At 73.2% G+C, this 56,282-nt stretch carries 48 protein-coding genes, 1 tRNA gene, 1 pseudogene and 1 riboswitch (1 of these 51 running past the window's edge); of the genes and pseudogenes, 27 read left to right on the top strand and 23 right to left on the bottom strand.

The features are described 5' to 3' along the window. Both ACFVXJ_RS12685 and ACFVXJ_RS12680 read left to right on the top strand, forming a co-directional pair. Positions 1-24 carry the final stretch of an RNA polymerase sigma factor gene (locus tag ACFVXJ_RS12685; protein WP_389661714.1) on the top strand. The gene continues 429 nt to the left of window position 1, outside the view, so 24 of the gene's 453 nt are visible here — the last part of the coding sequence; its start codon lies off the left edge, out of view; it ends in the stop codon at positions 22-24. Positions 25-806: 782 nt separating this feature from the next. Then, a pseudogene (locus tag ACFVXJ_RS12680) lies at positions 807-1,526 on the top strand (IclR family transcriptional regulator C-terminal domain-containing protein); the annotation flags it as partial. Between the two features lie 358 nt (positions 1,527-1,884). Here ACFVXJ_RS12680 and ACFVXJ_RS12675 read toward each other — a convergent pair. The 3 genes from ACFVXJ_RS12675 to ACFVXJ_RS12665 form a co-directional block, all read right to left on the bottom strand. Then, positions 1,885-3,480, bottom strand: a complete 1,596-nt coding sequence (locus tag ACFVXJ_RS12675) for a protein kinase (RefSeq protein ID WP_389661713.1) — start codon at positions 3,478-3,480, stop codon at positions 1,885-1,887. A 142-nt stretch (positions 3,481-3,622) separates the two neighbouring features. Then, positions 3,623-3,710 (bottom strand) — tRNA-Leu (locus tag ACFVXJ_RS12670). A gap of 134 nt (positions 3,711-3,844) precedes the next feature. Continuing rightward, a complete protein-coding gene (locus ACFVXJ_RS12665) occupies positions 3,845-4,786 on the bottom strand; it encodes a beta-ketoacyl-ACP synthase III (RefSeq protein WP_389661712.1) in 942 nt (313 codons plus the stop codon). A 230-nt stretch (positions 4,787-5,016) separates the two neighbouring features. Here ACFVXJ_RS12665 and fdhD point away from each other — a divergent pair, with 230 nt between their 5' ends. Continuing rightward, the gene (gene fdhD / locus ACFVXJ_RS12660) at positions 5,017-5,844 is read left to right on the top strand and encodes a formate dehydrogenase accessory sulfurtransferase FdhD (protein ID WP_389661711.1); all 828 of its coding nucleotides are present in this window, start codon (positions 5,017-5,019) and stop codon (positions 5,842-5,844) included. Between the two features lie 9 nt (positions 5,845-5,853). Here the strand turns inward: fdhD and ACFVXJ_RS12655 are convergent, their stop codons facing one another. Continuing rightward, positions 5,854-6,291: a (2Fe-2S) ferredoxin domain-containing protein gene (locus ACFVXJ_RS12655; protein ID WP_389661710.1), complete on the bottom strand. Its 438-nt coding sequence runs from the start codon at positions 6,289-6,291 to the stop codon at positions 5,854-5,856. A 9-nt stretch (positions 6,292-6,300) separates the two neighbouring features. Beyond that, positions 6,301-7,383, bottom strand: coding sequence for a bile acid:sodium symporter family protein (locus ACFVXJ_RS12650; protein WP_389661709.1), 1,083 nt, complete (start codon positions 7,381-7,383; stop codon positions 6,301-6,303). 205 nt (positions 7,384-7,588) lie between these two features. Between ACFVXJ_RS12650 and ACFVXJ_RS12645 the strand changes: the two genes are divergently transcribed. The 4 genes from ACFVXJ_RS12645 to ACFVXJ_RS12630 all read left to right on the top strand — a co-directional run bounded on the left by ACFVXJ_RS12645 (position 7,589) and on the right by ACFVXJ_RS12630 (position 11,833). After that, positions 7,589-8,440, top strand: coding sequence for a LysR substrate-binding domain-containing protein (locus ACFVXJ_RS12645; protein ID WP_389661908.1), 852 nt, complete (start codon positions 7,589-7,591; stop codon positions 8,438-8,440). Positions 8,441-8,595: 155 nt separating this feature from the next. Beyond that, positions 8,596-10,419, top strand: a complete 1,824-nt coding sequence (locus tag ACFVXJ_RS12640; protein WP_389661907.1) for an AMP-dependent synthetase/ligase — start codon at positions 8,596-8,598, stop codon at positions 10,417-10,419. Positions 10,420-10,549: 130 nt separating this feature from the next. Beyond that, on the top strand, positions 10,550-11,398 hold the full coding sequence (locus tag ACFVXJ_RS12635; protein WP_389661708.1) for an aldo/keto reductase: 849 nt from the start codon (positions 10,550-10,552) through the stop codon (positions 11,396-11,398). A gap of 9 nt (positions 11,399-11,407) precedes the next feature. Then, the gene (locus ACFVXJ_RS12630; protein ID WP_389661707.1) at positions 11,408-11,833 is read left to right on the top strand and encodes an RICIN domain-containing protein; all 426 of its coding nucleotides are present in this window, start codon (positions 11,408-11,410) and stop codon (positions 11,831-11,833) included. 98 nt (positions 11,834-11,931) lie between these two features. Here ACFVXJ_RS12630 and ACFVXJ_RS12625 read toward each other — a convergent pair whose 3' ends face one another. Both ACFVXJ_RS12625 and ACFVXJ_RS12620 read right to left on the bottom strand, forming a co-directional pair. Next, positions 11,932-12,702 (bottom strand): class I SAM-dependent methyltransferase, encoded by a 771-nt coding sequence (locus tag ACFVXJ_RS12625; RefSeq protein ID WP_389661706.1) that lies wholly within the window; start codon positions 12,700-12,702, stop codon positions 11,932-11,934. Next, positions 12,702-13,007, bottom strand: a complete 306-nt coding sequence (locus ACFVXJ_RS12620; RefSeq protein WP_389661705.1) for a 4a-hydroxytetrahydrobiopterin dehydratase — start codon at positions 13,005-13,007, stop codon at positions 12,702-12,704. The genes ACFVXJ_RS12625 and ACFVXJ_RS12620 overlap by 1 nt, the downstream gene beginning before the upstream one ends. A 193-nt stretch (positions 13,008-13,200) precedes the next feature. On the opposite strand from ACFVXJ_RS12620, the gene ACFVXJ_RS12615 reads away from it, so the two are divergent. Continuing rightward, entirely contained in the window at positions 13,201-13,989 is a 789-nt protein-coding gene (locus ACFVXJ_RS12615) for a helix-turn-helix domain-containing protein (protein ID WP_389661704.1), read from the top strand. A gap of 176 nt (positions 13,990-14,165) precedes the next feature. Here ACFVXJ_RS12615 and ACFVXJ_RS12610 read toward each other — a convergent pair whose 3' ends face one another. Then, positions 14,166-15,056, bottom strand: coding sequence for a bifunctional 5,10-methylenetetrahydrofolate dehydrogenase/5,10-methenyltetrahydrofolate cyclohydrolase (locus ACFVXJ_RS12610; RefSeq protein WP_389661703.1), 891 nt, complete (start codon positions 15,054-15,056; stop codon positions 14,166-14,168). 28 nt (positions 15,057-15,084) lie between these two features. Further along, positions 15,085-15,178: riboswitch (ZMP/ZTP riboswitch) on the bottom strand. Between the two features lie 112 nt (positions 15,179-15,290). On the opposite strand from ACFVXJ_RS12610, the gene ACFVXJ_RS12605 reads away from it, so the two are divergent. Next, on the top strand, positions 15,291-16,052 hold the full coding sequence (locus tag ACFVXJ_RS12605; RefSeq protein ID WP_389661702.1) for a methyltransferase domain-containing protein: 762 nt from the start codon (positions 15,291-15,293) through the stop codon (positions 16,050-16,052). A 233-nt stretch (positions 16,053-16,285) separates the two neighbouring features. Next, on the top strand, positions 16,286-17,875 hold the full coding sequence (locus ACFVXJ_RS12600) for an RNA polymerase sigma factor (protein ID WP_361307937.1): 1,590 nt from the start codon (positions 16,286-16,288) through the stop codon (positions 17,873-17,875). Between the two features lie 69 nt (positions 17,876-17,944). Here the strand turns inward: ACFVXJ_RS12600 and ACFVXJ_RS12595 are convergent, their stop codons facing one another. The 3 genes from ACFVXJ_RS12595 to ACFVXJ_RS12585 all read right to left on the bottom strand — a co-directional run bounded on the left by ACFVXJ_RS12595 (position 17,945) and on the right by ACFVXJ_RS12585 (position 22,058). Beyond that, complete coding sequence (locus ACFVXJ_RS12595) at positions 17,945-19,342, bottom strand: amino acid permease (protein ID WP_389661701.1); 1,398 nt, start codon at positions 19,340-19,342, stop codon at positions 17,945-17,947. A gap of 74 nt (positions 19,343-19,416) precedes the next feature. Next, positions 19,417-21,561 carry a phage holin family protein gene (locus tag ACFVXJ_RS12590; RefSeq protein WP_389661700.1) on the bottom strand — a complete coding sequence of 715 codons (2,145 nt, stop codon included), beginning with the start codon at positions 21,559-21,561 and terminating at the stop codon, positions 19,417-19,419. Between the two features lie 92 nt (positions 21,562-21,653). Beyond that, on the bottom strand, positions 21,654-22,058 hold the full coding sequence (locus ACFVXJ_RS12585; protein ID WP_389661699.1) for a hypothetical protein: 405 nt from the start codon (positions 22,056-22,058) through the stop codon (positions 21,654-21,656). Positions 22,059-22,161: 103 nt separating this feature from the next. Here ACFVXJ_RS12585 and ACFVXJ_RS12580 point away from each other — a divergent pair, with 103 nt between their 5' ends. Further along, positions 22,162-22,938 carry an MBL fold metallo-hydrolase gene (locus tag ACFVXJ_RS12580; RefSeq protein WP_389661698.1) on the top strand — a complete coding sequence of 259 codons (777 nt, stop codon included), beginning with the start codon at positions 22,162-22,164 and terminating at the stop codon, positions 22,936-22,938. Further along, positions 22,935-23,543, top strand: a complete 609-nt coding sequence (locus tag ACFVXJ_RS12575; RefSeq protein ID WP_389661697.1) for a DedA family protein — start codon at positions 22,935-22,937, stop codon at positions 23,541-23,543. The genes ACFVXJ_RS12580 and ACFVXJ_RS12575 overlap by 4 nt, the downstream gene beginning before the upstream one ends. A 113-nt stretch (positions 23,544-23,656) precedes the next feature. Here ACFVXJ_RS12575 and ACFVXJ_RS12570 read toward each other — a convergent pair whose 3' ends face one another. Then, positions 23,657-24,895 (bottom strand): aminotransferase class I/II-fold pyridoxal phosphate-dependent enzyme, encoded by a 1,239-nt coding sequence (locus ACFVXJ_RS12570; protein WP_389661696.1) that lies wholly within the window; start codon positions 24,893-24,895, stop codon positions 23,657-23,659. Positions 24,896-25,029: 134 nt separating this feature from the next. Further along, complete coding sequence (locus tag ACFVXJ_RS12565) at positions 25,030-25,602, bottom strand: TIGR03086 family metal-binding protein (protein ID WP_389661695.1); 573 nt, start codon at positions 25,600-25,602, stop codon at positions 25,030-25,032. Positions 25,603-25,791: 189 nt separating this feature from the next. On the opposite strand from ACFVXJ_RS12565, the gene ACFVXJ_RS12560 reads away from it, so the two are divergent. Next, the gene (locus ACFVXJ_RS12560) at positions 25,792-26,604 is read left to right on the top strand and encodes a methyltransferase domain-containing protein (RefSeq protein ID WP_389661694.1); all 813 of its coding nucleotides are present in this window, start codon (positions 25,792-25,794) and stop codon (positions 26,602-26,604) included. 67 nt (positions 26,605-26,671) lie between these two features. Here the strand turns inward: ACFVXJ_RS12560 and ACFVXJ_RS12555 are convergent, their stop codons facing one another. From ACFVXJ_RS12555 to ACFVXJ_RS12530, 6 genes are all read right to left on the bottom strand, one after another. Then, a complete protein-coding gene (locus ACFVXJ_RS12555) occupies positions 26,672-28,642 on the bottom strand; it encodes a DUF5107 domain-containing protein (protein WP_389661693.1) in 1,971 nt (656 codons plus the stop codon). A 114-nt stretch (positions 28,643-28,756) separates the two neighbouring features. Next, on the bottom strand, positions 28,757-29,299 hold the full coding sequence (locus ACFVXJ_RS12550; protein ID WP_389661692.1) for a GNAT family N-acetyltransferase: 543 nt from the start codon (positions 29,297-29,299) through the stop codon (positions 28,757-28,759). A gap of 48 nt (positions 29,300-29,347) precedes the next feature. Next, positions 29,348-31,381, bottom strand: coding sequence for a prolyl oligopeptidase family serine peptidase (locus tag ACFVXJ_RS12545; protein WP_389661691.1), 2,034 nt, complete (start codon positions 31,379-31,381; stop codon positions 29,348-29,350). Between the two features lie 13 nt (positions 31,382-31,394). Then, the gene (locus tag ACFVXJ_RS12540; protein ID WP_389661906.1) at positions 31,395-32,759 is read right to left on the bottom strand and encodes a M20/M25/M40 family metallo-hydrolase; all 1,365 of its coding nucleotides are present in this window, start codon (positions 32,757-32,759) and stop codon (positions 31,395-31,397) included. A 10-nt stretch (positions 32,760-32,769) separates the two neighbouring features. Beyond that, complete coding sequence (locus ACFVXJ_RS12535; RefSeq protein WP_389661690.1) at positions 32,770-33,603, bottom strand: M55 family metallopeptidase; 834 nt, start codon at positions 33,601-33,603, stop codon at positions 32,770-32,772. Between the two features lie 168 nt (positions 33,604-33,771). After that, positions 33,772-34,215, bottom strand: a complete 444-nt coding sequence (locus ACFVXJ_RS12530; RefSeq protein ID WP_361307961.1) for an SRPBCC family protein — start codon at positions 34,213-34,215, stop codon at positions 33,772-33,774. A 260-nt stretch (positions 34,216-34,475) separates the two neighbouring features. On the opposite strand from ACFVXJ_RS12530, the gene ACFVXJ_RS12525 reads away from it, so the two are divergent. Both ACFVXJ_RS12525 and ACFVXJ_RS12520 read left to right on the top strand, forming a co-directional pair. After that, positions 34,476-35,519, top strand: a complete 1,044-nt coding sequence (locus tag ACFVXJ_RS12525) for an Rv2578c family radical SAM protein (protein WP_389661689.1) — start codon at positions 34,476-34,478, stop codon at positions 35,517-35,519. Positions 35,520-35,631: 112 nt separating this feature from the next. Next, positions 35,632-37,242 carry an alpha/beta hydrolase gene (locus ACFVXJ_RS12520; protein WP_389661688.1) on the top strand — a complete coding sequence of 537 codons (1,611 nt, stop codon included), beginning with the start codon at positions 35,632-35,634 and terminating at the stop codon, positions 37,240-37,242. 24 nt (positions 37,243-37,266) lie between these two features. Here ACFVXJ_RS12520 and ACFVXJ_RS12515 read toward each other — a convergent pair whose 3' ends face one another. Further along, positions 37,267-37,839 (bottom strand): adenylosuccinate lyase, encoded by a 573-nt coding sequence (locus tag ACFVXJ_RS12515; RefSeq protein ID WP_361307967.1) that lies wholly within the window; start codon positions 37,837-37,839, stop codon positions 37,267-37,269. A 502-nt stretch (positions 37,840-38,341) separates the two neighbouring features. Here ACFVXJ_RS12515 and ACFVXJ_RS12510 point away from each other — a divergent pair. The 11 genes from ACFVXJ_RS12510 to ACFVXJ_RS12460 all read left to right on the top strand — a co-directional run bounded on the left by ACFVXJ_RS12510 (position 38,342) and on the right by ACFVXJ_RS12460 (position 52,409). Then, positions 38,342-40,144 (top strand): 3-hydroxyacyl-CoA dehydrogenase family protein, encoded by a 1,803-nt coding sequence (locus ACFVXJ_RS12510; protein WP_389661687.1) that lies wholly within the window; start codon positions 38,342-38,344, stop codon positions 40,142-40,144. A gap of 196 nt (positions 40,145-40,340) precedes the next feature. Further along, positions 40,341-41,156 (top strand): TetR family transcriptional regulator, encoded by an 816-nt coding sequence (locus ACFVXJ_RS12505; protein WP_389661686.1) that lies wholly within the window; start codon positions 40,341-40,343, stop codon positions 41,154-41,156. A gap of 403 nt (positions 41,157-41,559) precedes the next feature. Further along, positions 41,560-42,897: a crotonyl-CoA carboxylase/reductase gene (gene ccrA, locus ACFVXJ_RS12500; RefSeq protein ID WP_389661685.1), complete on the top strand. Its 1,338-nt coding sequence runs from the start codon at positions 41,560-41,562 to the stop codon at positions 42,895-42,897. Positions 42,898-42,945: 48 nt separating this feature from the next. Continuing rightward, a complete protein-coding gene (locus ACFVXJ_RS12495) occupies positions 42,946-44,997 on the top strand; it encodes a protein meaA (protein WP_389661684.1) in 2,052 nt (683 codons plus the stop codon). Continuing rightward, entirely contained in the window at positions 44,994-45,968 is a 975-nt protein-coding gene (locus ACFVXJ_RS12490; protein ID WP_389661683.1) for an HpcH/HpaI aldolase/citrate lyase family protein, read from the top strand. Before ACFVXJ_RS12495 ends, ACFVXJ_RS12490 begins: the two co-directional genes overlap by 4 nt. Before the next feature lie 5 nt (positions 45,969-45,973). Further along, a complete protein-coding gene (locus tag ACFVXJ_RS12485; RefSeq protein WP_030155134.1) occupies positions 45,974-46,486 on the top strand; it encodes a MaoC family dehydratase in 513 nt (170 codons plus the stop codon). Between the two features lie 5 nt (positions 46,487-46,491). After that, positions 46,492-47,697, top strand: a complete 1,206-nt coding sequence (locus tag ACFVXJ_RS12480) for an acyl-CoA dehydrogenase family protein (protein WP_136212901.1) — start codon at positions 46,492-46,494, stop codon at positions 47,695-47,697. Positions 47,698-47,882: 185 nt separating this feature from the next. After that, the gene (locus ACFVXJ_RS12475) at positions 47,883-48,539 is read left to right on the top strand and encodes a phosphatidylserine decarboxylase (protein ID WP_136212902.1); all 657 of its coding nucleotides are present in this window, start codon (positions 47,883-47,885) and stop codon (positions 48,537-48,539) included. A gap of 25 nt (positions 48,540-48,564) precedes the next feature. Then, entirely contained in the window at positions 48,565-49,383 is an 819-nt protein-coding gene (gene pssA, locus ACFVXJ_RS12470; RefSeq protein WP_389661905.1) for a CDP-diacylglycerol--serine O-phosphatidyltransferase, read from the top strand. Between the two features lie 982 nt (positions 49,384-50,365). Continuing rightward, positions 50,366-51,847: an AlkA N-terminal domain-containing protein gene (locus ACFVXJ_RS12465; RefSeq protein WP_389661682.1), complete on the top strand. Its 1,482-nt coding sequence runs from the start codon at positions 50,366-50,368 to the stop codon at positions 51,845-51,847. 52 nt (positions 51,848-51,899) lie between these two features. Then, the gene (locus ACFVXJ_RS12460) at positions 51,900-52,409 is read left to right on the top strand and encodes a methylated-DNA--[protein]-cysteine S-methyltransferase (protein ID WP_389661681.1); all 510 of its coding nucleotides are present in this window, start codon (positions 51,900-51,902) and stop codon (positions 52,407-52,409) included. 27 nt (positions 52,410-52,436) lie between these two features. Here ACFVXJ_RS12460 and ACFVXJ_RS12455 read toward each other — a convergent pair whose 3' ends face one another. The 3 genes from ACFVXJ_RS12455 to ACFVXJ_RS12445 form a co-directional block, all read right to left on the bottom strand. Then, positions 52,437-53,654 (bottom strand): cytochrome P450, encoded by a 1,218-nt coding sequence (locus ACFVXJ_RS12455; protein ID WP_389661680.1) that lies wholly within the window; start codon positions 53,652-53,654, stop codon positions 52,437-52,439. 156 nt (positions 53,655-53,810) lie between these two features. Further along, positions 53,811-54,239 (bottom strand): hypothetical protein, encoded by a 429-nt coding sequence (locus ACFVXJ_RS12450; RefSeq protein ID WP_389661679.1) that lies wholly within the window; start codon positions 54,237-54,239, stop codon positions 53,811-53,813. Positions 54,240-54,284: 45 nt separating this feature from the next. Beyond that, a complete protein-coding gene (locus tag ACFVXJ_RS12445; RefSeq protein ID WP_389661678.1) occupies positions 54,285-54,785 on the bottom strand; it encodes an NUDIX domain-containing protein in 501 nt (166 codons plus the stop codon). A 275-nt stretch (positions 54,786-55,060) separates the two neighbouring features. On the opposite strand from ACFVXJ_RS12445, the gene ACFVXJ_RS12440 reads away from it, so the two are divergent. Further along, positions 55,061-56,209, top strand: a complete 1,149-nt coding sequence (locus tag ACFVXJ_RS12440) for a glycerate kinase (protein WP_389661677.1) — start codon at positions 55,061-55,063, stop codon at positions 56,207-56,209. Positions 56,210-56,282: the final 73 nt, after the last annotated feature.

The following is a 56,282-nucleotide window of genomic DNA, read 5'->3' as shown; positions in this document are numbered from 1 at the left end:
CTCGACGCGTCCGCCGAATCATGAGGCCCCGAGAGGGCCGGGACTGCGACGGCACCCCCCGCTCGCTGACCGAGTTCCTGGACCGGGCGAGCGTGCGCGACCGCTACCCGCACTACGACCTCGGGGCGGCGGAGGCCCGGCTGCTGCGCCTCCCGCGCACCGGCCTGGGCCACGCCCACGGTCGCACCCGGCGCCGCTCCGGCTACGGCTGGAGCGATCCGGCGCGGGACATGCCGCTCGACGCCGAACGGGCCCGGCGCGACCTCAAGGCCGTCTGCCTCGCCGTCGTGTGCGAACCGAAGGCCGAGGCACGATTGCGCTCCTTCACCGACCGCGGCCACACCGACCTCGTCGGGGCCGTGGTCTTCGGCTGTCTGCTGCACCTGGCCGGGATGCGCGAAGGCGCCCGCTTCTGGTGGCAGTTCGCCGCCGGCTCGGGCCGGGCGCGGACCGCGCCGGCCGCCTACTGCCTCTTCCTCGACCACTCGCGGCGCGGTGAGCACCACGACGCCCGGGTCTGGGCGGTCGAACTGGGCCGCCGCGGGTTCCGCCCGGGCGGCCGCCGGGACCTGCGGGAGGTACGGCTGTGCGCGCAGGCGGCCGTCCTGCGCTACGTCGGCCAGCTCGACGACCCCGACCTGGGCCCGGTGCCGCTGCCCAAGCCGGGGCTGGCCTCGGTGATCGCCGCCTTCCGGCCCCCGGCGGTACCGGCGGAGCCCACCCGGTTGGGCGCCGGCCCGCTGCGCCACCCGTCGCTGACGGCCGCGGCCCGGGGCGGCGGCTCCGGCGCCGGTCCGGGGGAAGCGCTGGCGGAGGCCCGCCGCGCCCTGGCCGTCGTACGGGTCCTCGAACGGCACCCGCTGGGCGTCCGGGCGGGCCGGCTCGCGCGGGAGGCGGGGCTGGCGGAGGCGGAGCTGCGTCCGCTCCTGTCGATGCTGTGCGAGGAGGAGTACGCGTACCGTGCGGGCGCGGGGGTCTACGGCCGGGGGCCGGCCCTCGACCGGCTCGCCGCACCCGGCCGTACCGGTCTGGCCGAGCAGTTGCAGCGGACCCTGGCGCTGGCGCGGGACAGCGCGGGCGCCGCCGTCTACCTCAGCCGGTACGCGGACGGCGAGGTCCGGATCACCCAGATGGCGGACGGGCCCGGGGCCCCGCCGGTGCGGGAGTGGGTGGACTTCCGGGCCGCCGCGCACGCCAGCGCCGTCGGCAAGTGTCTGCTGACCCAGCTCGACCACGACACCCGGGCCGATCACGTGGCCCGGCACCGCCCGGCGCGGCTCACCCGGCAGACCATCACCGACAGCCGGGTCCTGTTCGACGTCCTGGACGCGATGGCTCCGGGCGCACCCGTCTTCGACCTGCGCGAGTACTCACCGGGGGTCGTCTGCGCCGCCGTCCCGATCGCGGCGGGCGACGCCGCGGGAAGCCTCGCCCTCTCGCTCCCCGCCACCCACGCGCACCGGCTGCGGCAGGCCACCGGGGCGCTGCGCCGCAAGGCCGTCCCGGTGCTCCTCGCACTGCTCCTGACCGGGGCGATCCCGCCCGACGTCGCTGATGCGCCGCACGTCCCGGACACCGGGTCCCCGGCGGAGCCGGTGGGCGGTCCTGTGCCACAGCCGGCGGGTGCGGCGGGCATCACCCCGGAGGTCCTGCGCCAGCTGCGGAACATGTTCCGTACGCCGCTGACCGGTGCGGCGACCGCTTCCGCCCCCGGCGGCCCGCACCTGGTCAGCGACTCCGCCTCGGCGGCAGCGTACCTCTTCGACGCCGCCGTCGACGGCGGACCGCCACGCCTGGCCCTGCCGCGCACCTTCGGCCCGCTCGGCCCGGGGAGCCTGTCCACGCCCGGCGGGCTGGTGGTGCTGCGGGCCTGGGACTGAGGCGTCAGCCGCCCGGGGTGAAGGAGTCCAGGGCGGCGTCGAAGTGGCCGCGCGCCTCGGCCGCCCGGCCGACGGGCGCGGAGACCCAGACGTCGTACATGCGGCCGTTCTCGTCCCAGCACAGGTCGAAGGTGTGCCGGGCGCCCTCGGCCGGGGTGAAGCCGTTCCAGGTGAACTCCCAGAAGGCGGCGGGCAGTCCGTTGTGGGTGGTGGCGACGACCGAGGCGTCGCGGTAGCCCGGGTTGGTGTCGGCGCCGCCCGCGTCGGAGGACCGCATGACGGCGAGCGGACCGCCGGAGACCGCCGGCTTCGTCTTGACGCCGATGCGGAACGCACCGTCCGGGGAGACGTAGAAGACCCGCTCGGAGTCGGTACCGCGCTGGTAGCCCTGGGGGACGGCCATGCCGAACCCTTCCGGGTCGGCCATGGTGACGTAGCCGGCGGGTGCCCGCTTGGCGGTCGCGGCGGCGGGCCGGGAGGACGACGACGTGGCCGGCGCCGAGGGGGTCGGGGCGTGCGGGGACGCGGCGGCGGTGGTCACGGGGGTGGGCGAGAGCGCCGTGCCGGCGCCCGGGGCCTGCGAACCGCCCCGGAGCAGCGAGGTCACGGCCAAAGTGGCCACCACCGCCACGGCGACGAGGGCGGCCACCAGGGCGGCCCGCAGCCCCGGCCCGCCCGCTCGCGACCGGACCACGGCGGCGGTCGCGGGCAAGGGAGCGGAGGCGGGGGCGGTAACCGGCAGGGGGGCGGTCGCGGGGACCGTGGCCGGCACCGCGTCGACGGGCTCGGGGCCGGCCGGGTCGGGCAGCGGGATCCGCCCCGTGGCCACGTACGCCGACAGCAGCCGTTCGGCCTCGGCCGCGCCCAGCCGGCGCTCGGGGTCCCGTTCCAAGAGCCCGCGGATGACCGGACGCAGCGGGCCCGCCTGCGCCGGCGGTTCGATCTCGTCGTGGACGACGGCGTGCAGGACCCCGCCGAGCGAATCGCGGTGGAAGGGCGACTTCCCGGTCAGCGCGGCGCACAACAGCACGCCGAGCGACCACAGGTCGGAGGCCGGACCGGCCGCCGCGCCCTGCATCCGCTCGGGCGAGGTGTACTCGGGCGAGCCGACGAACGCGCCGGTCTCGCTGATCGTGGTGACCCCGGCGAGGTGGGCGATGCCGAAGTCGGTGAGCACCACCCGCCCCGTCCCGGCCTCCATCAGGACGTTCGCCGGTTTGACGTCGCGGTGCAGCACCCCGCGCGCGTGCGCCGCGGCCAGCGCGCCGAGCAGCGCGAGGCCGGTCCGCGCCGTCTCCTCGACGCTCAGCGGCCCGTCGGCGGAGAGCCGCTCGGCGAGCGAACCGTCGTCGATGAGCTCCATCACGATGTGCGCACTGCCCTCGTGGTTCACGACGTCATGGACCACGACGACGTGCGGATGCCTGACCTGTGCGACGGTCCGGGCCTCGCGCAGGGCTCCGTTGGTCTCACGGTCACCGTCGAGGTGGAGTTCCTTGACGGCGACGGCCCGCCCGAGCAGCTCGTCCTCGGCGCGCCATACGGTGCCCATCCCACCCCGGCCCAGCCGCTTCTCCAGGCGGTAACGAACGCCGATCACAGCACTGTTGCGTGGCTCGCCCTGCGACACGTTCTCCCACTAGACCCGTTCCCGGCCATGATGCCGCACCGGGCGTCGCCTGGGGGGAGCGGACGCAGGGGGCGCAAACGCGAAAGAACCCCACCGGAGTGGGGTTCTTTGCTGGTGTCCGAGGGGGGACTTGAACCCCCACGCCCGATAAAGGGCACTAGCACCTCAAGCTAGCGCGTCTGCCATTCCGCCACCCGGACCAGGTGGTCGGCCCCGGTTTCCCGCGGCGACATGGACAACAATAGCAGGGGATCGAGGTGGTTCCGACCAGGTATTCGGTCCGGGGGGCTGCCGGCGCACCGCGCTGACCTGCGGGCATGGCCCGGCCGGCGGGTCAGGGGCAGTGGATGACCTGTCCCGCGTACGAGAGGTTGCCGCCGAAGCCGAACAGCAGGACCGGGGCGCCCGAGGGGATCTCGCCGCGCTCGACCAGTTTCGACAGGGCCATCGGAATGCTCGCGGCGGACGTGTTGCCGGAGTCCACGACGTCCCGGGCGACGACCGCGTTGACCGCGCCGATCTTCGCGGCGAGCGGCTCGATGATCCGCAGGTTGGCCTGGTGCAGGACGACGCCGGCCAGTTCCTCGGGGGTGATGCCGGCCTTCTCGCAGACCTTGCGGGCCAGGGGTGGCAGCCGGCTGGTGGTCCAGCGGTAGACGGACTGGCCCTCCTGGGCGAAGACCGGGGGCGTGCCCTCGATCCGGACCGCGTGGCCCATCTCCGGCACCGAGCCCCACAGCACGGGGCCGATGCGGGGCTCCGCGCACGCCTCGACGACGGCCGCGCCCGCGCCGTCGCCGGTCAGCACACAGGTGGTGCGGTCCGTCCAGTCGGTGATCTCGGTCATCTTGTCGGCGCCGATGACCAGGGCGCGGGTGGCGGCGCCCGCCCGGATCGCGTGGTCGGCGGTGGCCAGGGCGTGCGTGAAGCCCGAGCAGACGACGTTGATGTCCATGACGGCGGGCCCGCTGCTCATGCCCAGCTTGGCGGCGACGCGGGCCGCCATGTTGGGCGAGCGGTCGATCGCGGTGGAAGTGGCCACCAGGACGAGGTCGATGTCGCCGGGGAGCAGCCCGGCGTTCGCGAGGGCCTTGCCGGCGGCCTGGTAGGCCAGCTCGTCGACCGGCTCCTCGGGGCCCGCGATGTGGCGGGTCCTGATGCCGACCCGCGAGCGGATCCACGCGTCGTTGGTGTCGACCATCGCCTCGAGGTCCTCGTTGGTGAGCACTTTCGCGGGCTGGTAGTGCCCCAGCGCCACCACACGTGAACCGGTCATGGGCGCGATCCCTCTCGTACGACTGTCAGGTTCACCCAGCTTTGCCTGCTACCGGCGGGTACGGGTGCGTGTGACCCGACAGGATTAAGGGCCCGTAATTTGGAGAATTCAGAGGATCTTCCTGCCGGGGGCATCCGGAACGGCGCATCCGGGAGAATGGGCCCGGCAGGTACGGGACGACCCGTACGCACGTCAGAGCGGTAGCAGCGACAGAACGGTGGACTGATCACATGGGACGGGTCACCGAACGCCGTCGCGTCGTCCGGATCCGTGGCGGTGTGGCCGGGACCCGGCCGGACACGCTCGTGGCCGAGGAGCCGCTGGAGATCCGGCTGAACGGCAAGCCGCTGGCGATCACGATGCGCACGCCGGGCGACGACTTCGCGCTCGCGGTGGGCTTCCTGGTCAGCGAGGGCGTGCTCGCGCACGCCTCGGACGTGCAGGCCGTCACCTACTGCGAGGGGGCGACGGACGAGGGGACGAACACCTACAACGTGGTGAACGTGCGCCTCGCGGCCGGAGTGGCACTGCCCGACATCTCGCTTGAGCGGAACGTCTACACCACCTCCTCCTGCGGCCTGTGCGGGAAGGCCAGCCTGGACGCGGTCCGGACGGCGACCCGCTTCCCCGGGCTCGCGGCGGACCCGGTGCGGGTGGGCGCGGCGGTCCTCGGGGAACTGCCGGACCGGCTGCGCGCGGCGCAGAAGGTCTTCGACCGGACCGGCGGTCTGCACGCGGCGGCCTTGTTCTCGGCGCGGGGCGAGCTGCTGGACGTACGGGAGGACGTGGGCCGGCACAACGCGGTGGACAAGATCGTCGGCCGGGCGCTCCAGGACGGGCGGCTCCCGCTGGGCGGGGCCGTGCTGCTCGTGTCGGGTCGGGCCTCCTTCGAGCTGGCGCAGAAGGCGGTGATGGCCGGGATACCCGTGCTGGCCGCGGTCTCGGCCCCGTCCTCCCTGGCGGTCGACCTCGCGCTGGAGTCGGGGTTGACCCTGGTGGGCTTCCTGCGCGGGCAGGACATGAACATCTACGCGGGCGAGGAGCGGGTGACGCTCTGAGGCCGGCGGTCACCGCTTGGAGCGCCCCCGGCGGGTTCCGCGGGCGGCCGGCTTCGGGTCGGGGGCCGGGGGGTCGATGCGGTGCAGGTCCAGGGTCGCGGGCAGCGGGCTCGCGCCCGGGCCGCCGGACTCGGCCCAGGCGATGATCTCGTCGGTCGCGGTGTCGTCGAGGGCCCAACCGAACCAGGCCGCCTTGGCACCCCGGCGCCGGGCCTCGCTCGTCGGCTGGACCACGATCACGTTGGCCTGGGCGCAGGGGCCGAGGCAGTCGCTCGTACGGACCGCCAGGCGCCCCCCTGAAGCGGCGGCGGCCTCCCGGAGCCGGGCCAGTTGGCCGGCGTGGTCGGTGCCGGGGTTCTTGCGGGGGTCCCCGCAACAGCAGCCTCGGCAGACCACCAGGGTGCACGGGCGTTCGGCATGGGCGGAGAGCGGGCGTATCCAGGTCACCGACGCACGTTACCGGGCCCGCGCGGTGGGGTGTTGGAGCGTTCGGGAGACGTCCGCCACACGGTCGGCGGGCAGTTCGGTGCCGGCGACGGAAAGGGGGGCGCCGGAAACGGGGGCGCCGGCAAGCGGGTCGCGGGCACGGCGGCGGGCCAGTACCGCGCAGACCATCAGCTGCATCTGGTGGAACAGCATCAACGGCAGCGCCGCCAGTGCGGCCTGCGGGCCGAACAGCACGCCGGCCATGGGCAGTCCGGCGGCGAGGCTCTTCTTCGATCCGGCGAACTGGATGGCGATGCGGTCCTCGCGGCCGAAGCCGAGGCGCGCGGCCCCGTACCAGGTGACCGACAGCATCAGGGCGAGGAGTACGGCCTCCACCCCGAACAGCGCCCCGAGGCGCGGGAGGCTGACCTGGTGCCAGATCCCGGCGGCCACGCCCGCGCTGAAGGCCGCGTAGACGACGAGCAGGATCGAGCCCCGGTCGACGTAGCCGAGCACCTTCTTGCGGCGGACGAGGAAACCGCCGGCCCACGGGCGCAGGGCCTGGCCCAGGAGGAACGGCACGAGCAGGTGGAGCACGACGCCCAGGAGGGAGTCCGTCGAGAAGCCGCCGGTCGCGCCGCCCAGCAGCCCGGCGGCGAGCAGCGGCGTGAGGAAGACGCCGACCAGGCTGGAGAACGAGCCGGCGCAGATGGCGGCGGGCACGTTGCCCCGGGCGATCGAGGTGAAGGCGATGGAGGACTGGACGGTCGAGGGCACCAGGCAGAGGAAGAGCAGGCCGTGGTAGAGCTCCGGCGTCAGCACGCCCGGGACGAGCGCGCCGGCGGCCAGGCCCAGCACGGGGAACACGGCGAAGGTGGCGGCCGGCACGGTGAGGTGGAGCCGCCAGTGGCGCAGGCCGTCCAGGGTCTCGTGGGTGGAGAGCCGGGCGCCGTAGAGGAAGAAGAGCAGGGCGACGGCGCAGGTCTGGGCCGTGTCGGCGGCGGTCGCGGCCGGGCCCCGGGCGGGAAGCAGGGCGGCCAGGGCGACCGTGGCGAGCAGGGCCAGGACGTAGGGGTCCAGTGGGAACCGGGCCGGCAGGCGGGGGCGGCGCATGGGGGTGCTCTCTCAGGGGTGCGACGGGCAGGGGTGGGACGGGCAGGGGTGTGACTGGCCTGCCGGCGGCGGGACAGGCGGGACAGGCGGGCCGGGCAGGCGGGCCGCTCCCATGCTCGCGTGGCACGCGGTCATCGGGAAACCCGTACACCGAACTGACTGTCATCACGGTCCGCGATAAGCTGGAGTGGTGAACGGCCCCGGGATGTACGACCCCGCCCAGCTCCGCACCTTCCTGACCGTCGCGCAGACGCTCAGCTTCACCCAGGCGGCGGCCCGGCTCGGGGTGCGCCAGTCCACCGTCAGCCAGCACGTGCGGCGGCTGGAGGAGGCCACCGGTCGGCCCCTGTTCGCGCGCGACACGCACAGCGTCGAGCTGACCGAGGACGGCGAGGCGCTCCTGGGCTTCGCCCGGACCATCCTGGAGGCCCACGAGCGGGCCGCGGCCTTCTTCACCGGCACCCGACTGCGCGGCCGGCTGCGCTTCGGGGCGTCGGAGGACTTCGTACTGACCCGGCTCCCGGAGATCCTCAAGACGTTCCGCCAGGAGCACCCGGAAGTGGACCTGGAGCTGTCGGTCGAGCTGTCGGGCACGCTGCACGAGCGGCTGGACGCGGGGCGGCTGGACCTGGTGCTGGCCAAGCGGCGCGGACCGGGGGACGAGCGCGGCCGGCTCGTGTGGCGGGACCGGATGGTGTGGATCGGGGCGCAGGGCCTGCGCGTGGACCCGGAGCGGCCGGTTCCGCTGATCGTCTTCCCGCCGCCGGGGATCACCCGGGCGCGGGCCCTGGAGGTGCTGGAGCGGGACGGGAGGGCCTGGCGGATCGCCTGTACGAGCGGCAGTCTGAGCGGGCTGGTCGCGGCGGCCCGCGCGGGGCTGGGCGTGATGGCGCACACCCGGGGTCTGGTCCCGCCCGGTCTGGTCCGGGTCGGCGGGCTCCCCGAACTGGGGCCGGTGGAGTTCGCGCTGCTCCAGGGGCGGCGTCCGAGCCCGGCCTCGGACGCCCTGGCCGCCGCCGTCCTCGCCGGCGGCGACCGGCTGAGCCGACCCGCCTGAGCCGCCCGGCCCGAACCGCCCTGTCGGAGCCGCCCCCGCCCAGGTCACACGCGCCCCGCACGGTCCGGGGGGATCTTGTGGAGGTTTCCCAAGGGGTGCCGGTCCGCCGGGTCCGTGGGATAGCGTCGCGGCGCCGCACGAAGAGGAGCGGGATGTTGCGCGAGTTCACCGTCCCACCCGTGGTCGCAGGAACGCCGTCCGGCGGCCTGGCCGACATCGTGTTCCAGCATGCCCGCGAGGACCCGGACCGGGTGGTGCTCGGCCGTAAGACGGACGGCGTCTGGGGCGATGTCACCTCCGGCGAACTGGCCGAGGAGGTGCTGGCGCTCGCGAAGGGGCTGCTGGCCCAGGGGGTCGGCTTCGGCGACCGGGTCGCGGTCATGTCGCGGACCCGGTACGAGTGGACCCTGTTCGACTTCGCGCTGTGGGCCATCGGCGCCCAGCCCGTACCGGTGTACCCGACGTCCTCCGCCGAGCAGGTGCACTGGATCCTCCACGACTCCGCGTGTACGGGCTGCGTGGTGGAGAACGAGGACCAGGCCATGACGGTCGGCTCGGTCATCGAGCGGCTCCCCGCCCTGCGCCGGTTGTGGCAGCTCGACGCCGGCGCCGTGGCGGAGCTCGTCGCGGACGGGGCCCAGGTCGCTCCCGACGTGGTGCACCGGCACCGCCGGGCGGTCACGCCGGACGCGGTCGCCACCGTCATCTACACCTCCGGCACCACCGGCCGCCCCAAGGGCTGTGTCCTCACCCACGCGAACTTCATGTTCGAGGCCGACACGATGGTGACCCGCTGGGAGTCGGTCTTCCAGGCGGGGGCGGGCGAACAGCCGTCCACCCTGCTCTTCCTGCCGCTGGCGCACGTCTTCGGGCGGATGGTGGAGGTGGCCGCCGTCCGCGCCCGGGTCAAGCTGGGCCATCAGCCGGTGCTGGCGGCGGCCGAGCTGCTGCCCGATCTGGCCGCGTTCCAACCGACCTTCGTGCTGGGGGTCCCGTACGTCTTCGAGAAGGTGTTCGCGGCGGCCCGCCGCAAGGCGGAGGCCGAGGGGCGCGTCGGCGCCTTCGACCGGGCGGTGGAGACGGCCGTGCGCTACGCGGAGGCGCGCGAGCAGAAGGCCTTCGGCACCGGTCCGGGGCCGTCCGCCGGCCTGCGCGTGGAACACCAGTTGTTCGAGAAACTGGTGTACGGCAAGGTCCGCCAGGCGATGGGCGGCCGGGTGCGGCACGCGATGTCCGGCGGGTCGGCGATGTCGCGCCGGCTGGGGCTGTTCTTCGACGGCGCGGGCATCACGGTGTACGAGGGCTACGGCCTGACGGAGTCCAGCGCGGCGGCCACCGCGAACCCGCCGGGCGCGACGAAATACGGGACGGTGGGCCTTCCCATCCCGGGCGGCACCGTGCACATCGCCGACGACGGGGAGGTCTGGCTGCACGGCGCCCACGTCTTCTCCGGCTACCTGAACGACCCGCGCGGCACCGAGGAGGTGCTGCGCGGCGGCTGGCTGGCGACCGGGGACCTGGGCCGGCTGGACGAGGACGGCTACCTGACCATCACCGGGCGCAAGAAGGAGATCCTGGTGACCTCCAACGGCAAGAGCGTCTCGCCGACGGCCCTGGAGGAACGCGTGCGTTCGCATCCGCTGGTGTCGCAGTGCGTGCTGGTGGGCAACGACCGGCCGTACATCGCGGCGCTGCTGACGCTGGACGTGGAGGGCGTCGCGCACTGGCTGTCGATGCGCGGTCTGCCGCAGCGGGCCGCGGCGGAGCTGGTGCACGACAAGGACTTGACGGCGGAGGTACGGCGGGCCGTGGTCGCCGCGAACACCCTGGTCTCGCAGGCGGAGGCGATCCGTACGTTCCGGGTGCTGGCCGGGCAGTTCACGGAGGAGGCCGGACTGCTGACGCCTTCGTTGAAGCTGAAGCGCAGGGCGATCGAGCACGCCTACGCGGTGGAGGTCGCCGCCATGTACGAGCGTTGAGGGCGGGAATACGCCGCCGGCGTGGCCGGTTGTCGCCCGACGACGTGCGCCGTGGGTGCACCGGCACGACCGTCGCCGGAGCCCGGACCGGCGCGCCCCCACCCGTCCCGATCGCGAGGAACGACCCGACGTGAACCAGGTCCCCGGCATCAAGCTCAACAACGGCACCCTCATGCCCCAACTCGGCTACGGCGTCTGGCAGGTTCCGGACGACGAGGCGGAGCGGGCGGTGGGCACGGCGCTGGAGGCGGGCTACCGCAGCGTCGACACGGCCGCGATCTACGGCAACGAGACGGGCACCGGCAAGGCGCTCGCCGCGTCCGGTCTGCCGCGCGAGGAACTGTTCGTCACCACGAAGCTGTGGAACGGGCCGTCGCGGCGCTGGGGCCGGGACGAGGTGCTGCGCGCGTTCGACGAGTCGCTGGACAAGCTGGCGCTGGAGTACGTCGACCTGTACCTGATCCACTGGCCGCGCCCGATGCGCGACGACTTCCTCGGCATCTGGCAGACCTTCGAGGAGATCGCCGCGAGCGGCCGTGCGAAGGCGGTCGGCGTGTCGAACTTCCGCCCGGCGGACCTGGAGCGGCTCGGCGAGACCTCCGCGCTGGTCCCCGCGGTGAACCAGATCGAGCTGCACCCGCTGTTCCCGCAGCCGGAACTGCGCGCCGTGCACGCCCGGCTGGGCATCACCACCGAGGCGTGGTCGCCGCTGGGCCAGGGCAAGGACCTGCTGACCCTCCCCGCGGTCGCCGCGATCGCCGCGAAGCACGGGCGCAGCGCCGCTCAGGTGGTGCTGCGCTGGCACCTCGGGTCCGGGCACGTCGTCATTCCGAAGTCGGTCACCCCGGCACGCATCCGGGAGAACCTGGACGTCTTCGACTTCGAGCTCGACGCCGAGGACACGGCCGCGCTGGACGCCCTGGGCTCCGGCCGCTCGGCCCGCCGGATCGGTCCCGACCCGGCCGTCTTCGACGTCTGAGGGGCCGGCGTGAGCGTCCCGCGGGGGATCTACCGCATCCGCAACGTGGGCTGCGGTCTGCCGCTGCGGGTGGAGAGCGGGAATCGGGTGGCGGTCGCCCCGGCGGAGGCGGAGGGTCCGGCCGCCGCGCAGGAGTGGGAGGTCTCGCCGGTCCACAGCGGCGGCGGGATCGTACACATCGTCAACGTGCGCGCCGAACGCCGCCTCGACGTGGCGAACGCGTCGACGGAGAGCGGCGCCCGGGTGCAGGTGTGGAGGCCGAACGCGTTCGGCGCGCAGGAGTGGATCGTCGAGGAGCACCTCGACGATCCGGGCGTGGTCTCGCTGATCGCGTGTATCAGCGGGCTGTCGCTGGAGGTGGACGCGCAGGGCCGGGCGCGGCAGGGCGAGGACGCGGACTCGCCGGCGCAGTGGTGGCGCCTGGAGCCCCTCTGATCGAGGTGGGTCCGGCCGCCGGGGCCCTGCCGCGTCCCCGGGGCGCCCGGCGGTGGAGACGCCCGGCGGTGGATGCGCCGGGCGTCGGCGGCCGGTCGTCAGCGGGCGGCGAAGCCTCTGACGAAGCCCTGGAGGCGGTACGTGGGCTCCGGGCGCGGGGTGTCCTGGTCGGGCAGCCGCTCCAGCCGGTCGGCCAACTCCCGCGCCGTGCTGCCGCGGGGGCTGATCCGGGAGGCGTAGCGCCCGGCCAGCAGGGCCTCGGCCGCGCCGCGCGGCGTGCGGCCCTGGCCGTGGCCCGCGAACAGGGCGTCCCCGTACGGCCGCAGCCCCGCCTCGGCCGCGTACGCGGTGACCCGTGCGGCCGCGTCCGCCGCGGCGCGGGTCAGGTGGGGGGCGAACACCTCGTCGATGTCGCTGTCCACGTCGTGCGCGGCGTCCTTGTCGACGGTGGTCAGGAAGACCCCGCCGGGGCGCAGCACCCGCCCGGCCTCGACGACCACGGCCGCCGCCGCGCCCGGTTCCCGCAGCAGGTGCAGCAGCCACACCGCGCTCACCGCGTCCGAAGAGGCGGCCGGGAGGGGCAGCCGGTCCGCGCGGGCCAGGACGACCGGCACCCCGCGCCGCGAGGCCGCCGCGGCCATCCCGTACGAGGCGTCGGCGCCCAGGACCCGCAGGCCGGGCCGGACGAGCCGGCTGGTGACGATGCCGGTACCGCAGCCCACGTCCACCAGGGTGGCGGCGGTGGGCGGGAGCAGGCCGAGGACCGCCGTGGCGGCCGCCCCGGCGCGCGAGGCGCCGCCGCGGGTGGCGTCGTAGACCTCCGCCTCCGCGTCGTAGTCGACCAGCGGCGCCGGCCCCGCCGCCCGCATCAGCGGGCGCCGTGGGCGGGGGCCAGCGCCTCCAGGCGTTCGGCGAGGGCGAAGTCGGTCTCGGTGACCGCGTCGCCCGCGCTGTGGGTGTTCATCGACACCCGGACCGAGTGGTAGCCGAGCGTGAGGTCCGAGTGGTGGTCCAACTCGTCCTGTACGACGGCGATGTGGGCGACGAGCGCGCTCGCCGCGAGGTGACTGCCCAGCCGGTAGGTGCGCTGGATCCGGTCGTCCTCGTAGGCCCAGCCGGGAAGTTCCCGCAGCCGGTCCTCGATCTCCTTCTGGGAAAGCGGCTCACCCGACATCCACACGCTCCTTCACGACCGGTCGGCCCGAGTGCCTGACGTGGTGTCAAGGTTCCCACACCGGGCGCCCCGGGGAAGGCCCCACGCACGGCGCGTGCCGTTTCCCACCGCCGGCCGCGCGGCTCCCCCGGGCGCCTCTCCCGCCCCGGCACCGCCGCGGTCGCGGGCGTACCCCATGGGTTAACGTCGGGCCATGACCTCTGCGAGTGTGGGTGCGCTGCTGCGTACCTGGCGGGAGCGGCGCGGGATCAGTCAGCTGGAACTGGCGGGGCGCGCCGATTCCTCGTCCCGGCACATCAGCTTCGTGGAGAACGGCCGGTCCCGGCCGAGCGAGGAGATGGTGCTGCGGCTGGCGGAGCACCTCGACGTGCCGGTGCGGGAACGCAACGTCCTGCTGGTGGCGGCCGGTTTCGCGCCCCGGTACGCGTGCACCCCGCTGGACGCGCCCGAGCTGGCGGTGCTGCGCGAGGGGCTGGAGCGGCTGCTGACCGGGTACGAGCCGTATCCGGCGCTGGTGGTGGACGCCACGTACCGGGTGGTCGCGGCGAACCGGGGCGTCACGATGCTGCTGGCGGGGGTGCCGGAGCGACTGTTGGAGCCCCCGCTGAACGTGATGCGGCTGACCCTGCACCCGGAGGGGCTCGCGCCGCGCATCCGCAACCTGCGCGAGTGGCGCGGGCACCTGCTGGCGCAGATGGAACGGCAGATCGCGCTGGGTCGCTCGGAGCCGCTGCGCGCGCTGTACGAGGAGGTCTCGGCGTACCCGGTGGCGGAACGGACGGGCGACGGCGAGCCGGCGGAGGCGGTCCCCTACATCGCGCTGCCGCTGGTGATCGAGCACGACGGGCGCGTCCTGTCCTTCGTGTCGTCCGTCTCCACCTTCAACACGCCGCTGGACGTGACCGTCGCCGAGCTGGCCGTCGAGACCCTCCTGCCGGCCGACCCGGCGACGGCCGAGTACCTGCGCTCGGCGGGCCCCTGAACCGTCGGCGCGGCGGACGGGGGGGCGCGGCCGGACCGGGGCGCGGCGACGGGTGCGGTGCCGGGCCCCGGAGCCGAGTGCGCGGCCCCGGAACCCGGTGACCCCACTGTGCCGGGCGGCTCCCGCCCGGGTCGATTACCTCCCGGGTCATGCCGTGCGGGTGGGGCCGCCGGCTCTCAGAGCTCCGCGAGGTCGAGGCCGGCCTGGGCGGCGGCCGCCCGGACGGTCTGCTCCAGCAGGACGGCGATGGTCATCGGGCCGACACCGCCCGGCACCGGGGTGATCAGCGAGGCGCGGGCGACGGCCGACTCGAAGTGGACGTCACCGACGTTGCCCTCGTTGTAGCCGGCGTCCAGGACGACCGCGCCCGGCTTGATGTCCTCGCCCCGGATGAACTCCGCCTTGCCGACGGCGGCGACCAGCACGTCCGCCTGGCGCACGATCGACGGCAGGTCGCGGGTGCGGGAGTGACAGTAGGTGACGGTGGCGTTGCGCTCCAGCAGGAGCATCCCGGCGGGCTTGCCCAGGATCGCGCTGCGGCCGACGACCACGGCGTGCTTGCCGGTCAGGTCCACGTCATACGCCTCCAGCAGCCGCATGATGCCGCCGGGCGTGCAGGAGACGAAGCCGGGCAGGCCGAAGCCCATGGCGGCGAAGGAGTGCATGGTGACGCCGTCGACGTCCTTGCCGGGGGCGATGGCCTCGAAGGCGGCGCGCTCGTCGATGTGGTGCGGCACGGGGTGCTGGAGCAGGATGCCGCTGATCTCCGGGTCCTCGGAGAGCTCGGTGAGCGTGGCGACGAGTTCCTCGGTGGTGGTCGCGGCCGGCAGCTCCACATGGCGGGAGGTGATCCCGGCCTTGGCGCAACGGTTCTGCTTCATCCGGACGTAGGTGACGGACGCCGGGTCCTCACCGACCAGCACGGTCGCCAGGCAGGGCGCGGTGCCGGTGCGCTCGGTGAGCTTCGCGGCGTACCCGGCGGTCTGCTCCGAGATGCGGCGAGCGAGGGCGGTGCCGTCCATCAGCCGGGCGGTACGGTCCGGGGTGTCGGTCTGGGCAGTCGTCATAGGGGTCTCCTGAGCGTCGCTGCGGATCGCGGTTCGCCCAGGCGCGCGGCAGTCGACGTACGGGAGTACGCCGGGCCGCTCCCCGGTGGTGATCCACCCGAACGCCAGTCACGGCCCGTCGTCCACTCTAGTCGACCCGCCGGGCGGACCCCGTCGGGCGGACCCCACTGGGCAAGGGGCGGGCCGGGTGAAAATCCGGTGGATCACCCGGGCCCGAGTTGGGAGGATCCAGACATGACACGCACTTTCGACCATCTCGTCGCCGAGGCGGATGCCGTCTCGGTGGACGGCTGGGACTTCTCCTGGCTCGACGGCCGGGCGACCGAGCAGCGGCCCTCCTGGGGGTACCAGAGGCTGCTGGGCGGGCGACTGGCCGGCGTCCGGTCCGCCCTGGACATCCAGACCGGCGGCGGGGAGGTGCTCGCGGGCGCCGGGCCGCTGCCCCGGCTGACGGCGGCCACCGAGTCCTGGCCGCCGAATGTGGCCAAGGCCACGCGGCTGCTGCACCCGCTCGGCGCGGTTGTGGTCGCGGACGCCGACGAGCCGCCGCTGCCGTTCGGCGACGAGTCCTTCGAGCTCGTCGCCAGCCGGCACCCGGTGACCGTGTGGTGGGAGGAGATCGCCCGCGTGCTGACCCCGGGCGGCACCTACCTCTCGCAGCAGGTCGGCCCGGCCAGCGTCTTCGAGCTCGTGGAGTTCTTCCTCGGACCGCAGCCGCAGGAGGTGCGGCGCGCCCGGCACCCCGACGACGCCGTCGCCGGGGCGACCGCCGCCGGCCTGGAAATCGTCGATCTGCGCTCCGAGCGACTGCGCACGGAATTCCACGACATCGGAGCCGTGATCTACTTCTTGAGGAAGGTGATCTGGATGGTGCCGGGCTTCACGGTCGGGCACTACCGCGACCGGCTGCGCGAGCTCCACGAACGGATCGAGCGTGAAGGCCCGTTCGTCGCCCACACCGCCCGCTTCCTCATCGAGGCCCGCAAAGCGGGTTGAGGAGGGCGGGAGGGGGCGGGCGGAGGGCGGACGGATCGGGGCCGGATCGGGTTGCGCGGACACAGCGTGGCGCAGGTCACTCAATTCAGCGCGTAACGAATCGACTCGGGCGTGCGATGAACCGACAGGTGTCCTCGCGCGGCCCGGAATACAGAGCCCCCTGGGGTCTGTTTCCCGAGTTCGCGCGATGATGTCCCGCCCACCCCTTAATTGTTCGCAACGAGAGGCTCCTTGTGTCGCTCAGCCCGTCCCGTACGTTCCCTCCGGAGATCGCCGAATCGGAGGCCCTCGTCGCGCTCGTCGAGCGCGGCCGCGAGCAGGGTCACATCAACGGTGACGATGTGCGTCAGGCTTTCGAGGCCGGCCGCATCCCGGTGGACCAGTGGAAGCGGGTCCTGCGCAGCCTGAACCAGGTCCTGGACGAGGAGGGCGTCGCACTGCACGTCAGTGCGGCCCCCGCCACGAAGGCCGCCGTGAAGAAGCCCCGCAAGGCGGCGGCCGCGCCGGCCCGCACCGTGACCAAGAAGGCGGCGGCCGCGCCGCGCCCCATCGGCGCGCGCAAGGTCTCCGCCGCCGCGACCCCTGCCACCGCTGCGGCGATATCCGCTTCGCCGGCCACCGCCGCCGAGGACGAGGTGACGGCCGAGGCCGCCGCCGAGCCCAAGAAGCGCGTGGTCAAGAAGACCGCCGCCAAGAAGGCCACGGCCACGAAGAAGACGGCCGCGGCGAAGAAGACCGGCGCCAAGGACTCCGACGAGGCCGAGACCCCGGCCGTCGAGGGTGAGGACTGGGCGGTCGAGGACCTCGCCGACGAGGCCGAGGAAGAGACCCCCAAGGCCGGCGGCACCCAGGGCTTCGTCCTGTCCGACGACGACGAGGACGACGCGCCGGCGCAGACGGTCATGGTGGCCGGCGCGACCGCCGACCCGGTCAAGGACTACCTCAAGCTGATCGGCAAGGTGCCGCTCCTCAACGCCGAGCAGGAGGTCGAGCTCGCCAAGCGCATCGAGGCGGGCCTGTTCTCCGAGTACAAGCTCGAAGAGGAGGACGACCACAAGCCGGCGTTCAAGCGCGAGCTGGAGATCCTCGTCGAGGACGGCCGCCGCGCCAAGAACCACCTGCTGGAGGCCAACCTCCGTCTCGTGGTTTCGCTCGCCAAGCGCTACACCGGTCGCGGCATGCTGTTCCTGGACCTGATCCAGGAGGGCAACGTCGGTCTGATCCGCGCCGTGGAGAAGTTCGACTACACCAAGGGCTTCAAGTTCTCCACCTACGCGACCTGGTGGATCCGGCAGGCGATCACCCGCGCCATGGCCGACCAGTCGCGCACCATCCGCATCCCCGTGCACATGGTCGAGATCATCAACAAGCTGGCCCGGGTCCAGCGCCAGATGCTCCAGGACCTCGGCCGGGAGCCCACTCCGGAGGAGCTGGGCAAGGAACTCGACATGACCCCGGAGAAGGTCATCGAGGTCCAGAAGTACGGTCGCGAGCCGATCTCCCTGCACACCCCGCTGGGTGAGGAGGGCGACAGCGAGTTCGGTGACCTCATCGAGGACTCCGAGGCCGTGGTCCCGGCCGACGCGGTGTCCTTCACCTTCCTCCAGGAGCAGCTCCAGTCGATCCTGGGCACCCTCTCCGAGCGTGAGGCGGGCGTCGTCTCCATGCGGTACGGCCTCAACGACGGCCAGCCGAAGACGCTGGACGAGATCGGCCGCGTGTACGGGGTCACCCGTGAGCGCATCCGCCAGATCGAGTCCAAGACCATGTCGAAGCTGCGCCACCCGTCGCGTTCCCAGGTGCTGCGCGACTACCTGGACTGAGCGGGCCCCAAATCGGAACCGGCCCGGCCCCCGTACCGTCGTGTACGGGGGCCGGGCCGGTTCTTCGTGTCACGACGTCGACCGCCGGGACCGTCGCGCGGCCAACACGGCGTGGCAGAGGACACCCGCGAAGAGGAACAGGACGCCCTGGTAGACGGCCGCGTACCCGGCGCCCGCCAGCAGCCACAGGGAGAAGGCGAAGGCGAGGCAGGCCAGGGCGGCGTCGCGGACCAGCCGACCGCGCCGGACCCGGGAGCGCTGCCCGGAGGCCAGGAAGTGGATCTGGGCGGCGGTGGACAGCAGGTAGGGGACGGTCGCCGTGAAGGTGGTGACCAGCACCAGCACCTCGAAGACCCCGTCGCCGCCGGCGGTGTAGTTGTAGACGGTCAGCGCGGAGGCCAGGACGGACGTCACCAGGACGCCGGCCACCGGCACCCCGCGCCGCCTGGTCTCGAAGACCTTGGGGAAGAGTCCGTCACGGGCGGCGGCGTACGGGGTCTGCGCGCTGAGCAGGGTCCAGCCGTTGAGGGCGCCGACCATCGAGACCACCGCGGCGCAGGCGACGACGGTGCCGCCCCAGGTGCCGCCGAACATGGCGTCGACGGCGTCGGAGAACGGTGCTTGGGAGGCGACGAGCTTGTCGTGCGCGACCAGCCCGAAGACGGCGAGGGTGCCGAGCAGGTAGACGACGGCGGCGCCCGCGGTGCCGAGGACGGTGGCCCGGCCGACGTTGCGGGCGGGGTCGCGGACCTCACCGGCGCTGACGGCGGCGGACTCGACGCCGAGGTAGCTGAACAGCAGGATCGCGGCGGAGGCGGAGACCGCGCCGACGGGGCTCTGCCCGGTCGCCTGGAACGGTCCGAGGTTCGCCGGGTCGAAGGCGAACAGGCCGCCGACGGCCACCAGCAGGAGCGGTGCGAACTTCAGTACGGTGGAGACGAGTTGGACGGCGCCCACGTACCGGGTGCCGGCCAGGTTGGCGAGCGCCGGCAGCCACTGGACGGCGAGGGCGCCCAGGCACATCGACCACGTGTGCGCGCCGAGCGCCGGGAAGAGCACGCGGAGGTAGCCGACGGCGGCCACCGCGAGGGCCGCGTTGGATACCCAGGTGGTGATCCAGTAGCTCCAGGCGGCGAGGAACCCGGCGAAGTCGCCGAAGGCGGCGCGGGCGTAGACGTACGGGCCGCCGGTCTGCGGGAGCCGCTCGGCGAGGCGGCCGAAGACGAGGGCGAGGGCGATCGCGCCGAGGGTGAGGACGCCGAAGGCGACCAGGCTGATACTGCCGAACGGGGCCACCGAGGCGGGCAGCAGGAAGATGCCGCCGCCGATGATGTTGCCCATGACCAGGCAGGTCGCGATCGGCAGACCGAATCGGCGGGCGTGCGGGCCGGCCGCGCCGTCGGCCGGGGTGGCGGCCGGGCGGTTGGCGGCCGGGGCGGTATCCGGGGCGTGCAGGGTGGTGCTCACGGGTGGTGCGCCTCAGGTGTCTCATATGCCGGACGGGTCGGCATATCGTCGTGCACACCGAAAGCCGTACCAAATCAGCGGGTTTCGTCCTGCACGGGCACCCCTGCGGACGGAAGGATTCCGCTCGGGGTGGCCGCCGGCCGCGAATCCTCCGTGAGCGCGTCGACCGCCGCCGACACCGGTGCCGCGCCCTCCACGGGCACCTGTGGTCCGTCCGCTTCCCGCAGCCAGCGCCGCAGGACGCGGTGCACGGCCTCGGCGCCCACCGGTTCGGGTCCCGGATCGGACAGCTCCGGCGGCCACATCAGGAACGGACGCCCCTGCTCGCCGCCGAGACCGCCGTGCGAACCGATCTGCTCCTCGAAGGCGTGTACCTCCCCCGTCCCCGGGTCGTAGGCCGAGTTGACCATGATGTCGGCCACGTGCGGGAAGGAGTCCGTCCGGCGGACGGCCTCCGCCGCGCCGGGGCCGAAGTCCGCCAGCAGCGCCTCCGCCTCGCCGGGCCGGTCGAGCCGGGCCACCGCGCCGCCCGGGCCCAGCACCTCCCCGTCCACCAGGAGGAAGCCGACGCCCGGGTGGTTGGCCAGGGTCGGCAGCAGGGCCGGGTGGGCGCGCTCGATCCAGGCCCGGCCGGCCCGCCCCGGCACGTCGGGGAAGGAGATCAGCCCGAGGTTGCCCGACGCCAGGACCACCGGGTCGGAACCGGTCACCGGGTGCGCCTCGTCCCCCTCCTCCACCGGCCGGCGGAGCGCGGCGAGCACCGCCGCCCGGGCCTCGGCGCCGCTGCGGGTGTGACCGGCGCGGCGGGAGACCGGCAGCCCGCAGCCCGCCCGGACCAGGTCCTTCAAGGTGAGCCCGTACCGGCCGAGGAAGGTCTCCCCCGGGCTCTGGCCGTGGTCCGAGAGCAACACGACGCGGTAGGAGCGCGGGGCGTGCTCGGCGACCCGGGTGATCAGCGCGAGGCCGCGGTCGAGGCGCGCCAGCACCCGGTCGGTGTCCCGGCCGTGCGGTCCGGAGTGGTGCGCGACCTCGTCGTAGGCCACCAGGTCCGCGTAGACGGCGGCGCGGCCGGCGAGCATGTCCCCGATCACCGCCGCCACGACCACGTCCCGTTCGACGACGGTCGCGAAGGCCCGGATCAGCGGGTACAGACCGCCTCGGCCGATGCGGGGGTGCCGCCGGCGCACCCGGTCCCGCAGCGACTGGCCGATCTCCCGCACCACCTCGGCGACGAAGGAGACGGCGGTGCGGACGGCGTTGGCGGGGTCCGAGAAGTACGCGAAGTAGCCCGCGCGGGACCGGTTGGCGCGCCCGCGCCGGGCGGAGAGGGACAGGACCAGCGCGAGCTGGTCGGCGCCTCCGCTGAACAGGTTGCCCCGGCTGGCCCCGTCGAGGGTGAGCAGGCCGCCGTCGGCGGTGCGGGCGATGGCGCGCCGCTGGAGTTCGGCGGCGCAGGCCGGGCGGTTGCAGACCATCACCTCGCCGGTGTCCTTCTCGTACCAGCGGAAGGCCGGCACGTCGAAGGTCGAGCCGTGCAGGATGCCGAGCTGGCCGGCGCCGGTCTGGCTGGACCAGTCCGTGCGCCAGGGCATGACGCGGTGGCCCCGCGCCGACAGGCCGGCCACCGTCGGCATCAGGCCGCGGTCCAGCGCGCGGTGCAGTTCCCCGTGCCCGACCCCGTCCAGTTGCAGGAAGACCAGGCCGGGCGCCGCCCGGCCCGGGCCGCCCGGCCGGGTTCCGCGACCGCGCCTGCGACGCCGGTCGGCGAGCCGGTAGAGCCTGCGGCGGTACGCCTCGTCGTCGCGTACGGCGAGCGCGGTGGACGTCGCCGACGCCACGGCGGACATCGCCGCCGCGACGACGACCGCCGTCTCGGGGGCCACCTCGCCGTGGCCGTCGGGGATCAGGCCGATCGCGATCAGCAGCAGCGAACCGTTGAGGAAGAAGACGAGCAGGCCCAGGACCAGCGCGGGCACCAGCAGCAGGGCCCGGACCAGCAACGGCCACACCAGCGCGCTCAGCAGGCCGAAGGCACCGGCGCCCCAGGCGGCGGTCAGGCCGATCCGGGTCAGGCTGTCCCCGCCGGGCCCTTCGGCCTGGAGGCGGAAGTCCGGCAGGATGCCCGCGAGCAGCAGCATGGTGAGCGTCGACACCGCCCACACGAGGATCACCCGTACCAGCGCACCGGCCGCCGTGCGCCACCACCGCCGTCGCCCCACGCCGTACCCCCGTTCCCGGTCTCCCCTGCCAGCGTCGCACGGGTCGGCTCGTTCGGGAGGGGCGTGCGGCGGGGGCGGCCGGGAGGAACGGTCTACGTGCCGTCGTAACCGGCGGTCGGCATGGAGAGCCTGCGGTGCACCTCGGCCTTCATGGCGGAGGTGTAGGCGGGTTCGTCCTGCCCCGCGGTCTCCAGCCGTACGCCGCGCCGCTCGCATTCGGCGGTGAACTCCTCGACGGAGCGCAACGCCCGGGCCAGGACCCGCCGGTTGGCGGTGACGAACAGGTCGACCTGTCCGGCGTCGATGTCGCGCCAGAGCCCGCAGTGGTCGGTGCGCAGGCCGTAGAACAGCAGGTGTCGGGTGACGACGTACCCGTGTTCGGCGGCCCAGCGCGCGCACATGGCGTGCTGGCCGCGGCTGTCCACGGCGAAGGGGTCGGCGTCGAGTTCCTCGAGCGGGGCCAGGCTGGCGATCGCGGCCACGCGCAGCGCATCCATGGCGCGAGACCCTACTCCGATCCCCGGCCCGGGAGGAGGGGGCGATCGGTCACGGTTGTGCGCGCTTCGGCCTACCCTCGGGGGGACGAGGAGGGAGATCCGCGTGGCGGTGGAGATCACCTGGTGGGGGCATGCCACCTGCACGGTGGAGGACTCCGGCGTACGGGTGCTGACGGACCCGCTGTTCGCGCGCCGGCTCGCGCACCTGCGGCGGCGGCGCGGGGCGGCGCCGCCCCCGGAGGCGGCCGACGCGGACGTGGTGCTGGTGTCGCACCTGCACGCTGACCACCTGCACCTGCCGTCGCTGGCCCGGCTCGCGCCGGGTACCGGGTTGTTGGTGCCGCGCGGGGCGGTGGGTGCGGTGCCGGGGTTGGCGCGCGTGGCGGCCGCGGGCGGGCTGGCGTTGACGGAGGTGGCGCCGGGCGAGGAGGTCACCGTACGCGGGGGGCTGCGCGTACGGGCGGTCAGCGCGCGGCACGACGGACGGCGGCTGCCGTTCGGCCCGCACCGGGCTCCCGCGCTCGGGTACGTGGTGCGGGGCTCGGCGCGGACGTACTTCGCGGGCGACACCGGCCTGTTCGACACGATGGCCGAGGAGGTGGGGCCGGTGGACGTGGCGTTGCTGCCGGTCGGCGGCTGGGGGCCGTACCTCGGGCCGGGGCACCTGGACGCGGGCCGTGCGGCGCGCGCGCTCGCGGAGCTGGCTCCGGCGGCGGCGGTTCCGGTGCATTACGGGACGTACTGGCCGATCGGGATGGACGCGGTCCGGCCGCACGAATTCCACGCCCCGGGCGAGGAGTTCGTCCGTCTCGCGGCCCGGCTGGCCCCGAAGGTGACGGTACGGGCCCTCGCGCACGGCGAACGGGCGCGGCTGCCGTGACGTTGTGGCCGGCGGCGACGGAGGGGGCGGGGCAGGCCGTCGGCTACCCGGCGTTGTTCGTGCTGGTCGCTCTGGGCGCGCTGGTTCCGGTGATCCCGACGGGTGCGCTGGTGAGCTCGGCCGCGGTGGTGGCCTTCCACCGACCCTCCATGGCGCTCGGGTTGGCGCTGGTGTTCGGGGTGTCCTCGCTCGCGGCGTTCCTCGGGGACCTCGCGCTGTACTGGCTCGGGCGCAGCGGAGTGCGCTCGCGGGGCGGCTCGCGGTGGCTGGAGCGGCTGCGGGGCCGGGCCGCTCCGGAGCGGCTGGAGCGGGCGCTGCTCGGGCTCGACGACCACGGGGTGTCGGTCCTGGTGGTCTCGCGGCTGGTCCCGGCCGGGCGGATACCGGTGATGCTGGCGTGCCTGCTGGCCGGGTTGCCGCTGCGGCGGTTCGCCCGGGGCGACGCCCCGGCGTGCCTGGCGTGGGCGGCCACGTACGGGCTGATCGGCATCGTGGGCGGGTCGCTGTTCTCGCAGCCCTGGAAGGGGGTGGCCGTGGCGGTGGGCGTGACCCTGCTGATCAGCGCGGCCCCGACGCTGTGGCGGCGGCTGCGCCCCTCGCCCTGAGGGAGGCGCGGGCCGGCCCGTGGGCTGGACATGGCGCGGGAGCCCTCGGCGCCGGGCCGGAGGGCGCCTTCGCGGGCGAGGCGGGCGAAGGCCCGTACGCCGCTCGTCCCGGTTCAGTCGGCCAGGGCCGCCAGCACCGATCGGAGCCGGTCCAGCGAGGCCCGTACGTGCGGTAGTTGCAGGGGCTCCCGGGCGGTGAGGGAGGCGATCCGCTCCCGGGGGCCCGCCCCCAACAGGGGTCCCGTCGACAGGCGTACGCGCAGCGCGTCGGGCGAGTCCGCGAACCGCTGGGCGCCCGGCGTGGGCGCCCCCAGGCGGGCGCCGAGCCAGTCCTCCAGTTCCATGGCGTCGCCCACCCCGTGGCGGGCCAGGCCGGTGCGCAGCGGGGTGAGGTCGGCGTAGAGGTGGCGCCCGGCCTGCGGGGGCCGGGCGAACGCGCCGGCGGCGAGCAGCTCGGCGTGCGCCGCGGCGGCCACCGCGCCGTGCAGGGCGGCGGCGGTGTACGCGCGTTCGCCGACGGCGTCGGGTTCGTCGAGCGCGTACGCGGCGGCGCCGGCGACCGGGCCCGCGACGAAGGCGCCGGTGGCGGTGAGGACGTCGAGCGTACGGGCCCGCGGACCGCCGCCGCGCGCCGTGTCGGGGAAGCGGACCACCGCCGCGGGCCAGCCGGCCGGCAAGAGGGAACCGGAGAGGTCGACCAGTACGGCGGCCCGGTCGGGCAGCATCTCGGCGGGGCTGAGCACCAGCGTCTCGTGCGGGCGGTGCACGGTGTCGCGCCAACTCTCGTCGCTCACCACGAAGAGACCGGCGGATTCGGCGGCCTCGCACGCCTCGCGCAGCATCTCGGGCGGGGGCACGGTCGCGGTCGGGTCGTCGGCGACGGACAACAACAGGACGCGCGGGTCACCGCCTTCGGCGCGCACCCGCCGGACGGTCTCCAGCAAGGCGTACGGGTCCGGCACGCCCCCGCACTCCGCGGGTGTCGGGACGTGGTAGGCCCGCCGTCCCAGCAGCCGGACCTGGGGCGTCCACCAGGCGGGACAGGGCCGGGGCAGCAGCACGTCGCCCCCGTAGGCGCCGAGCAGCGCGAGCAGCAGGCCCGGGGCGCCGGGGCCCGCTGCCACGTTCTCCGGCCGGGTGGGCAGCCCGCGCCGGGCCCAGAACCCGCAGGCGGCCTCGCGGAGCTGCTGCCCGCCGCCGGGGGGCTCGGGGGCGGCGCGTCCGGCGGCCCGGGCGAGGACGGCGGTGAGTTCGGGCAGGACGGGCAGGCCGGGTTGCGGGGCGGGCGGGCCGTAGCGGACGGTGCCGCGCTCCTCCGCCGTGGTCCGCCCCGGCCCCACCGTCGCCGACATCGCGCCGCCGCCTTCCGTCGTTCCGTCGATCCGCGTTCCGTCGATCCGTGCCCCGGGCCGGCCTCTCCGCCGGATCATGCCCTTTATACGGTTGTTTACCCGCTATCGCCCGCCCGGGTGCGCCATGCCCACCGCTATGCCCGCCTGCCGAGCAGCGCCAGCAGCCGGGTCTGCGCGTCCGCGCCGGGCGGCACCTCCAGCGGCTCCGCGTACATCCCGGACGGGGCGAGCGCGTCGGCGTACGGCATGACTTCCTTGAGGGAGAACTCGACGAGGTCGTCCGGCATCCGGTCGTCGGCCCCGATGGCCCGAGAGAGGTCCCAGGCGTGGACGACGCAGTCGGCGGTCAGTTCCGAGCAGTACGCGGAACCGCGTGCGGGTCCGTACGAGAGCTTCACCGTCTTGTCGAGCGCCCCCGGCGCGGCGAAGGCGGAGTGGGCGGCGACGGACGCCCGGTCCCAGGCGACGACCGGGTCGTCACCGAGCAGGTCGCCGGAGAGCGCGTCGCCGACATCCTCGACCGTACGACCCTCGGTGACCAGCGGCGGCACCCACAGCTGCTCGCCGGTGACGTGGTTGACCAGGTCCCGCACGGTCCACTCGGTGCACGGCGTCGGGGCGCCCCACTGCTCGTCCGTGACGACGCGCACCCGCTCGCCGAACAACCGCAGCGCCGCGGCGTGCTGTCGAAGCAGCGTGTCAGGCATGGGTCCCACCGCCCTCCGGCGTGCTCGGTCCCCCAGGGGCCACTGTCCTCGCACCCGACTCGGGCTGCCACCGACCGGGACGAAACCCTTGCTGGAGAAGCATCGTGTCCACATGTCAAAACGGATATCTCAAATGTCGAGCCGACCCTTTACGGTGATCACACGCTTCGACGAGGAGGAGTCACCGCCATGAAGGAGACCGCCGTCTACACGCACGGCCACCACGAGTCGGTCCTGCGGTCGCACCGCTGGCGCACCGCCGAGAACTCGGCCGCCTACCTGATCGGCGAGCTGCGACCGGGCATGTCGGTCCTGGACGTGGGCTGCGGCCCCGGCACCATCACCGCGGACCTGGCGGCGCTGGTGGCACCGGGCGGCCGGGTCACGGCGGTCGACGCGGCGGCCGACGTGCTGGAACAGGCCCGCGCGTACGTGGCCGAGCGCGCGCCCGGCGCCCCCGTGGAGTTCGCCACGGCGGACGTGCACGCGCTGGACTTCCCGGACGACTCCTTCGACGTGGTCCACGCCCACCAGGTGCTGCAACACGTCGGGGACCCGGTGCGGGCCCTGCGCGAGATGCGGCGGGTGTGCCGACCCGGCGGGATCGTGGCGGCGCGGGACGCGGACTACGCGGCGATGACGTGGTACCCGGCGACGCCGGGGCTGGAGGAGTGGCAGAGCCTGTACCGCCGGGTCGCGCGGGCCAACGGCGGCGAACCGGACGCGGGGCGGCGGCTGCTGTCGTGGGCCCGGGCGGCCGGGTTCACCGAGGTGGCGGCCTCGGCGACCGCCTGGTGCTTCGCCACCCCGGAGGAGGTCTCCTGGTGGTCCTCCCTGTGGGCGGACCGCACGACGGCCTCGGCGTACGCGTCGATCGCGACCTCCGGCGGCCATGCCACGCCGGCCGCCCTGAGCGCGATCGCCGAGGCGTGGCGGAGCTGGGGCGCGGCTCCCGACGCGTGGTTCTCGGTCCTCAACGGCGAGATCCTGGCCCGCGCCTGAAGCGGGCCGGGACACCCGGGTCCGGGGACGGCCAGGGGGACGGTCAGGAGGACGACCAGGGGAACACTCAGGGCGTCTTGGGGCGCATCCGGAAGTCGTAGGCCGGCGGGAGGGGGCGGTCCGTGAGGGTGGACCAGATGTGCTCCAGGGTCTCCTCGCCCTCGCGCAGGTCCGGTACTTCGAAGCCGTCCTCGAAGACCCGCCGGGCCGCGCCGAGGTGGCCCTCCGCCGACAACAGCCGCGCCGCGAGCAACCGGAAGCGGCCGTGCTCGCGCAGCGTGGGCCGCAGCCGGTCCCAGACGGAGCGCGCCGCCGCGAGCCGGCCGGCCGCCAGCAGGGCCGTCAGCGCCTCCCGTCCCAGCGCGGATTCCGCCGCGAGCCACGGTTCGCCGCCCCGGCTCTCCAACGCCAGGTCCTCGAACGCCTCCGCGTAGCGGTCCGCGGCCCGTTCGGGGTCACCGGCCAGCGCGTCGGCCACCGCCAGGCACCTCAGCAACGGCCACCGCGAGGGCGCCAGCGCCAGGCCGCGCTCCCAACTGCGTACGGCCTGGGCCGTGTCGCCGGCGTGCCACTGGGCGACGCCCAGGTGGTACTCGGTCAGCGGGTCGGCGGGGGCCGTCTCCAGCATGTCCCGCCAGTGCGGGGCCACCAGGGTGTCACCCGGCGGCGCCACCCGGCGGGGCGCGGGGAAGACCCCGGTCCGCCACAGTTCCAGCCAGGGCGTCTGGGCCTCGCCGAGCGTCGACTCCGGGAACGGGGTGCCGGGCAGCTTGAAGCCCCCGCAGAGCACCTCCAGCGCGCCCCACCCGGAGCCCGTCGCCAACCGCTCCCCCGGCGCCTCGTCGGCCGCCGCGCGCCACGCCGTGTACGCCTGCGCCACCCGCTCGGCGGGCAGCGCCGCGTCCAGCGCCGCCGAGGCCGCGCCGCGCGCCGCCGCCCAGTCGGGGCCGTGCACGGTGGCGGGGTCCGCGCCGAGCGGCCCGTACGCCTCCAACCAGTCGAACTCCGCCCCGGCCTCCAGGCGTACGTGCTCCAGTTGGGTCCGGGCGAGCCCCGCCTGGATCTCGGCGTAGCCCCCCGTGCCGGGTTCGGTCAGCCACTCCTGCCACCGCCGGCCGCCGTCGCCCGATCCCCACGTGAACAGCTTGCGCCCGCGCAGGCGCGCGGTGGAGGTCTGTACGAGTCCGCGGCCCTCGGCGTCGAGGGAGGCGATCCACGGTCGGGCGCCCTCCGGGACCTCGTAGAAGAAGTCGGCGGGGTGCTCGCCGCGCGTCGGGTACGTACGGTCCGCGCCCTCCCACTCCGGGACCGGAACCCGTCGCAGCGAGCGCTCGTAGCCGAAGTGCCACGCCTCGTCCGCCGGCGCCAGCACCCGGGTCCCGGGGTCCTCGGGGACGGCGATGTTGGACCACCAGTAGACGGGGACGGGCCGCTCGTGCGGGTTGCGCACGCGGACGCCCACGTAGAGGAACTCCGAGTCCCCCGGCAGCCACAGGTCCACCTGGAACGGCAGGTCGCGCAGCCGCTCCCACTCCCACAGCCGGACCATCACACCGCCGTCCGGCGCCGGGACGAGCGCGGCGTGCAGCGGGGCGCAGGACAAGGTGGTGTGCCCGGTCGCGCCGATGTTCCATTCCACGCCGCCCGAGAACCAGGCGCCGTTGAGGGCGAAGTTCGCGGGCTGGAACACCGGGTTGCGGTAGAGGAGTTCGCGCCCGGTGGGGAGGTGGACGAGCGAGTGGATCCGGCCGCCGAGCTCGGGTAGGACGGTGACCCGCAGCTGGGCGTTCTCGATGACGATCGCTTCGAAGTCCCGCTTGCGGCGGGTGCGTTCGTACCCGTCGCGGACACGGACGGGCAGCAGCGATCGCAGCGGTTCGTAGCCGATCTGGCGGGCCATTTCGCGCGGCAGCCCCTGCCGCGCCCGCTCGTCCAGTACGTGTACCTCGGCGGGCGCGCGCAGGGCGGGCAGCGGGTTCTCGGGGCCGAGCGGGGCGGCGGGGAGGGTCAGCGGAGCACGTCGGACGGTGGTGGCCATGAAGGAATGGAACACGCCGTACCGGCCGGTGCACAGAGGTTCCGCGGATCACCACCGGTCAGGATTGCGCAAAGCGATGGCCCACGGATGACCGACGGATGCCCTACGGGTGTCCTAAGGCGCGATCAGCGCCCAGCGCTCGTGGTCCCGCCAGGCGCCGTCGACGCGGAGGAAGTCGGGGGAGAACCCCTCCCGGCGGAAGCCGTGCCGGCGTACGAGCGCGAGGGAGCCGGCGTTGCCGGGCTGGATGTTGGCCTCCAGTCGGTGCAGGCCGAGGCCGCCCTCCGCGGCCGGGGCGAAGGCGTGGGTCAGGACCAGGCCGAACGCCTCGCCGAGCAGTCCGCGCCCCGCCGCGTGGGCGAACGCCCCGTAGCCGAGGGCGCCGCACTGGAAGGCGCCGCGGACGATGTTGTTGACGTTGACGAAACCGGCCAGTGCGCCGGTGGCGCGTTCGCAGACGAGGAAGCCGGCGCCCCGGTCACCGTCGAACCGGGCCGCGTAGGACTCGTAGCCCTCGACCGTGTCGGGCGGGAACAGCCAGGGCCGGTGCAGGTCCCGGCTCTCGCGGGCGCGGGCGGTGAACTCGGGGCCGTCGGCGGCACGGTAGCCGCGGATCGCGACGCGGGGGCCTTCACGCAGGTAATGGAGATCGACCATCCCTCCAGCCTATGTCCGACGACGGGTCCGTACCCGGCCCGAACGGCCTCAGGGCTCCAGGGTCAGCTCCGGTACGTCCGTCCGCTCGGTGCCGAACACCTTGACGTAGAGGGCGAGTTCGGCCTCCAGCGCCCGGACCATGGTGTCCGCGCGCCGGAAGCCGTGGCCCTCGCCCGCGAAGGTGAGGTACGCGTGCGGCACCGAGCGGCCCCGCAGCGCGGCCAGGAAGCGCTCGGCCTGGGCCGGCGGGCAGACCGGGTCGTCGCGGCCCTGCAGCAGCAGGAAGGGGGCGGTGACCCGGTCGGCGCGGGCCACCGGGGAGCGTTCGCGGCAGCGCACCGCCAGGACCTGCGGCGGCCCGGCCAGGCCGTCGACGTAGTGGGACTCCAGGTCATGGGTCTCGGCCGCGAAGCCCGTCAGGTCCAGCACGGGGTAGCTGATCGCCGCGCAGGCGTACAGGTCGGTCGCGGCCAGGGAGGCCGCCGCCGTCCAGCCGCCGGCGCTGGCGCCGCGGATCGCGAGCCGGTCCGGATCGGCGGTGCCTTCGGCGGCCAGGGCCCGGGCCACGGCCGCGCAGTCCTCCACGTCGACCACGCCCCACTGCTCGCGCAGCCGCTCGCGGTAGGCGCGGCCGTAGCCGGAGGAGCCACCGTAGTTGACCTCGACGACGCCGATGCCCCGCGAGGTGAAGTAGGCGATGTGCAGGTCCAGTACGGGCGGCACGTGATCGGTCGGGCCACCGTGCGCCCAGACCACGTACGGGGGCAGCTCGTCGGCGGGCGCCGGCCGGTCGGGGTGGTGCGGCGGGTAGACGTGGGCGTGGATCTCCCGGCCGCCCGGGCCGAGGAAGGTCCGGCTCTGCGGTTCGGGGAAGTACGCGGGGTCCACGGGGGCGGCGGCCCGGGCTCCGATGACCCGGGCGTGGCCGGAGGCGGTGTCCAGCTCGACCACCTCGTAGCCGCTGCGCGGGCTGGCGGCGACCCCGTAGACCCGCGTGTCGTGGACGGCGAGGGTGGGTTGCCAGGCGGTCCACGGCCCGGCCGCGTCGACCAGGTCAGCGGTGTCGGGGTCGAGCACGCCGAGCACCGAGGAGCCCCGGCCGTGCAGGACGGCGATCAGCCGGTCCGGCAGCGGGGCGAGCCAGGACAGGCCGGGCTTCCACAGTGGGCCGCCGAACTCCTCCTCGCGCGGGCACAGGTTGACGACCTCGCCGGTGTCCGGGTCGACGCGGTACGGGTTCCACCAGCCGCCGCGGTCGCTCACCGCGAGGAGCGTCCCGTCGGCGGCCCACTCCACCTGGGCCACGGCCTCGTCAGGTCCGCCGAGCACGGTGCGGGGCTCGCCGAGCACGTCGGCCCCGGTGACCTCGGCCCCGGTGACCTCCGCTTCGGCGACCTCCGCTTCGGTGATCTCGGCCAGCAGCAGTTCCGTGCCGTCCCAGGGCATCCGGGGGTGGTCCCACACCAGCCGGGCCGCGAACCGCCCGTCCGGGGAGATCCGGGGTCCGGTGGTGAACCGGTGCCGGTCGTCGGTCAGTTCGCGCACCCGGGACCGGTCCTCGGCGGCCGATCCGTCCAACGGCACGGCCGCCACCACGCGGCGCACGTCGGTGGGCGCGGGGCCGGTGAACTCCTCCAGTACGCACCACACTTCGCCGCCGCGCAGCACCGGGTCGGCCCAGCGCAACCCGCCGCCCACCGCCGAGGACGGGGTGAGCGGCCGGGGCGGCGGCCCGCCGGGCGCGTCGGGCTCGTACGCGTACAGCCGCTGGTCTGCGTGGTGGACGAACACCACCAGCGGCCCGCCGGCGGCGCGGGCGGTACCGGCCCAGGGGCGGCCCCCGTACTCGGTGAACCGGCTGCGGACGTTCCAGGGGGCGTCCAGCACCGACCGCTCGGGGCCCCCGTCGGCGGGCCTGCGGACCAGGGTGCGGCGGCCTCCCTCGGCCGGTCGGGGCTCGGTCCACCACACCTCGGGGCCGACCGTGCCCACGTACTCGGGCCGCCCGTCGAGCGAGGCGGCCAACGCGGCGTCGATGGGCGAGGGCCAACTCCCGTAGGACCCGGCTGCCGGTGCCGTCATCGCCCGGCCCCCGTCACAGGGCGCGCAGCGCGCGGTCGAGCACCCGGACCCCGAAGTGCAGGGCGTCCACGGGTACCCGCTCGTCCACGCCGTGGAAGAGGGACCAGTAGTCGTAGCCGGGCGGCAGCTTGAGCGGGGAGAAGCCGTAGCCGGTGATGCCGAGCCGGGAGAACTGCTTGGCGTCGGTGCCGCCCGCCATGCAGAACGGCACCACGTGCCCTTCGGGATCGAAGTGCTCGACGCTCTCGCGCAGGATGCCGAAGGTCCGTCCGGTGACGGGGGCTTCGAGTGACACTTCCCGGTGGTGGAACTCCCAGCGCACGTCGGGTCCGGTGAGTTCGTCGAGGGTGGCGATGAACTCGTCCTCGCCCCCGGGCAACATCCGCCCGTCGACGTAGGCGGTGGCGTGCTCCGGGATGACGTTCAATTTGTAACCGGCGGTGAACATGGTCGGGTTGGCACTGTTGCGGAGCGTGGCCTCGACCAGTCCGGCGGCCGGCCCGAGCTTGCCGAGGAGTGCGTCGAGGTCTGTGTCGCGTGCGCGCGGGTTGACGGACAGCCCCTGGACCGCGGCGAGTTCGGTCAGGCAGGCGGCGACGGTGTCGGTCAGCCGGACGGGCCACTCGTGGGCGCCGATCCGCGCGACGGCCGCGGCGAGGCGGGTGACGGCGTTGGCGCGGTTGGGCTTGGAGCCGTGGCCGGCGGTGCCGTGCGCCGTCAGCTTCAGCCAAGCGGTACCGCGTTCCCCGGCGGCGATCGGGTAGAGGGGCCGACCCGGGCCGGTGTGCAGGGTGAAGGCGCCGGATTCGCTGATGCCCTCGGTACAGCCCGCGAACAGGTGGGGGTGGTGGTCGGCGAGGAATCCCGATCCGTCGACCGCGCTGTCCTCCTCGTCGGCGGTGAAGGCGAGCACGATGTCCCGGCGGGGCTTGGTACCGGCCCGCGCCCAGGCCCGGACGACGGCCAGCACCATCGCGTCCATGTTCTTCATGTCGACCGCTCCGCGGCCCCAGACCACGCCGTCGCGGACCTCGCCCGAGAAGGGGTCCACGCTCCAGTCCGCGGCCTCGGCCGGGACCACGTCGAGGTGGCCGTGGACGAGGAGGGCGTCGGCGGACGGGTCACTGCCCTCGATCCGGGCGACCACGTTGGTGCGTCCCGGGGTCCGTTCCAGCAGGACCGGTTCCAGACCGGTGGCGGCGAGCCGCTCGGCGACGTACTCGGCGGCGGGTCGTTCCCGGCAGTCGCCGGCGCCGCGGTTGGTGGTGTCGATGCGGATGAGGCCGGAGGTGAACGCGACCGCTTCGTCGAGCGCCGTCCGGTCCATGGCGCCGTCGGTGGCCACGGTCCCGTCCGCGGGGCCGTCGGTCGAACGCATGGGCTGCATGTCAGCCATACTGCTCCTCCACGGCAGCCGAGACGACCGTCGTGACCGCCTTGAAGGTACGGATGCCCTCGAACATGGTCTCGCTGGTGTACGCGATCCGGCGCTCGCCCGAACGGGCGACACCGGGGATCACCGTCGCGGCGGCCGGCAGGTGCTCGGCGTCGAACTCCACCTCGACGGTGAAGGGCCCGCGCGCGTGCGGTTCGTGGCGGACCGCCAGCCGGGTCGCCCGCTTGGCGGCGGTGCGGATGTCGGCGGCGGTACGGGCGGGGGTGCGGCATACCGCCGCGTAGCGCGAGACGTGGTCCTTGACGGCGACGCTCTCCGCGCCGGGCGCGTAACCGGAGGCGTCGGCGCAGGTCAGGTCGTCTCCGGTGACCAGGATGACGGGGACGCCGTACTCGGCGACGACGTGGGCGTTCAGCCGGCCCTCGCTCGCGGGGACCCCGTTGAGCCAGACGCCGGTGATGCTGTTGGCGAGGTAGGTGTGGGCGAGTACGCCCTCGGCGCCGGCGCCGGTGTGGTAGCCGACGAAGGCGATGCCGTCGACGTCGCCGTGTTGGACGCCCTCGACCATGGAGAGGGACTTGTGCCGGCCGGTGAGCATCTCGGCGCGCTCGTCGAGCCGCTCCAGCAGCAGGTTGCGCATGGTCCAGTGCGCCTCGTTGACGAGGACCTCGTCGGCGCCGCCGTCGAAGAAGCCGAGGACGGCCGCGTTCACGTCGGAGGTGAACAGGGACCGGCAGCGTTCCCACTGCGGGGTGCCGGGCAGTACGTCGGCGGGCCAGGTGACGCCGGTGGCGCCTTCCATGTCGGCGGAGATGAGGATCTTCATCGGTCCCCCGGTGGGTCGGGTCGCGGACGGTCCACCCTAGCGGCCGGGGGCCCTCCCGGCCGGGGGCCACGCCCGGGCCGCGAGCCGCGCCGGGGCGTGCCCACCGGGGCCGGGAATCGCACCCGAACCGGTGAGCCGCCCGGCTGCCCTTTCGGGCAACGGCCTTGCTCAGCCCTCGACTTCGGCGGCCAGGTTGGCGAGCACGGTGTCGTAGATGCGGCCGAGGCCCTTGGGCGCGAAGGTGCGCTCGAAGAAGCCGCCGACGCCGCCGGCGCCGTTCCACACGGTGGAGACGACGGCCTTGGACTTGCCCTCGCCGGCCGGCGTCACGGTCCAGGTGGTGACCATGGAGGAGTTGCGGTCCTTCTCGACGAGCTGTCCGTCAGTGGGCTCGCTGACCTCCAGCAGGCAGTCCCGTACGCGCTTGCTGGTGGCCTGGAGCTTCCAGTGGACGAGGGTGCCCTCGCCGTCGCCGCCCTCGCGCACCTCGTACTCGCTGAAGTGCTCGGGCAGCAGCTTGCCCCGGGTCCCGGTGTAGTCCGCAAGCGCGTCGAACACGGTCTCCGCGTCGGCCGCGATGATCCGCTCCGTGGTGGCCTCGACCTGCGCCATGGCTGTTCCTCCAGCAGTTGTGTCCGCTCGTCGCGGCCAGCCAACCACCTCCGGGGCGGGCGCCCAAATCCGGGTCGGGCGTCGCAGCGCGCGGAGACGGGGCCGAGCCCCGGCGGAGAGCCTCCGCGCGGCCGCGGCCGGGGGCGCGGTCGCCCTGGTCCTTCGCGGGCGCCGATGACATCACCGCGGGGTTCGGCCCGCACGATCATGGGAACGTTTGTTCTATTCTCGGGAGGGTCGAGACACCGAGGGAGGCGCTCATGCGCTGGGACAATCTGACGGGCGGCCCCGGGGCCCCCGACGCGGCAGGGGCGCTCTTCGGGGCCGCCTCCGTCGTCACGCGGACCTTCGACACCCCCGAGTTCCGCGGGATCACCTTCCACGAGGTCCGCGCCCGCACGATCCTCAACCGGGTTCCCGGCGCCTCGCGCATGCCGTTCGAGTGGACGGTCAACCCGTACCGCGGGTGCAGTCACGCCTGCGTGTACTGCTTCGCCCGCAAGACCCACAGCTACCTCGACCTCGACACCGGCATCGACTTCGACTCGCAGATCGTCGTCAAGACCAACGCCCCCGAGCTGCTGCGCCGCGAACTCGCTTCGAGCCGGTGGACCGGCGCGCACGTCGCCATGGGCACCAACGTCGACTGCTACCAGCGCGCCGAAGGCCGCTACCGCCTGATGCCCGGGATCATCGAGGCCCTGCGCGACCGGGCCAACCCCTTCTCCATCCTGACCAAGGGGACCCTGATCCTGCGCGACCTCCCGCTCCTGCGCCGGGCCGCCGAGGTCACCGAGGTCGGCGTCTGCGTCTCCGTCGGCTTCACCGACAGCGCCCTGTGGCGGACCGTCGAACCCGGCACGCCCTCCCCCGCCGCCCGGCTGGGAGCCGTACGGACCCTCACCGACGCCGGGATCGAGTGCGGGGTGCTGATGGCCCCGGTGATCCCCTTCCTCGGGGACTCCCCGGAGCAGTTGCGGGCCACCGTCCGGGCCGTCGCCGAGTCCGGGGCGACCTCCGTGACCCCGCTGGTACTCCATCTGCGGCCCGGTGCCCGCGAGTGGTTCACGGCGTGGCTGGGGGCCCACCACCCCCACCTCGTCGAACGGTACGAGCGGATGTACGCGGGCGGCTCGTACGCACCCACCTGGTACCAGCGGCAGATCACCCGACAAGTCCACGAACTCGCCGCCGAATTCGGCATCGGACCTTCCCGGCGGGGCGCGGCCCGCAGGATTCCCCTCCCCGAACGCCCGGCCGGGCCGGCGTCGCCCGCCGATCCGGTCCAGCTCAGCCTCCTGTGACCTCGTACGGCCCCTGAACGCTCATCACATCGGGCCAATGAGCGGCGCCATCCGGGCTTCCGGGCGCGGTTTCCGGGACGATTCCGCCCAGAACCCTCGGCTGGGAGGCCCCATGCTCGACCCCCTGAAGACGCGCGGCTCTGTGAAGGTCAAGAACCGTGCCGCCGTCCTGCTCTCGATCGCGACCGTCGCCGCCCTCACCACGCCGGTCACGGCCGCCCCGGCCGGCGCGGCGGGCCCGAGCACGGCGGGCCCGACCGGATCGGCGGCGGCGCCGCTGCGCTGGACCGGCTGCGCGACCACCCGCTACCCCTCGCTGCAGTGCGCCTCCCTCAAGGTCCCGCTCGACCACGACAACCCCGGCGGCCGGCAGATCTCCCTGGCGCTGACCCGGGTCCGGCACACGGCGGCGAAGTCACAGGGTCCGCTGCTGGTCAACCCCGGCGGGCCGGGCGGCAGCGGCCGGGCGCTGGCCGGTTTCGTCGCCTCCGCGCTGCCGAAGGACGTGGCCGCGGCGTACGACGTGATCGGGTTCGACCCGCGCGGCGTCGGCAAGAGCGAGCCGACCCTGGACTGCGCCGCCGGTTACTTCGCCCCGGTGCGGCCGGACTCCGTCCCCACCGACGGGCGCGCCGAGCAGGCCAACCTCGACCGGGTCAAGTCCTTCGCCGAGTCCTGCCAGACCAAGCACGCGGACGTGCTCCCGTACATCGACACCGTCTCGGCGGCCCGCGACCTGGAGACGCTGCGCACCGCCCTGGGGGCGGCGAAGCTCAGCTACTTCGGCTACTCGTACGGGACCTACCTCGGCGCGGTGTACGCCAAGCTCCACCCGGACCGGGTGCACCGCCTGGTCCTGGACTCCGTCGTCGACCCGGGCGGGGTCTGGTACGAGGACAACCTCGCCCAGGACCGTGCTTTCGACGCCCGTCACAAGGCGTTCCTGGCGTGGGTGGCGCGGTACGACGAGAAGTACCGGCTCGGCGGCGACCCGGCGGAGGTCGAGCGCCGCTGGTACGAGATGCGCGAGGCGCTGCGTCAGACGCCGGCGGGCGGGAAGGTCGGCGCGTCCGAGCTGGAGGACACCTTCATGCCGGGCGGGTACTACGACGGCTACTGGCCGAACCTGGCCGAGGCGTTCTCCGCGTACTCGGTGGCCAAGGACGAGAAGCCGCTGGTGGCGGCGTACGAGCGGTTCGGCGCGGTCGAGCCGGCGGCGGGCAACGGCTACAGCGTGTACACGGCCGTGCAGTGCCGGGACTCGGCGTGGCCGAAGGACTGGAACACCTGGCGGGCCGACATGTGGCGCACGCACGCCGAGGCGCCCTTCATGACCTGGAACAACGCCTGGTACAACGCGCCGTGCGCGTTCTGGAAGACCGAGCCGCTCGCCGCGCCGGACGTGACGAACGCCGACCTCTCCTCGGCGCTGCTGTTCCAGGCGACGGAGGACGCGGCGACCCCGTTCGACGGCGCGCTGAGCATGCGGGACAAGCTCAAGGGCGCGGCCCTGGTGGTCGAGGAGGGCGGCGGCAACCACGGGATCGCGCTGAGCGGCAACAAGTGCCTGGACGACAAGTTGGCGGCCTACCTGCGCACGGGCAAGACGGCGGACGCCACCTGCCCGGCCGGGCCGGCCCCCAAGCCGACCGCCGCGACCCGCGCCCTCCCGCGCTCCGCCGGCGGCTCGACCCTGCACGGGCTCCTGGGCTTCCGGGGCTGACGGCCGCCGGGCGCGCCCGCCCGGTCAGCTGCCCGCCCCGCCCGGGGCGGGCAGCGCGCGCAGGGAGGCGGTGGCCGCGACCGCCAGGCGGGGGTGGGACTGGGCGCGGGTCAGGACGTCGTGGGCGCGCGGGTCGGCCAGGGTGCCGAGGCCCTCGACGCACGCCAGGGCGACGCGCCAGTACGGGTCGTGCGGCGCGAGCAGCCGGGAGAGCGTGCGGATCAGCGCGGGCGCCGACTCGGGGGCCCGCAGGGCGGTGAGCAGGCGCACCGGGTGCAGGGCGTAGGCCGTGCGCAGTTCGTTCGTCGCCAGGGCCGCCGCGGCGCGGGCCGTGCGCGGGTCGCCGAGGACGGCCAACGCCTGGGCCGCGGCCTCGCAGCGCGGCGGGTCGCGGTGGTTGAGCAGCAGCACCAGCGCCTCGAAGGCCCGCCGGTCCCCCGCCATCCCCAGCCGGTACGCGGCCAGTTCGCGGGCCCACAGGGGTCGTCCGGGCGAAGTCAGCGCGTCCGCGAGCCCGTCGGGGCCGGCCGCCAGCAGCGCTTCGTACTCCGCCGACCGTCCCGCTTCGCCGCGCAGCCGCTCCAGTACCTGGTTCACGCCCCCACCCTAGTGCTGTGGCCGGGAAGGTTTGCCGGGTCGCGGCGTTCGGTGCGGTGCATCGCAAGGCGGAGGGCCCCGGCTCGTACCGGACGTACTTCCGTGGTCCGACAACGCAGGGAGGTGCCGTGCCGGGCGCCGCCACCCGGTGGACCTTCCCGGCCACAGCACTAGGGCCGCAGCGGTGTACGTCACATCCGTTGCCCATTCCCCTGCTCTGGCCAACGGGTTACCGACGGGTTACGCTCCCCTCAACACGTACGGGACCGGCCTGGTGACGCAGCCGCCCCGTACCAGTCGGTCCGGTACCCCAGGTACCGCGCGCCCCGTGCCGCACGTCCGGGTACGGCGCTCACGCACGACGCTCCACGTACGGCACGGCCCCGGGACAGGGTCGGCCGTTCTCCCGCCCTTCGGGCACCCCTGTGCGGAATCCCCGGCCGCGTGCTGTGCGCCGCGCGCCGCGCCCTCAGTCGTCACCCTCTTCCACTGGAGTCCCGCGATGGACCGTCCGTCCACGTCCAGTCAATCCACCCTCCAGACCATCGCCGTCGTCGGTCTCGGCACGATGGGCACCGGCATCGCCGAGGTCCTCGCCCGGGCCGGCCGCGAGGTCATCGGCATCGACGTCAGTGAAGGCGCGGGCCGGCGGGCCACCGCCGCGCTCGCCGCCGCGACGGCCCGCTCCGTCGCCCGGGAGCGCCTCACCGAGCCCGAGCGCGACTCCGTGCTCGCCCGGTTCCGCACGTTCACCGAACTGGGCGCCGCCGCGGACGCCGACCTCGTCATCGAGGTCGTCCCCGAGGACTACGCCCTCAAGCAGCGGCTGTTCCGCGAACTGGACGCGGTCGTCCGCCCGGACACCATCCTGGCCACCGGCACCAACGCCCTCTCGGTGACCCGCCTGGCCGCCGAGTCCCAGCGCCCCGAGCGGGTCCTGGGCCTGCACTTCTTCAACCCGGCGCCGGCGATGAAGCTGGTCGAGGTCGTCTCCTGCGTGCTGACCGCGCCGCCCGCCGTCCAGGCGGTCACCGAGCTGGCCCGCGAACTCGGCAAGGAGCCCGTCGCGGTCGGCGACCGTCCCGGTTTCGTCGCGGACGGCCTGCTCTTCGGCTACCTGAACCAGGCCGCCGCCATGTACGAGTCGAAGTACGCCTCCCGCGAGGACATCGACGCGGCGATGCGGCTCGGCTGCGGTCTGCCGATGGGCCCGCTCGCCCTGCTGGACCTGATCGGCGTGGACACCGCCCGTACCGTCCTGGAGGCCATGTACGCCTCCTCCGGCGACCGGCTGCACGCCCCGGCCCCCATCCTCGGGCACCTCGCCGAGGCGGGCCTGACGGGGCAGAAGGCCGGGCGCGGGTTCTACACGTACGAGGCCCCGGGCAGCCCGGTGATCGTGCGGGACCTGCAGACCCCGCTGGACGGGTCGCTGCTCGGCGCCGGCCGCGCCGTCGCCTCGGTCGGCGTGGCCGGCTCCGGCACCATGGCGAGCGGCATCGCGCAGGTCTTCGCGCAGGCCGGCTACCCGGTGGTGCTGGCGGCCCGCAGCCAGGAGAAGGCGGAGGCCGCGAAGGCCGCGATCGGCAAGTCCTTGGGCCGTGCGGTGTCCAAGGGCCGGCTGACCGAGGACGGCGCGGCGAAGACCCTGGCGCTGATCACGCCGGCGGGCTCGTTGGACGCCTTCGCCGAGGTGGACCTGGCCGTGGAGGCCGTCGCCGAGGACCTGGCGGTCAAGCAGGAGCTGTTCGCGGGCCTGGACAAGGTCTGCAAGCCGGGGGCGGTGCTGGCCACCACCACCTCGTCGCTGCCGGTGATCGCCGTGGCGCGCGCGACCTCGCGCCCGCAGGACGTGATCGGCATGCACTTCTTCAACCCGGCGCCGGCGATGAAGCTGGTCGAGGTGGTGCGTACCGTCCTGACCTCCGACGACGTGCACGCCACGGTCCGCGAGGTCTGCGGGAAGGTCCGCAAGCACGCGGTCGACTGCGGCGACCGGGCCGGTTTCATCGTCAACGCGCTGCTGTTCCCGTACCTCAACAACGCGATCAAGATGGTCGAGCAGCACTACGCGGGCATCGACGACATCGACGCCGCGATGAAGCTGGGCGGCGGCTACCCGATGGGGCCGTTCGAGCTGCTCGACGTGGTCGGCCTGGACGTCTCCCTGGCCATCGAGAAGGTGCTCCACCAGGAGTTCCGTGACCCGGGCCTGGCGCCCTCGCCGCTGCTGGAGCACTTGGTCGCGGCGGGTTGCCTGGGCCGGAAGACCGGCCGCGGATTCCGTGAGTACGCCCGCCGGTGATCCGCCCCCCGGGCGTCGCGACGCCCGGGACCGCGAGCCGGATGCGTGGGGAGGGCTCCTCGGGTCCGCCGGACCCTCACGGCGGACGAACCCTCCCGACGAGCACTGTGTGCCCAGTGCCGGCCCTCCCCCGCATCCACCCACCTCCCGCCCCCCTCAGGCGCGCTCTCCTGCGCGAATGAAGTACTTTCGCTCTATGTCCCAGCCCGCCAAGACCTCGCCCCGCGCCGCCACGGCGTCCGACGCCCCGGAGAGCACGGCCGGCACCAAGGCGGCCGCTCAGCGGCTCAAGATGCGCCGCGAGCTGGCGGCCGCCGCCATGGAGCTGTTCGCGACGAAGGGGTACGAGGCCACGACGGTCGACGAGATCGCCGCGACCGCCGGGGTGGCCCGCCGGACCTTCTTCCGGCACTTCCGGTCCAAGGAAGAGGCGATCTTCCCGGACCACGACGACACCCTGACCCGCGCCGAGGCCGTCCTCGACGTGGCCCCGGCGCACGAGCACCCGCTCGACACGGTGTGCCGGGGGATCAAGGAAGTCATGAAGATGTACGCCGCCTCGCCGGCGGTGTCGGTGGAGCGCTACCGGCTCACCCGCGAGGTGCCGGCGCTGCGGGAGCGGGAGATCGCCTCGGTGGCCCGGTACGAGCGGCTGTTCACGCGCTATCTGCTGGCCCACTTCGACGAGCAGGACCACGCCGACGGCAACGACGACCCGCTGCTGGCGGAGGTCGCCGCCTCGGCGGTGGTCACGGCCCACAACCACGTGCTGCGGCGCTGGTTGCGCGCGGGCGGCCAGGGGGACGTGGAAGCGCAGCTGGACCACGCCTTCTCGATCGTGCGCAAGACCTTCGGTTCGGGGATCGGCGCGGGGCGCACCCTCACCGGCGCGTCGGCCGCCCCGGCGGCGGTCCGCACGGAGGGCGAGGTCCTGGTGGCGGTGGCCCGCACGGACGCCCCGCTCGACGAGGTCATGCGGACCATCGAAGAGGCCCTCAGGATGAACAAGTAGCGACTCCGGTCACACGGGCCACTCGGGCCGCCTCCCACAACGGGGGGCGGCCCTTCCGTTTGTCCGGGTTGCCCCTACTCGCCGGTAACTCTGATCGATCATCGCTCATCTGCGCAGGTCAATAGGCAAATGAGAGAAAGTTTTGGCACGCGGTGCCTTGCTGAGTGACACGGGGTGCCATACGTTGAAGTGGTCCGGATGTCCCCGCGGTCCACGTCCACCCGGCACGGATCGCGCCCCGGATGCCTGCGTCACCAGGCCCCCGTACGCCCCACCACAGGCGTCGCCGCACCACCGCTTTCGCCGGACCGACGGCACCACACCACTCCCGCACCACACCCGTACCGCGCAGCCGCGTATCCCCTCAGCGCACCCTCATCAGCGCTTAGCCGGAGGCAACACCGTGAAGGACATCCTGGACGCGATCCAGTCGCAGGCCGCGACGGCCGCCGACTACGCGGCCCTGCCGCTCCCCGACTCGTACCGCGCGATCACCGTGCACAAGGACGAGGCGGAGATGTTCACCGGGCTCACCACCCGCGAGAAGGACCCGCGCAAGTCCCTGCACCTCGACCAGGTCCCGGTTCCCGAACTCGGTCCGGGCGAGGCCCTGGTGGCCGTCATGGCCTCCTCGGTCAACTACAACTCCGTGTGGACCTCGATCTTCGAGCCGGTGTCCACCTTCAGCTTCCTGGAGCGCTACGGGCGCCTGTCGGAGCTCACCAAGCGCCACGACCTGCCGTACCACGTCATCGGCTCCGACCTCGCGGGCGTCGTGCTGCGCACCGGCCCCGGCGTCAACGCCTGGAAGCCGGGCGACGAGGTCGTCGCGCACTGCCTGTCGGTCGAGCTGGAGTCCTCCGACGGCCACAACGACACGATGCTCGACCCCGAGCAGCGCATCTGGGGCTTCGAGACCAACTTCGGCGGCCTGGCGGAGATCGCCCTGGTCAAGTCGAACCAGCTGATGCCCAAGCCCGACCACCTCAGCTGGGAGGAGGCCGCCTCGCCGGGCCTGGTGAACTCCACCGCCTACCGCCAGTTGGTCTCGCGCAACGGCGCCGGCATGAAGCAGGGCGACAACGTGCTGATCTGGGGCGCCAGCGGCGGCCTCGGCTCCTACGCCACCCAGTTCGCCCTGGCCGGCGGCGCCAACCCGATCTGTGTCGTCTCCTCCCCCGAGAAGGCCGACATCTGCCGGGCCATGGGCGCCGACGCGGTCATCGACCGCAACGCCGAGGGATACACGTTCTGGAAGGACGAGCACACCCAGGACCCGAAGGAGTGGAAGCGCTTCGGCAAGCGCATCCGCGAGCTGACCGGCGGCGAGGACATCGACATCGTCTTCGAGCACCCCGGCCGCGAGACCTTCGGCGCGTCCGTCTACGTCACCCGCAAGGGCGGCACCATCACCACCTGCGCCTCCACCTCGGGCTACATGCACGAGTACGACAACCGCTACCTGTGGATGTCCCTCAAGCGCATCATCGGCTCCCACTTCGCCAACTACCGCGAAGCCTGGGAGGCCAACCGCCTGATCGCCAAGGGCAAGATCCACCCGACCCTCTCCAAGGTCTACTCCCTGGAGGACACCGGCCAGGCGGCGTACGACGTCCACCGCAACCTCCACCAGGGCAAGGTCGGCGTCCTCGCCCTCGCCCCCGAGGAGGGCCTGGGCATCCGCGACCACGAGATGCGCGCCAAGCACCTGGACGCCATCAACCGCTTCCGGAACATCTGATTCGCCCGACCGTCCGAGACCGTTCAAGGGCCAAAGGGACAGCCTGAGATGACAGAGCGCCAGAAAGACCGTCCGTGGCTCATGCGGACGTACGCCGGCCACTCCACGGCCGAGGCGTCCAACGAGCTGTACCGCCGCAACCTCGCCAAGGGCCAGACCGGCCTGTCGGTCGCGTTCGACCTTCCGACGCAGACCGGCTACGACCCCGACCACATCCTCGCCCGCGGCGAGGTCGGCCGGGTCGGGGTCCCGGTCTCCCACCTGGGCGACATGCGGCGACTGTTCCAGGACATCCCCCTGGAGCAGATGAACACCTCGATGACGATCAACGCCACGGCCATGTGGCTGCTGGCGCTCTATCAGGTGGCCGCCGAGGAGCAGGGCGCGGACATCTCCAAGCTCCAGGGCACCACCCAGAACGACATCGTCAAGGAGTACCTCTCGCGCGGGACGCACGTCTTCCCGCCCGGGCCCTCGCTCCGCCTGACGACGGACATGATCGCGTACACGGTCAACCACATCCCGAAGTGGAACCCGATCAACATCTGCTCGTACCACCTCCAGGAGGCGGGGGCGACCCCGGTCCAGGAGATCTCGTACGCGATGTCCACCGCGATCGCCGTCCTGGACTCGGTGCGCGACTCCGGGCAGGTCCCGGAGGAACGTTTCGGTGAGGTCGTCGCCCGTATCTCCTTCTTCGTGAACGCGGGCGTCCGCTTCATCGAGGAGATGTGCAAGATGCGCGCCTTCGGCCGGATCTGGGACCAGGTCACCCGCGAGCGCTACGGCATCGAGGACGCCAAGCAGCGGCGCTTCCGGTACGGCGTCCAGGTCAACTCCCTCGGACTGACCGAGGCGCAGCCGGAAAACAACGTCCAGCGCATCGTGCTGGAGATGCTCGCGGTCACCCTCTCCAAGGACGCCCGCGCCCGCGCGGTGCAGCTGCCCGCCTGGAACGAGGCGCTGGGCCTGCCCCGGCCCTGGGACCAGCAGTGGTCGCTGCGCATCCAGCAGGTCCTCGCGCACGAGAGCGACCTGCTGGAGTACGAGGACATCTTCGCCGGGTCCCACGTCATCGAGGCCAAGGTCGAGTCCCTGGTCGCCGAGTGCCTGGCGGAGATCGACCGGATCCAGGAGATGGGCGGCGCGATGGCCGCCGTCGAGTCGGGGTACCTCAAGTCGCAACTCGTCTCCTCGCACGCCGAGCGGCGGGCCCGGATCGAGGCCGGCGAGGACAAGATCGTCGGCGTCAACTGCTACCAGCAGACCGAGGAGAACCCGCTCACCGCCGACCTGGACGGCGCCATCATGACGGTGGACGGGGCGGTGGAGGCCCAGATCGTGGAGCGCATCGGCCGCTGGCGCGCCGAGCGGGAGGAGTCCTCGGACCGCCAGGGCGAGGGCGACCCGTTCGTCTTCCCCACCACCCGGCAGGCGCTGGAGCGCCTCAAGGAGGCGGCGGCCGGGACCGAGAACCTGATGGAGGCCACCTTGGAGTGCGCCCGCGCCGGTGTCACCACAGGGGAGTGGGCGAGCGCGCTGCGCGAGGTGTTCGGCGAGTTCCGCGCGCCGACGGGGGTCTCGTCGGCCCCGGTGGCCGTCACCGCCGAGCAGGGCACCCCGATGGCCCTCGTCCGCGAGAAGGTCGCCCGGACGGCGGAGGAGCTCGGCGCCGGCCGGCTGCGCCTGCTGGTCGGCAAGCCCGGTCTGGACGGGCACTCCAACGGCGCCGAACAGATCGCGGTGCGGGCCCGTGACGCGGGCTTCGAGGTGGTCTACCAGGGCATCCGGCTGACGCCGGAGGAGATCTCCACCGCCGCGCTGGCCGAGGACGTGCACTGCGTGGGACTGTCCATCCTGTCCGGCTCGCACTGCGCGCTCGTCCCCGACGTGCTGGACCGCCTGCGCCTCGCGGGGGCGGGCGACATACCCGTCATCGTGGGCGGCATCATCCCCAACGCCGACGCGGTGACATTGAAGGCGGCCGGAGTCGCGGCCGTGTTCACACCCAAGGACTTCGGCATCACGGAGATCATCGGCCGTATCGTCGACGAGATCCGCAAAGCGAACAAGCTCGACCCCATGGAGGTTCCCGCATGACCACGCCCGCTTCCCCGGTGAACCGGCTGCGGCCGCGCCGCTCCTGCCTCGCGGTGCCGGGTTCGAACCCGCGTTTCCTGGAGAAGGCCCAGGGCCTGCCGGCCGACCAGGTCTTCCTCGACCTGGAGGACGCTTGTGCGCCGCTCGCCAAGCCCGAGGCCCGCCACACCATCGTCAAGTTCCTGAACGAGGGCGACTGGACCGGCAAGACCCGGGTCGTGCGCGTCAACGACTGGACCACCCACTGGACGTACCGGGACGTCGTCACGGTCGTCGAGGGCGCGGGCCAGAACCTCGACTGCATCATGCTGCCGAAGGTCCAGGACGCCCAGCAGATCGTGGCGCTGGACCTGCTGCTGACGCAGATCGAGAAGACGATGGGCTTCGAGGTCGGCAAGATCGGCATCGAGGCGCAGATCGAGAACGCCCAGGGCCTCAACAACGTCAACGCGATCGCGCAGGCCTCCCAGCGCGTGGAGACGATCATCTTCGGGCCGGCCGACTTCATGGCGTCGATCAACATGAAGTCGCTCGTCGTGGGCGAGCAGCCGCCCGGCTACCCGGCGGACGCCTACCACTACATCCTGATGAAGATCCTGATGGCCGCCCGGGCGAACAACCTGCAGGCGATCGACGGCCCCTACCTCCAGATCAAGAACGTCGACGGATACCGCGAGGTCGCCGGGCGCGCCGCCGCCCTCGGCTTCGACGGCAAGTGGGTGCTGCACCCGGGCCAGGTCGAGGCCGCCAACGAGGTCTTCTCCCCCTCCCAGGCGGACTACGACCACGCCGAGCTGATCCTCGACGCGTACGAGTGGTGCACCTCCGAGGCGGGCGGCAAGAAGGGCTCGGCGATGCTCGGCGACGAGATGATCGACGAGGCCAGCCGCAAGATGGCCCTGGTCATCGCGGGCAAGGGCCGGGCCGCCGGTATGCAGCGCACCGGCAAGTTCGAGATCCCGGGAGCCTGAGCACCATGCAGTTCGGACGTACGTACGAGGAGTTCGAGGTCGGCGCGGTCTACAAGCACTGGCCCGGGAAGACGGTCACGGAGTACGACGACCACCTCTTCTGTCTGCTGACCATGAACCACCACCCGCTGCACATGGACAGCAACTACGCCGAGAACACCACCGACTTCGGCAAGAACGTGGTCGTCGGCAACTACATCTACTCGCTGCTGCTCGGCATGTCGGTCCCCGACGTCTCGGGGAAGGCCATCGCCAACCTGGAGATCGAGTCGCTGCGGCACGTGGCGCCGACCTTCCACGGCGACACCATCTACGGCGAGACCACGGTCCTCGACAAGACCCCGTCGAAGTCGAAGAACGACCGCGGGATCGTCTACGTGGAGACCAAGGGCTACAAGCAGGACGGCACCCTCGTCTGCGTCTTCCGGCGCAAGGTGATGGTCCCGACCGAGACGTACATCAAGGAGCGCGGCGGCGAGCAGCCCGGGCGCCCGCAGCTCAAGGAACAGGGGAAGTAAGAGCCATGACCCGACTTGCCCAGACCGCCGGCCTCAACGAGGTCCAGCGCGAGATCCTCAAGACGGTCCGCGAGTTCGTCGACAAGGAGATCATCCCGGTCGCGACCGAGTTGGAGCACCGCGACGAGTACCCGCAGCAGATCGTCGACGGGCTCAAGGAACTCGGCCTGTTCGGGCTGATGATCCCGGAGGAGTACGGCGGTCTGGGTGAGTCGCTGCTCACCTACGCGCTGTGTGTCGAGGAGATAGCGCGCGGCTGGATGTCCGTCTCGGGCATCATCAACACCCACTTCATCGTGGCGTACATGCTCAAGCAGCACGGCACGCAGGAGCAGAAGGACCACTTCCTCCCGCGCATGGCGCTGGGCGAGGTCCGCGGCGCGTTCTCGATGTCCGAGCCGGGCCTGGGCTCGGACGTGTCGGCCATCACCTCCAAGGCGGTGAAGGACGGGGACGAGTACGTCCTGAACGGCCAGAAGATGTGGCTGACGAACGGCGGCACGTCCACGCTGGTGGCCGTGCTCGTCCGGAGTGACGAAGGACACCCGGAGGGCACCGCGCCCCACAAGTCGATGACGACCTTCCTGGTCGAGAAGGAGCCCGGCTTCGGTGAGGTCCGTCCGGGCCTGACCATCCCGGGCAAGATCGACAAGATGGGCTACAAGGGCGTCGACACGACCGAGCTCATCATGGACGGACTGCGCATTCCGGCCAATCGCGTCCTCGGCGGCCAGACGGGCCGAGGGTTTTACCAAATGATGGACGGGGTCGAGGTCGGCCGCGTCAACGTGGCGGCGCGTGGCTGCGGCGTCGCTCAGCGTGCGTTCGAGCTGGGTGTCTCCTATGCCCAGCAACGTCACACTTTCGGCAAGGCGATCGCCGAGCACCAGGCCATTCAGTTCAAGCTGGCCGAGATGGCTACCAAGGTCGAAGCCGCCCATGCGATGATGGTCAACGCAGCACGCAAAAAGGACTCCGGGGAACGAAACGACCTCGAAGCAGGGATGGCGAAGTACCTCGCCTCCGAATACTGCAAGGAGGTGGTGGAGGACGCCTTCCGCATCCATGGTGGCTACGGGTTCTCGAAGGAGTACGAGATCGAGCGCCTCTACCGGGAAGCCCCGATGCTGCTGATCGGTGAAGGTACCGCCGAGATCCAGAAAATGATCATCGGGCGACGCCTGCTCGAGGAGTACCGACTCCAGGGTTGAAAGTCCCTTTTACGGTGAATCGCCGGCCGATTTTCCGCGAGAGGATCACTGCCAGTCACTGGCTTACGGTCATCGACTCGGCTTCTGGCTTGCCCAGTTGTTGCGCGCAACCGATAGCATTCCAGTAAAGCCGCCGTCCCGTCCCCCCGTTTGCGGCGCGGCATCACCCGCTACGAAGGTCATCCATGCCCCACAGCCAAACCTCTGCACCTCGCGTCGGCCTCCTCGGTGGACGCCTCGCGCGCGGAGCATCGCCGTGGCTCCTGCCGACCGTCGCCACCGCGGCGCTCAGCCTCACCCGGGCCCGCAAGTCCGGACGCTGGGCCGCGGCGGCCGTGCCCGCCACCGCTCTCGCGGCGGGCATGCTGTGGTTCTTCCGCGACCCGGAGCGCGAAATCGCCCAGGGTCGGGTCATCTCGCCCGCCGACGGTGTGGTGCAGAGCATCATGCCGTGGAAGGACGGGCGCACTCGCGTCGCGATCTTCATGAGCCCCCTGAACGTCCACGTCAACCGTGCGCCCCTGGCCGGCACGGTGACGTCCGTGGAGCACATCCCCGGCGGGTTCGTCCCGGCGTTCAACAAGGAGAGCGAGAACAACGAGCGCGTCGTCTGGCACTTCGACACCGAGCTCGGCGACATCGAGATGGTGCAGATCGCCGGTGCCGTCGCGCGTCGCATCGTCCCCTACCTGCCGGCCGGCACCAAGGTGGAGCAGGGCGAACGCATCGGTCTGATCCGCTTCGGCTCGCGCGTCGACATCTACCTCCCCGAGGGTGTCGAGGTCGCGGTCGAGGTCGGTCAGGCCACCACCGCGGGGGTGACCCGAATTGACCGTGACTGACCCTGAGACCCCTGCCACAGGCTGGGTGCCGGAGGCCAAGGACGAGGACGCGGACGCGGAAGACATGCCGCTCTCCCTGCGGCTGTCGATAGCGGACACGCTCACCCTCGGCAACGCGACCTGCGGATTCATGGCGGTGTATTTCACCACCACCGGAATCCTCATCCCGCACCTCACCGGCAGCGGCGAGTCGGGCATGGCCCGGCACAGCGCGGCGACGGCGGTGATACTGATGCTGCTCGCGGCGGTTTTCGACCTCTTCGACGGCATCGTGGCCCGCAAGCTGCGCAGCTCGCCGATGGGCGCGGAGCTGGACAACCTGTCGGACCTGATCAGCTTCGGCCTGGCGCCGGCGTACTTCGTGCTGGTGTACGGCATGGTCGCGGACGACGCGCACCAGAAGATGTCGGCGCTCGCGGCGATCGTGGTGCTGCTCGCCGTGGTCCTGCGCCTGGCGAGATTCAGCTGCGTGACGATGAAGGACGGCATGTTCCAGGGCATGCCGAGCCCCTTCGGAGCTCTGACGGTCGTGTCCGTCGTGCTGCTGGGGCTGCCCTTCATCCCGACGCTGCTGGCGATCATCGGGGTGGCGTGGCTGATGGTGAGCCGCGTCGAGTACCCCAAGCCGCGGGGTGTCCTCGCGGTGGCGATGCTGAGCTGGATCGTCGGCGCGATGGGGTTGCTGGCGGCCTGGGCGTTCGACGCCCCGGGCGGTCAGCTGCTGCTCCAGACGGGCTGCGCGCTGCAGATCGCCCTGGCCGCGACGATCCCGCTGTTCGCGACGACCCGTCGCGCGAACACGTTCCGCCACAACCGCCGCGAGGCGCGGGCGGCCCAGCCGTAACGCAGGCCGCTGTTTTGTGCAGGTGAGGGCCCCGGGTGCGATAAGCGCCCGGGGCCCTTCGCCATCCCCTCCCCCGGGCGGGGCGGGGTCGGGGCGGGTGCGGGGCCGGCCCGCCGCCCAGGGTGTACGCCGCGAGGTGCCGGCCCGGGGCGGCCACCGGCCCGTCGGGGCCGCGCCCAGGCCGGCGAGGCCGGCTTCGCCCTGGCGGGCCCGGTCTGTGCGGGCACCGGACCGGTCACCGTGTCCCGGTCCCCTGCGCTCCGGCCCCGCCGCAGCTCTCCGCCGCCCCGGGCCAAGTGACACGGCGCGGGCCCGGGCCCTATCCCCACCCGGCCCCGCCGGCGAGCGAGGCGCGGGGGCCGGGCGGAGCCCCGCGTGTCCGGGCGAAGCCGCCGCCCGCATCGGGCGGCCCCGGGGGCAAAACCAGCCTCGCCGGTGATCGAGGCGGGGTCCTGGCGGGCGCAGCCACCCGGCCGTGCTGCGTGGCCCCGGCGGGACACATCCGACCCGGGCGGAGTCCCGGGGGTCCGGGCGAAGCCGCCGCTACATCCGGCGGCCCCGGCAGGGCAAAACCAGCCCCGCCGGCGATTGAGGCGCGGGGTCCGGGGCCGAGCCCCGGAGGCCGGGCGGAGCCGCCGCCGCACGGCTCGACACCGCCCCGGGCCCCGGCGGGGGCGCAGCCACCCGGCCGTGCTGCGTGGCCCCGGTGGGGCACATCCGGCCCCGCGCCTCGGTCCCGCCGCACCGGAGCACAACCAGCCCCGCCCGTGATTGAGGCGCGGGGCCCGGGGCGGAGCCCGGGGGGGCCGGGCGGAGCCGCCGCCGCACGGCTCGACACCGCCCCGGGCCCCGGCGGGCCGGCCCGCCCAGACACCCGACGGCGGGAGCCCGCGGAGCCGGCACCGTGAAAACCCCCCGGAGGGCTACGCTTGATGTCGGAAAACCGCCAGCCCCGCACCGGGCCTCCCGGGATGCTGGAGCCATGTACACCGACACCGACCGCTGTGTGAGGGCCGTGCAGTCGAAGGACGCCCGCTTCGACGGCTGGTTCTTCACCGCCGTCCGGACCACCCGGATCTACTGCCGGCCGAGCTGCCCCGCCGTGCCGCCCAAGGTCGAGAACATGACCTTCCTGCCCAGCGCCGCCGCCTGTCAGCAGGCCGGGTACCGGGCCTGCAAGCGCTGCCGCCCCGACACCAGCCCCGGCTCCCCCGAGTGGAACGCCCGCGCCGACGCCGTCGCCCGTGCCATGCGGCTCATCCAGGACGGTGTGGTGGACCGCGAGGGCGTTCCCGGCCTGGCCGCCCGCCTCGGCTACTCCACGCGCCAGGTCGAACGGCAGCTCAACGCCGAGCTCGGCGCCGGCCCCCTCGCCCTCGCCCGGGCGCAGCGCGCCCAGACCGCCCGGCTGCTCATCGAGACCTCCGCCCTCCCCATGGGCGACGTCGCCTTCGCCGCTGGCTTCTCCTCCATCCGGGCCTTCAACGACACCGTCCGCGAGGTCTTCGCCCTCTCCCCCAGCGAGCTGCGCACCCGATCCGCCAGGGCCCACCGCGACCAGCCCCGCATCCCCGGCACGATCAGCCTGCGGCTCCCCTTCCGGGCGCCCCTCAACCCCGACAACCTCTTCGGCCACCTCGCCGCGACGGCGGTCCCCGGCGTCGAGGAGTGGCGCGCCGGCGCCTACCGCCGGACGCTGCGGTTGCCGTACGGAACCGGCGTCGTCGCGCTCGCGCCGCGGCCCGACCACATCGCCTGCCAGCTGGCCCTGACCGACCTGCGGGACCTCACCATCGCCATCAGCCGCTGTCGTTGGATGCTGGACCTCGACGCCGACCCCGAGGCCGTGGACGAGCAGCTCCGCTCGGACCCGCTGCTGGCCCCGCTCGTCGACAAGGCGCCGGGGCGGCGGGTCCCCCGTACGGTCGACGCGGCCGAGTTCGCCGTACGCGCCGTACTCGGCCAGCAGGTGTCCACCGCGGCGGCCCGTACGCACGCGGCCCGGCTGGTCACCGCACACGGCGAGCCGGTCGCCGACCCCGATCCCGAGGGCGGGCTGACCCACCTGTTCCCCTCACCGCGCGCCCTGGCCGCGCTGGATCCGGAGTCGCTCGCCCTGCCCCGCAGCCGCCGGGCGAGCCTCGCCACGCTGGTCTCAGCCCTGGCGGACGGCTCGCTCCCGCTGGGCGTCGACAGCGACTGGGAGGCGGCCCGCGCACGGCTGGCCGCGTTGCCCGGCTTCGGCCCGTGGACCACCGAGGTCATCGCGATGCGGGCGCTCGGCGACCCGGACGCGTTCCTGCCCTCCGACCTCGGGGTCCGCCGCGCCGCCGCCGGGCTCGGGCTGCCGTCCACGCCCGCCGCGCTCACCGCGCGGGCGGCCGGCTGGCGGCCCTGGCGCGCGTACGCCGTCCAGTACCTGTGGGCCACCGACAGCCACCCGATCAACCACCTGCCCGCCTGACCCGCCTGACCCGTCCGAGCCCGACCGGGCCCGTCCCAGGAGACGACCAGCGATGAACGACAGCAGCAAGCAGCACACGCTCGTGGACAGCCCCTACGGGCCGCTCACCCTCGTGGCCACCGACGGGGTCCTCAGCGGCCTCTACATGGTCGGCCAGCGCCACCGCCCGCCGGAGGAGTCCTTCGGCGAACGGGTGTCGCCGGCGGAGGAGCCGTTCCCCGAGGTGGCACGGCAGTTGACCGCGTACTTCGCCGGCGAGCTCACCGACTTCACCGTCCCGGTCCGGCTGGCGGGCACGGCGTTCCAACGCAGCGTGTGGGAACAGCTGGTACGCATCCCCTACGGGCAGACGTGGTCCTACGGTGAACTCGCCGCGAAGCTCGGCAAGCCGGGTGCCTCCCGGGCCGTGGGACTGGCCAACGGCAAGAACCCGGTCGGCATCATCGTGCCGTGCCACCGGGTGATCGGCGCCTCGGGTGCGATGACCGGTTACGGCGGCGGCGTCGACCGCAAGGTCCGGCTGCTGGCCTTCGAGGCCGGCGAGCGGCCCCTGCCGGTCTGACGCCGACCGCCGCGCGGGAAACTCCGGTCAGCCGAAGCGCAGGGGCAGCTCGTTCGGGCCCGTGATGCCGATGGCGGGGCGCCAGGTGACGGGACCGGTGACGGACGGCGCTCCCAGCCGCCTCGCCAGCGCCGGCAGCGCCTCCGTGATCTCCATGCGCGCGAGCGGGGCCCCGAGGCAGTAGTGCAGCCCGCCGCCGAACTGCAGGACCGGGGTGCTCCGGGGGGCGGTGATGTCGAAGACGTCGCCGCCGGGGAAGACCCGCGGATCACGCTGTACGGCCTGCACACCGATCAGGAGCATGGTGCCCTTGGGGATCACTTCCCCGCGGAACTCGAAGTCCTGCGGGGCGTACCGGAAGAGGGCGTTGGTGGACGGGCGCCACCGCATCACCTCTTCCACCGCCTGCTGCGTCAGGTCGGGGTTGTCGCCCAGCAGCTTCCACTGGTCCGGGTGTTCGGCGAAGGTGACCATGGCGTTGGCGAGCTGGAGCCGCGTGGTGTCGTGGGCGGCGAAGATCATCGAGACGATGAGGTTCTGCAGCTCGTCGCGGCTGGCGGTGCCTTCCGCGTGCTGGAGCGCCACCAGCGCGGAGATGAGGTCCTCACCCGGGTCGGCCTTCTTGGCGGCCATCAGGTCGTCGACGTAGCCGTAGAGACCGGTCACCGCGGCCTCGACGCGTGCGGGGATGTCCCCGCCCAGCGCCAGGGAGAAGACCAGGCCGATGTCGGAGGTCCAGGTGCGGAAGGTGAGGAAGTCCTCCGGCGGAATCCCGAGGAGTTCGGTCATGACCACGAGGGGGAGCTGGTCGGCGAATTCCTCGATGAAATCGATGTCGCCGGCGGAGGCGAGTTTGTCGGCCAGCCGCTCCGACGTCTCCCGCATGAGCGGGCGCAGATTCTCGACCATGCGCGGGACGAAAGCCTTGTTCACCAGACCGCGCAGACGACGGTGGTCCTCGAAATCACGGCTCACGAGGCCGTTCACGAACCAGTCGTGGATCGGGCCCTCGGTGATGCCGTTCTGTTCCATGAAACGGACGCCGTTGTGGATCAGGCCGGGGTTCCGCACGAGGTCTTTCGCCTCGGCGTAGCGCAGGACGAGCAGGCCGAGGGGGGTCTTCGCGTACCAGTGCTTTTCCCGGGCCCGCGCCACTTCGGGAGAGGTGAACCGGAATGCGGGGTCGAGTACGTCGATAAAGGCGACGTCCTGCTGCTCCGGCGCGCTGTCCGCTAATAGCGTCATGTCCTGACCGTCCTTTACAGAAAGCGAATCGCCCGTGCCGGCATCGCGCTTCAATTCGAACTGGTAGGCGACGAGTCAAGCAAGGCTTGATCTTTCCGGTCAAGCGAAAGCGTGCGCTTTCTCACCCTCTGGGATCGCGGGATCGGTCCCCCACGACTAGACGACCGCGAGCGGGACCAGCAGGGCGAAACCGGCGCCCGCCTCGACCGTGTAGCCGTACAGCGAGGGGTGTCGGACCGGTGCGGCGAGCAGGACCACGCTCCGCTGCTCGGTCGCGGCGGCGACCCATTGCGCGTCCGCGCCGAGCTTGCCCTGGTACCAGCCCTCACAGCTGCCGGGGCCGGTGACGGCGAGGAGGTCGTCCTCGCGGCGGTAGAAGGCCTGCCAGTCGGCGGCCGGCACCGACCACGCCTCGAAGTCGGCGAACTCGGCCCAGCCGCCGTCTCGTATCGCGCCGTCGAACATCCAGACCGGCGCGCCCTCGGGCGTGACCTCGCCGCCGGCCTGCTCGTCGGTGGTGAAGTGGACCATGGGAAGGGCGTCCGGCCCGTCGGCCGTGCTCGGCCAGGCGTACATCGTGATCATGTGCTGCATTCTGTCCTGGGCGAAGTAGGCGACGGATAACGGGTGTTACGCGGGCCCCGGCCGGCGGCCGTTCTCCAGCTCGACGGTGCCCGCGCCCGACTCAAGTACCCGGTAAGCCTCTTGGACGCGCCGGGCGAGCGATCCGAGCAGGTAGGTCGTCAGCTCCGCCGGCGCGACCAGCTTCCAGGAGAGCAGTTCCTCCTCCTGGAGCTTGACGGAGGCGAGCTGTTCGGCGTCGAGCACCCCGCCGTCGTAGAGGTACGCGACCAGCGGGGGACGGCCCACGCCCACGCTCCAGTCCACGGCGAGCAGCCGGCCGAGCGGCCGGTCGATGCCGATCTCCTCGGCGCTCTCGCGCCGCGCGGCACTGCGCGGGGACTCGTTGCGGTCGGACTCGATGGTGCCCCCGGGCAGGGCCCAGCCCTCGCGGTAGTTGGGCTCGACGATGAGCACCCGCCCCTCGACGTCCCGGAAGAGGGCGGCGGCGCCGGCCAGCACCCGGGGCAGGCTCGCGATGTAAGTGGCGTAGTCGTCCGTGGTCGTCACGTCCGCCACCCTACCCAGCCGCCCTCCGGTGCGCGGCGCCCGGATCACGGCGGTCGGGGTACCGGACCCGGGGTCTTCGGATGTCCGGTCGGGGTGTCCGGACGTGCCTCTTCCGGTGAATCCGTGCTCTTGGGGCCGGACTATGCAGGCGTATGTCCCCATTTGGGGGCATAGCGCGCCGTGTGTGTCCCAGGCCACCCATGGGCATAGGAGGATCCTCCGGATAGGCTCATGGCGGCGCGACTGCACTGTTCGATAGCAAGGGATTAGCAAAGGTGACGGACGGAGCAGTAACTGAGGCCGCGCGCGTGCTCATCGCCGCGGACAAATTCAAGGGCTCGCTCACGGCCGTACAGGTCGCGGAGCGGGTGACGGCCGGCCTTCGCAAGGCCGTACCGGGCGTGGAGATCGAGACCCTCCCCGTCGCGGACGGCGGCGACGGTACGGTCGCGGCCGCCGTGGCGGCCGGTTTCGAACGCCGCGAGGTGCGGGTCGCCGGACCCCTCGGCGACCAGGTCACGGCCGCTTTCGCGCTCCGCGACGGAACCGCCGTGGTCGAGATGGCGGAGGCATCCGGCCTCCAACTGCTCCCCCAGGGCGTCTTCGCCCCGCTGACGGCTACCACGTACGGCTCGGGCGAGTTGCTCAAGGCCGCCCTCGACGCGGGCGCGCGCTCGATCGTCTTCGGTGTGGGCGGCAGCGCCACCACGGACGGCGGAGCGGGCATGCTCGCCGCCCTCGGCGCGGTGTTCCTGGACGCGAACGGCGAACCGGTCGGTCCGGGCGGCGGCGCGCTGGCCTCCCTGGCCTCGGCGGACCTGTCCGGCATCGACCCGCGCTTCGCGGACGTGGACTTCGTACTGGCCAGCGATGTGGACAACCCGCTGACGGGCCCGAAGGGTGCGCCGGCGGTGTACGGACCGCAGAAGGGCGCCTCGCCCGAGGACGTGGCGACGCTGGACGCGGCGCTGGCGCACTTCGCGGTGGTGCTGGAGAAGGCGATCGGCGCGAAGGCCGCCGAGTGCGCGGTGCTGCCGGGCGCCGGTGGCGCGGGCGGCATCGGCTACGGCGCGCTGCTGCTCGGGGCGACGTTCCGTCCCGGTATCGAGCTGATGCTGGAGGTGCTGGGCTTCGCCCCGGCGCTGGAGCGGGCCACGCTGGTCATCACCGGCGAGGGTTCGCTGGACGAGCAGACCCTGCACGGCAAGGCCCCGGCCGGTGTCGCGGCCGCCGCCCGCGCCGCGGGCAAGGAGGTCGTGGCGGTGTGCGGACGGCTGCTGCTGGAGCCGGAGGCGCTGCGCGCGGCCGGCATCCGGCGGGCGTACCCGCTGACGGAGATCGAGCCGGACCCCGCCAAGTGCATCGCGAACGCCGGTCCGCTGCTGGAGCAGGTGGCGGCCAACATCGCGGCCGACGTGCTCTGACCGGTTCGGGTGACACGGAGCGGGCCGGCCCCCCCCCCGGGGGCCGGACCAGCCCCTCGGGGCCTCCCCCCCG

Origin of the sequence: Streptomyces sp. NPDC058279 (assembly GCF_042881255.1) — a bacterium.
Lineage (GTDB): Bacteria > Actinomycetota > Actinomycetes > Streptomycetales > Streptomycetaceae > Streptomyces.
Note: the sequence above shows the minus strand (reverse complement) of the source record. Positions and strands in the feature narration are given on the sequence as shown.

What these genes read in the sequence shown, in the direction of transcription:
- ACFVXJ_RS12665 (WP_389661712.1), bottom strand. Translation starts at nt 4,786, where the DNA reads ATGACCGGTTCACGTGTGGTGGCGCTGGGGCACTACCAGCCCGCGAAA.
- fdhD (WP_389661711.1), top strand. Translation starts at nt 5,017, where the DNA reads ATGGGACGGGTCACCGAACGCCGTCGCGTCGTCCGGATCCGTGGCGGT.
- ACFVXJ_RS12650 (WP_389661709.1), bottom strand. Translation starts at nt 7,383, where the DNA reads ATGCGCCGCCCCCGCCTGCCGGCCCGGTTCCCACTGGACCCCTACGTC.
- ACFVXJ_RS12645 (WP_389661908.1), top strand. Translation starts at nt 7,589, where the DNA reads ATGTACGACCCCGCCCAGCTCCGCACCTTCCTGACCGTCGCGCAGACG.
- ACFVXJ_RS12625 (WP_389661706.1), bottom strand. Translation starts at nt 12,702, where the DNA reads ATGCGGGCGGCGGGGCCGGCGCCGCTGGTCGACTACGACGCGGAGGCG.
- ACFVXJ_RS12620 (WP_389661705.1), bottom strand. Translation starts at nt 13,007, where the DNA reads ATGTCGGGTGAGCCGCTTTCCCAGAAGGAGATCGAGGACCGGCTGCGG.
- ACFVXJ_RS12615 (WP_389661704.1), top strand. Translation starts at nt 13,201, where the DNA reads ATGACCTCTGCGAGTGTGGGTGCGCTGCTGCGTACCTGGCGGGAGCGG.
- ACFVXJ_RS12610 (WP_389661703.1), bottom strand. Translation starts at nt 15,056, where the DNA reads ATGACGACTGCCCAGACCGACACCCCGGACCGTACCGCCCGGCTGATG.
- ACFVXJ_RS12605 (WP_389661702.1), top strand. Translation starts at nt 15,291, where the DNA reads ATGACACGCACTTTCGACCATCTCGTCGCCGAGGCGGATGCCGTCTCG.
- ACFVXJ_RS12585 (WP_389661699.1), bottom strand. Translation starts at nt 22,058, where the DNA reads ATGGATGCGCTGCGCGTGGCCGCGATCGCCAGCCTGGCCCCGCTCGAG.
- ACFVXJ_RS12570 (WP_389661696.1), bottom strand. Translation starts at nt 24,895, where the DNA reads ATGTCGGCGACGGTGGGGCCGGGGCGGACCACGGCGGAGGAGCGCGGC.
- ACFVXJ_RS12565 (WP_389661695.1), bottom strand. Translation starts at nt 25,602, where the DNA reads ATGCCTGACACGCTGCTTCGACAGCACGCCGCGGCGCTGCGGTTGTTC.
- ACFVXJ_RS12560 (WP_389661694.1), top strand. Translation starts at nt 25,792, where the DNA reads ATGAAGGAGACCGCCGTCTACACGCACGGCCACCACGAGTCGGTCCTG.
- ACFVXJ_RS12555 (WP_389661693.1), bottom strand. Translation starts at nt 28,642, where the DNA reads ATGGCCACCACCGTCCGACGTGCTCCGCTGACCCTCCCCGCCGCCCCG.
- ACFVXJ_RS12550 (WP_389661692.1), bottom strand. Translation starts at nt 29,299, where the DNA reads ATGGTCGATCTCCATTACCTGCGTGAAGGCCCCCGCGTCGCGATCCGC.
- ACFVXJ_RS12545 (WP_389661691.1), bottom strand. Translation starts at nt 31,381, where the DNA reads ATGACGGCACCGGCAGCCGGGTCCTACGGGAGTTGGCCCTCGCCCATC.
- ACFVXJ_RS12540 (WP_389661906.1), bottom strand. Translation starts at nt 32,759, where the DNA reads ATGCGTTCGACCGACGGCCCCGCGGACGGGACCGTGGCCACCGACGGC.
- ACFVXJ_RS12535 (WP_389661690.1), bottom strand. Translation starts at nt 33,603, where the DNA reads ATGAAGATCCTCATCTCCGCCGACATGGAAGGCGCCACCGGCGTCACC.
- ACFVXJ_RS12530 (WP_361307961.1), bottom strand. Translation starts at nt 34,215, where the DNA reads ATGGCGCAGGTCGAGGCCACCACGGAGCGGATCATCGCGGCCGACGCG.
- ACFVXJ_RS12525 (WP_389661689.1), top strand. Translation starts at nt 34,476, where the DNA reads ATGCGCTGGGACAATCTGACGGGCGGCCCCGGGGCCCCCGACGCGGCA.
- ACFVXJ_RS12520 (WP_389661688.1), top strand. Translation starts at nt 35,632, where the DNA reads ATGCTCGACCCCCTGAAGACGCGCGGCTCTGTGAAGGTCAAGAACCGT.
- ACFVXJ_RS12510 (WP_389661687.1), top strand. Translation starts at nt 38,342, where the DNA reads ATGGACCGTCCGTCCACGTCCAGTCAATCCACCCTCCAGACCATCGCC.
- ACFVXJ_RS12505 (WP_389661686.1), top strand. Translation starts at nt 40,341, where the DNA reads ATGTCCCAGCCCGCCAAGACCTCGCCCCGCGCCGCCACGGCGTCCGAC.
- ACFVXJ_RS12495 (WP_389661684.1), top strand. Translation starts at nt 42,946, where the DNA reads ATGACAGAGCGCCAGAAAGACCGTCCGTGGCTCATGCGGACGTACGCC.
- ACFVXJ_RS12490 (WP_389661683.1), top strand. Translation starts at nt 44,994, where the DNA reads ATGACCACGCCCGCTTCCCCGGTGAACCGGCTGCGGCCGCGCCGCTCC.
- ACFVXJ_RS12485 (WP_030155134.1), top strand. Translation starts at nt 45,974, where the DNA reads ATGCAGTTCGGACGTACGTACGAGGAGTTCGAGGTCGGCGCGGTCTAC.
- ACFVXJ_RS12480 (WP_136212901.1), top strand. Translation starts at nt 46,492, where the DNA reads ATGACCCGACTTGCCCAGACCGCCGGCCTCAACGAGGTCCAGCGCGAG.
- ACFVXJ_RS12475 (WP_136212902.1), top strand. Translation starts at nt 47,883, where the DNA reads ATGCCCCACAGCCAAACCTCTGCACCTCGCGTCGGCCTCCTCGGTGGA.
- ACFVXJ_RS12465 (WP_389661682.1), top strand. Translation starts at nt 50,366, where the DNA reads ATGTACACCGACACCGACCGCTGTGTGAGGGCCGTGCAGTCGAAGGAC.
- ACFVXJ_RS12460 (WP_389661681.1), top strand. Translation starts at nt 51,900, where the DNA reads ATGAACGACAGCAGCAAGCAGCACACGCTCGTGGACAGCCCCTACGGG.
- ACFVXJ_RS12455 (WP_389661680.1), bottom strand. Translation starts at nt 53,654, where the DNA reads ATGACGCTATTAGCGGACAGCGCGCCGGAGCAGCAGGACGTCGCCTTT.
- ACFVXJ_RS12450 (WP_389661679.1), bottom strand. Translation starts at nt 54,239, where the DNA reads ATGATCACGATGTACGCCTGGCCGAGCACGGCCGACGGGCCGGACGCC.